Raw genomic sequence first — 57,671 nt, forward strand, 5'->3', positions numbered from 1 at the left:
GAAGAGGTCTGGTGCTTGGCACGTTGTTGGGTATCTGAGGGTACGGCCGAAAGGTCTTATCTTCGCGATGCCGGCCCCAGTGAACTCGCCAGCTTGTCTGGTGGGGTGATGGGTGACTGGTCGTTGCTTGAGAACTACACAGTGGACGCGAGCATCTGTAGGCCAAGTTTTTAAGGGCGCACGGTGGATGCCTTGGCACCAGGAACCGATGAAGGACGTGAGAGGCCGCGATAGGCCCCGGGGAGCTGCCAACTGAGCTTTGATCCGGGGGTGTCCGAATGGGGAAACCCGGCAGTCGTCATGGGCTGTCACCCACTGCTGAACACATAGGCAGTGTGGAGGGAACGCGGGGAAGTGAAACATCTCAGTACCCGCAGGAAGAGAAAACAACCGTGATTCCGGGAGTAGTGGCGAGCGAAACCGGATGAGGCCAAACCGTATGCGTGTGATACCCGGCAGGGGTTGCGCATGCGGGGTTGTGGGAATTCTTTTGATCGGTCTGCCGGCCGGTCGGCGAGTCAGAAACCGTTGATGTAGTCGAAGGACATGCGAAAGGTCCGGCGTAGAGGGTAAGACCCCCGTAGACGAAACATCAGCGGCTTGCTTAAGAATCTCCCAAGTAGCACGGGGCCCGAGAAATCCCGTGTGAATCTGGCGGGACCACCCGCTAAGCCTAAATATTCCCTGGTGACCGATAGCGGATAGTACCGTGAGGGAATGGTGAAAAGTACCGCGGGAGCGGAGTGAAATAGTACCTGAAACCGTGTGCCTACAAGCCGTGGGAGCGTCGCTGTATGTGCTTGCACATACAGTGGTGACTGCGTGCCTTTTGAAGAATGAGCCTGCGAGTTAGCGGTGTGTAGCGAGGTTAACCCGTGTGGGGAAGCCGTAGCGAAAGCGAGTCCGAATAGGGCGATTGAGTTGCACGCTCTAGACCCGAAGCGGAGTGATCTAGCCATGGGCAGGTTGAAGCGGAGGTAAGACTTCGTGGAGGACCGAACCCACCAGGGTTGAAAACCTGGGGGATGACCTGTGGTTAGGGGTGAAAGGCCAATCAAACTCCGTGATAGCTGGTTCTCCCCGAAATGCATTTAGGTGCAGCGTCACGTGTTTCTTGCCGGAGGTAGAGCACTGGATAGGCGATGGGCCCTACCGGGTTACTGACCTTAGCCAAACTCCGAATGCCGGTAAGTGAGAGCGTGGCAGTGAGACTGTGGGGGATAAGCTCCATGGTCGAGAGGGAAACAGCCCAGAGCATCGACTAAGGCCCCTAAGCGTACGCTAAGTGGGAAAGGATGTGGAGTCGCAGAGACAACCAGGAGGTTGGCTTAGAAGCAGCCACCCTTGAAAGAGTGCGTAATAGCTCACTGGTCAAGTGATTCCGCGCCGACAATGTAGCGGGGCTCAAGCGTACCGCCGAAGTCGTGTCATTGCAGCAATAGGGCCAACGCCCGCTGTGATGGGTAGGGGAGCGTCGTGTGCCGGGTGAAGCAGCAGCGGAAGCTAGTTGTGGACGGTTCACGAGTGAGAATGCAGGCATGAGTAGCGATACACACGTGAGAAACGTGTGCGCCGATTGACTAAGGGTTCCTGGGTCAAGCTGATCTGCCCAGGGTAAGTCGGGACCTAAGGCGAGGCCGACAGGCGTAGTCGATGGACAACCGGTTGATATTCCGGTACCCGCTTTGAAACGCCCAATATCGAATCAGGCGATGCTAAGCCCGTGAAGCCGTTCCGGACCCTTCGGGGAAAGGAAAGTGGTGGAGCCGGTGACCCAGACTTGTAGTAGGTAAGCGATGGGGTGACGCAGGAAGGTAGTCCAGCCCGGGCGGTGGTAGTCCCGGGGTAAGGGTGTAGGCCGAGGGGTAGGCAAATCCGTCCCTCATATAAGGCTGAGACCTGATGCCGAGCCGATTGTGGTGAAGTGGATGATCCTATGCTGTCGAGAAAAGCCTCTAGCGAGTTTCATGGCGGCCCGTACCCTAAACCGACTCAGGTGGTCAGGTAGAGAATACCGAGGCGTTCGGGTGAACTATGGTTAAGGAACTCGGCAAAATGCCCCCGTAACTTCGGGAGAAGGGGGGCCATCACTGGTGATCGGATTTACTCCGTGAGCTGGGGGTGGCCGCAGAGACCAGCGAGAAGCGACTGTTTACTAAAAACACAGGTCCGTGCGAAGCCGTAAGGCGATGTATACGGACTGACGCCTGCCCGGTGCTGGAACGTTAAGGGGACCGGTTAGTCACATTTCGGTGTGGCGAAGCTGAGAACTTAAGCGCCAGTAAACGGCGGTGGTAACTATAACCATCCTAAGGTAGCGAAATTCCTTGTCGGGTAAGTTCCGACCTGCACGAATGGCGTAACGACTTCTCGACTGTCTCAACCATAGGCCCGGTGAAATTGCACTACGAGTAAAGATGCTCGTTTCGCGCAGCAGGACGGAAAGACCCCGGGACCTTTACTATAGTTTGATATTGGTGTTCGGTTCGGCTTGTGTAGGATAGGTGGGAGACTTTGAAGCGGCCACGCCAGTGGTTGTGGAGTCGTCGTTGAAATACCACTCTGGTCGTGCTGGATGTCTAACCTCGGTCCGTGATCCGGATCAGGGACAGTGTCTGATGGGTAGTTTAACTGGGGCGGTTGCCTCCCAAAAAGTAACGGAGGCGCCCAAAGGTTCCCTCAGCCTGGTTGGCAATCAGGTGTTGAGTGTAAGTGCACAAGGGAGCTTGACTGTGAGACCGACGGGTCGAGCAGGGACGAAAGTCGGGACTAGTGATCCGGCGGTGGCTTGTGGAAGCGCCGTCGCTCAACGGATAAAAGGTACCCCGGGGATAACAGGCTGATCTTCCCCAAGAGTCCATATCGACGGGATGGTTTGGCACCTCGATGTCGGCTCGTCGCATCCTGGGGCTGGAGTCGGTCCCAAGGGTTGGGCTGTTCGCCCATTAAAGCGGTACGCGAGCTGGGTTTAGAACGTCGTGAGACAGTTCGGTCCCTATCCGCTGTGCGCGTAGGAATATTGAGAAGGGCTGTCCCTAGTACGAGAGGACCGGGACGGACGAACCTCTGGTGTGCCAGTTGTCCTGCCAAGGGCATGGCTGGTTGGCTACGTTCGGGAGGGATAACCGCTGAAAGCATCTAAGCGGGAAGCCTGCTTCAAGATGAGTATTCCCACCTCCTTGAGAGGGTAAGGCTCCCAGTAGACGACTGGGTTGATAGGCCAGATGTGGAAGCCCGGTAACGGGTGGAGCTGACTGGTACTAATAGGCCGAGGGCTTGTCCTCAGTTGCTCGCGTCCACTGTGTTAGTTCTGAAGCAACGAACTGTTGCTGGTTTCTAGAGCTAGAACATAACTACAAAGTGTGCTTGTTCGCTCGAAACCGATTAGGGTTTCGGTGGTCATAGCGTTAGGGAAACGCCCGGTTACATTCCGAACCCGGAAGCTAAGCCTTTCAGCGCCGATGGTACTGCAGGGGGGACCCTGTGGGAGAGTAGGACACCGCCGAACAATTTTTCAAAGGACCCCTGGTCCAGCGTTCAACGCTGGAGCAGGGGTCTTTTTTGTTTTCCAGAGCTTTACCGAGCTTTACGTAGCTTTACGCCGAAGCGCGGCCATGGGTTGGTTGCGCGAGAATGACTAGCGGTACCCCGAAGACAGGAGTCACACCCATGTCCAACTCTCCCGACGATCGTCCGGAGCGCGAGCCTCGGCGCAACGACGGCGGTGACAGGGGCGGCTACCGCGGGGGCCGTGACGACCGTGGCGGCGAGCGTCCGCCGTTCCGTCGCGATGACCGTCCCACCGGTGGTGGCGACCGCCCCTCGGGCGGTGGCTTCCGTCGTGACGACCGTGGTGGCCGTCCGGCCGGCGGTGGCGACCGTCCGTCGTACCCGCGTCGCGATGACCGTCCCTCCGGTGGTGGCGACCGCCCCTCCGGCGGTGGCTTCCGCCGCGATGACCGTGGTGGCCGTCCGGCCGGCGGTGGCGACCGTCCGTCGTACCCGCGTCGCGATGACCGTCCCTCCGGTGGCGGCGACCGCCCCTCCGGCGGCGGCTTCCGCCGCGACGACCGGGGTGAGCGTCCCTCCGGTGGCGGCTTCCGCGGCAACGACCGCGGTGACCGTCCCTCCTTCCCGCGTCGCGACGACGACCGCGGTGGGTTCCGCGGCGGCCGTGACGACCGTGGTGGCGACCGTCCGTCGTACCCGCGTCGCGATGACCGTCCCTCCGGTGGCGGCGACCGCCCCTCCGGCGGCGGCTTCCGCCGCGACGACCGGGGTGAGCGTCCCTCCGGTGGCGGCTTCCGCGGCAACGACCGCGGTGACCGTCCGTCGTACCCGCGTCGTGACGACCGCCCCTCCGGTGGCGACCGTCCTTCCTTCCCGCGTCGCGATGACCGTGGCGGGGACCGTCCCACTGGCGGCGGCTTCCGTGGGAACGACCGCGGTGAGCGTCCCTCCGGTGGTGGCTTCCGCGGCAACGACCGTGGCGACCGTCCGTCGTACCCGCGTCGTGACGACCGCCCCTCCGGTGGCGACCGTCCCTCCTTCCCCCGTCGCGATGACGACCGCGGTGGGTTCCGCGGCGGTCGCGACGACCGTGGTGGCGACCGTCCGTCGTACCCGCGTCGCGACGACCGCCCCTCCGGTGGCGACCGTCCGTCGTACCCCCGTCGGGACGACCGTCCCTCCGGTGGTGGCTTCCGCGGCAACGACCGTGGCGACCGTCCCTCTGGTGGCGGCTTCCGCCGTGACGACCGGGGTGAGCGTCCCTCCGGTGGTGGCTTCCGCGGCAACGACCGCGGTGACCGTCCGTCGTACCCGCGTCGCGACGACCGCCCCTCCGGTGGCGACCGTCCCTCGTACCCCCGTCGTGACGACGACCGCGGTGGGTTCCGCGGTAACGACCGTGGCGACCGCCCGTCCTTCCCGCGTCGTGACGACCGTCCCTCCTCCGGTGGGGACCGTCCTTCGTACCCGCGTCGGGACGATGACCGTGGTGGGTTCCGCGGCGGTCGTGACGACCGCGGTGGCGACCGTCCGTCGTACCCGCGTCGCGACGACCGTCCCTCCTCCGGTGGGGACCGTCCTTCGTACCCGCGTCGGGACGATGACCGTGGTGGGTTCCGCGGCGGTCGTGACGACCGTGGTGGCGACCGTCCCTCGTACCCGCGTCGCGACGACCGGGGTGGCGACCGCGGTGGGTTCCGCGGGCGTGACGACCGGGGTGGCGACCGTGACTTCCGTGCCGACCGGGACCCGGTCAAGCGGCTTCCGATCGACGACGACGTCACCGGTTTCGAGATCGACTCCGACGTTCGCCAGGAGCTGCTGAGCCTGCCCAAGGGGCTGGCCGAGGAAGTCTCCAAGAACCTGGTCATGGTGGCCCGGCTGATCGACGAGGACCCGGAGCAGGCGTACGCGTACTCGCGCATCGCCCTGCGCCTGGCTTCCCGTGTCGCCGCCGTGCGCGAGGCCGCCGGCTTCGCCGCGTACGCCAACCAGAAGTACGCCGAGGCGATCGCGGAGTTCCGCGCCGCCAAGCGGATGACCGGTTCGGTCGAGCTGTGGCCCGTCATCGCCGACTGCGAGCGCGGCCTCGGCCGTCCGGAGCGGGCGCTGGCCATGGCCGGCGAGGCCGAGGTGCAGAAGCTGGACAAGGCCGGACAGGTCGAGATGCGTCTGGTCGCGGCCGGTGCCCGCCGGGACATGGACCAGCTCGACGCCGCCATCGTGACCCTGCAGAGCCCGGAGCTGGCCTCCAGCTCCGTGCAGCCGTGGACCGCACGTCTGCGGTACGCCTACGCCGACGCCCTGCTGGCGGCCGGCCGCGAGGACGAGGCGCGCGAGTGGTTCGCCAAGACCCTTGAGGCCGACAAGGACGGGGCCACGGACGCCTCCGACCGTCTCGCCGAGCTGGACGGGGTCGAGTTCGTCGACGCCTCCGCCGACGACTCGGACGCGGACGTCGAGGTCGACGACGAGGCCGACGACGAGTTCGACGACGAGGACGAGGACGAGGACGACGACGACCCGGAGGTCGTCGCCGCCGAGCGTGCCTCCGACCAGGCCGAGTACTACGACGAGGACGACGACGAGTACGAGGGCGACGTCGAAGGCGACGTCGAAGGCGACGTTGATGTCACCGACGAGATCGTCGTTCTCGACGAGGACGAGGACGACGACCGTCAGGACGACGACCGTCGTGACGCCGGAGTCCGCGACGACGGCTGAGTGAGCTGAGAAGGGCGGTACCCCCGATGGGGGTACCGCCCTTTTTTTCGTTGGCCCGGGGTCCGTCAGTCCACGCTGCGCAGGACCAGGCCGGTGGCCGGCTTCGGGCCGAAGGAGGTGGACTTGCGGGGCATCGTCACGCCCTGCCGGGCCAGTTCCCGTACGACCGACTCGCGTACGGGGTGCAGCAGGACGGCCGTGCCCCCGAGGCGCTCCGCCATCTCGACGGTGGCCTCGGTGTCGTGGATGTACGAGATCTGGTCGGGGGCGTCGGGAACGGCCCAGAGGGTGTCCAACAGGGTCGCGTGGAGCACCGTGGCGTCCAGCCGGCGCCAGGCCTCGGGGCGGTCTCCGCGGACCGTGCGCTCGATCAGGTCCGGCTCGGGGTCGGTGACCAGGTGGAAGGTGCCGTCGCCGGTGAGCAGGAAGGCGTTGCCGAGCTCCGCGGCCTCGGCCAGGGCCGCCATGGCCGCCGATAGCGGGCCGTCGACGGTGCGGAGCCGGAAGCGGCCGTCGAGGGCGGCCAGGGCGTCGGCGGGGGGCAGGCGCCGGAGCAGCCGGTGGATCGCGCGGACCTGGAGGGGGTAGCGGGCGGTGTCGACGAGGAGGACGAGGCCGAAGTCCCAGGGGGTGGGGGAGCCGTGCTCCTCCTGGAGGCGCAGGTACGTCGCCCAGCGGTGGTGGCCGTCGGCGATGAGGGCCTGGCGGTCGCCCAGGTCGGCGGTGATCGCCGCCAGGTCGGCGGGGTCCGTGATGGCCCACAGCCGGTGCTGGAAGCCGTCCTCCGTGGTGGTGGAGAACAGCGGGGTGGAGTGGGCGGTGCGCTCGACGACCGCCGCCGCGCCGGCCGCCGGATCGTCGCCGAGGTAGGTGAGCAGGAGCGGTTCGAGGTTGGCCGAGGTGGCGCGCATCAGGCCGGCGCGGTCGGTGACCACGTGGGGCATGACGTCCTCGTGGGGGAGGACGATCCCCTCTTCGGCCGTGGAGAGGGCGAGGGCCCCGATGACCCCGCGCTGGAGGAGCTCGCCCCGGCGCTGCTCGTAGACGTAGAGCGCGGGCACCGGGTCGGCGCTGAGGATGCCCTCCGCGAGCCAGTCGCGCAGCGTGTGCGCCGCCTGCTGGTTGCGGGCGGCGGGGGTGTCCGCCTGCGGGAGGATCAGGCGGACGATGTTGTGGGGGTCGGCGGACTCCAGGTGGTTGAGTCCGTCGGGGCGCACGACCACGTCGTACGGCGGCGAGGTCACGGCGGCCAGACTGCCGACGCGCTCGGGGACATAGCGCAGGCCATGGAACGGGATCAGGCGCAGTCCGTGGTCCGCGGTGCCAGATGTGGTCATTGATGAATCGTAAGACCCGTCTCGGCATGCGGGATGATCGGGGGAGTACGGAAACCGGACAAGATCGATCGTATGAGGAGTCGACACCATGACGCGGCAGAGCAGGACCCTTCCCGCCGGCAGTGAGCGGAGTCTGCACCGGGCGTACGACACGGCCCTGCTGGACCTCGACGGTGTGGTGTACGCGGGCGGGGAGGCCATCGCGCACGCCGTGGACTCGCTCGCCGCGGCGCGGGCCGACGGGATGCACCTGGCGTACGTGACGAACAACGCGCTGCGCACGCCGGACGCGGTCGCCGGGCACCTGAGCGAGCTGGGCATCCCGACGGAGGCCGTCGAGGTGATCACCTCCGCGCAGGCGGTGGCCCGTCTCATCGCAGAGCAGGTCGAACCCGGGTCGAAGGTGCTGGTGATCGGCGGCGAGGGGCTGCGGGTCGCGTTGCGCGAACGCGGGCTGGTGCCGGTGGACTCCGCCGAGGAGGAGGGGCTCGCCGCGGTGGTCCAGGGGTACGGGGGGCCCGATCTGCCGTGGGGGCGGTTCGCGGAGGCCTCGTACGCGATCAACCGCGGGGTGCCGTGGTACGCCTCGAACACCGACCTGACGATTCCGGGGGCGCGGGGGATCGCGCCCGGCAACGGGGCCGCCGTGGAGGTCGTACGGATCGCCACGGGCGCCGAACCCCAGGTGGCGGGCAAGCCGCTGCCCCCGATGCACCGCGAGACCGTGCTGCGGACCGGGGCGAAGCGGCCGCTGGTCGTCGGGGACCGGCTGGACACCGACATCGAGGGCGCCTTCAACGGGGACGTGGACTCGCTGCTGGTGCTGACCGGGGTGACGGACGGGGCGCAGCTGCTGCGGGCCGAGCCGAAGTACCGGCCGACGTACGTGGACCGGGACCTGCGCGGGCTGCTGACCGGGCAGCCTGAGGTGGTGGCGGCCGACGGGGGCGGCTTCCGCTGCGGGGACTGGACGGCGGTGGCGCTGGACGGCGTACTGGAGCTGCGCGGGGAGTCGCGCGGCGAGGAAGCCGGCGACGGTTCGAACGGTGCGATGGACGGGCTGCGGGCGCTGTGCGCGGCGGCCTGGACCCAGGCGGGGGACGGCTCGTGCGGGCTGGACGCGGGCAAGGCGCTGGCCCGGCTGGGGCTGTAAGGGGCTGTAAGGGGCTGGACCGGCGCTGTGATCTGTACGGGTCGCGCGAGGCGGCGGAGCCGGGCCGGCGGTGGGGTGTTGCCGGGTCCTGGCAGGTCAGGGCCGGTGGGGGCCGGGTCCGAGGACCTGCTGGGAGGGCCGTTCGGGGGAGCCGACCACGGCGGAAGGTAGGTTAGCCTAACTTTCGTGTTGGTCGAGAGTCCCCCCGAACCGAGCGCGGCGCCGGCCGCCGCCACCCGCTCGCGCGACGGCGCGCGAGCCGCCGGTCTGCTCGCCGCCTTCGGCGTGCTCGCGCTGATCGTGGTGGCGAGCATCGCCGTCGGCGCCAAGCAGATGCCCCTCCACGAGGTCTGGCACGGCCTGTTCCACTACTCGGGGACGGCCTCCGACGTCGTCGTGCGGGACCTGAGGGTCCCGCGCACCCTCCTCGGCGTGCTCGTCGGCCTCGGCCTCGGACTGTCCGGCGCCGTGATGCAGGCCCTGACCCGCAACCCGCTGGCCGAGCCGGGCATCCTCGGCGTCAACGCGGGAGCCGCGGCCGCCGTCGTATCGGCCATCAGCTTCTTCGGGGCGTCCTCGCTGAGCGAGTTCGTGTGGTGGGCCTTCCTCGGCGCCGCCGTCGTCTCCGTGGTCGTGTACGTGCTCGGCGGAAGCCGCAGTGCCACGCCCGTGCGCCTGGCCCTCGCCGGTACGGCGGCCACCGCGGCCCTCGTCGGATACATCAACGCCGTGCAGCTCATGGACAGCAAGGCGCTGGACAAGCTCCGCTTCTGGACCGTGGGCTCGCTGGCCTCCGCGAACATGGACACCGTCCGCCAGGTGGCGCCCTTCCTGCTGGTCGGCGCGGTCATCGCGCTCGGCCTGGGCCGGCCGCTCAACGCCATGGCCATGGGCGACGACACCGCGCGGGCGCTCGGTGCGCACCTGACGCGGACCCGGATCGGCGCGATGATCGCCATCACCCTGCTGTGCGGGGCCGCGACCGCCGCCTGCGGGCCGATCGTCTTCGTCGGCCTGATGATCCCGCACCTCGTACGGTTCTTCACCGGCCCGGACATGCGCTGGGTGCTCGCGTACTCGGCGGTGCTCTCGCCCGTCCTGCTGCTCGGCGCCGACGTCATCGGCCGGGTCGTCACCCGGCCCGGCGAACTCCAGGTCGGCATCGTCACCGCGCTCATCGGCGGACCCGTCTTCATCTACCTCGTCCGGCGCAAGAGGATGGCCCAGCTGTGACAGTGACCGACGCACCCGTCAAGGCGCGCGGGGGCCGGCGCGGGCCCCGGCCGGTGCACCTGCCCGGCGGGATGTCCCTGCGCGTGGAGCGGCGCGCGCTCGGCGTGGGGGCTCTGCTCCTGGTGCTCACGCTGGCGATGGCCGTCCTGCTCATCGGCACCGGCGACTTCGACATCGCGCCGTGGGACGTCGTACGGACCCTGATGGGCAACGGCACGCCCGCACACGAGTTCATCATCAACGACCTGCGGCTGCCGCGGGTCCTGGTCGCGGTCCTGGTGGGCGCCGCCCTCGGGATGGCCGGCGCCGTCTTCCAGTCCGTCTCGCGCAACCCGCTCGGCTCGCCGGACGTACTCGGCTTCGGCTACGGATCGGCCGTCGGCGCGCTGCTGGTCATCGTGCTGTTCCACGGCAGCGCCGGCGAGGTGGCCGTCGGGGCCCTCGTGGGCGGGCTGGTGGCCGGAATCGCCGTGTACCTGCTCGCGTACAAGCAGGGCATCCACGGCTACCGGCTGGTCCTCGTCGGCATCGGCGCCTCCGCGATGCTGGTCGCCGTCATCCAGTACCTGCTGACGAAGGCGCAGCTCATCGAGGCCACCCGTGCGATGGTCTGGCTGACCGGCTCGCTGGCCGGCCGGGACTGGGCACAGGTCTGGCCGCTGCTCGCGACCTGCGCGGTGCTGTTCCCGCTGGTCCTCGGCCAGAGCCGGGCCCTGCGGATGATCGAGATGGGCGACGACGCGGCGTACGCCGTCGGGGTGCGGGTGGAGCGGACCCGGCTGCTGCTGATGGTGGCGGCGATCCTGCTCACCACCGCCGCCAGCGCCGCCGCCGGGCCGATCAGCTTCGTCGCGCTGGCCGCGCCGCAGTTGGCGCGCCGGCTGACCCGGTCGCCCGGGGCGAGCCTGCTGACCGGTGCACTGATGGGCGCACTCCTGTTGCTGGTGTCCGACTGGGCCTCACAGCGGGCCTTCGGCGCCGACCAGTTGCCGGTGGGGGTGGTGACCGGCCTCGTCGGCGGCTGCTACCTGCTCTGGCTGCTCGTCACCGAGCGCAAGGCGGGCCGCATATGAGGGGCCAGAGCTATGTGAGCAGCCAGAGCGATGTGAGCAACCAGAGGAGCAGGCAAGTGCAGCGGCTGACCGCGGAGAACGTGACCCTCGGCTACGACCAGCGGGTCATCGCCGAGAACCTGTCGGTGGAGATCCCCGACAACTCCTTCACCGTGATCGTCGGGCCGAACGCCTGCGGCAAGTCGACGCTGCTGCGGGCCCTTTCGCGAATGCTGAAGCCGACGGTGGGGCGGGTGCTGCTGGACGGGCAGGCCATCGGGTCGATGCCGGCGAAGAAGGTGGCCAAGACGCTGGGTCTGCTGCCGCAGTCCTCGATCGCCCCGGACGGGATCACGGTCTCGGACCTGGTCTCGCGGGGCCGCTATCCCCACCAGGGGCTGCTGCGGCAGTGGTCGGGCGAGGACGAGCGGATCGTGAAGGAGTCGATGGCCTCCACCGGGGTCGCCGAACTCGCGGACCGGGCGGTGGACGAGCTGTCGGGCGGTCAGCGGCAGCGGGTGTGGATCGCGATGGCGCTGGCGCAGCAGACGCCGCTGCTGCTGCTGGACGAGCCGACGACCTACCTGGACATCCAGCACCAGATCGAGGTGCTGAACCTCTGCGCGGAGCTCCACGAGGAGCAGGGGCGCACGCTGGTCGCGGTGCTGCACGATCTGAACCACGCGGCGCGCTACGCCACCCACCTGATCGCGATGCGGGACGGGAAGGTCGTGGCGGAGGGGGCGCCGGCCGAGGTGGTCACGGCGGAGCTGGTGGAGCGGGTGTTCGGGCTGCGGTGCCAAGTCATTTCGGACCCGGAGACGGGGACGCCGCTGGTGATACCCGCGGCGCGGGTGGCCCGTTCGATGGCTCGCGCGGAGTAGTCACGGGTGCGGCGCCGTTGCCGGGGGCCGGCCCCCGGACCCCCGCGCCTCAAACGCCGGCGGGGCTGGACTTGGCTAGAGCAGGCTTTTGAGGCGGAGGAGGTCGCGGAAGCCTGCTTCCAGGCGGATGCGGCCCGAGGCCCAGGCCTTGGGGAACTTCAGGGTGCCGGCGACCAGGGCCAGCAGGTCGTCGCCGGTCATCGCGAGGCGGATCTCGGCCTTGGCGGACGGCGGGCCGGGGGCCACCGCGTCCACGCGGATCCGGCCCGCGTCCAGGCGGCCCGTGAAGGTGCGGTCCAGGTCGGTGATGTGGCAGCTCAGCGAGCGGTCGAGCGCGGTCGCACCGCGCACGTCGCCTTCGGCCCGTGCCAGGTTGTCTGAGAGTTGGTCGAGTGCCGCACGGCACTCCTCGATCGTAGCCATCGTGATCCCGACCGTACCGCAGAGCCGTGCGTGGTCGCGGGCGCCCTACGCGGTAGCGTCGGGGGCATGAACGAAGAAGTGCCCGCCGCGGCCCAGGAGCCGGACGAAGCCCCGGCCGCGCCCGCCGGGCCGGTCGCGCTGGGCGTCGTACGCATCCCCACCGGGCACGCCGGGGCGGACGCCGCGCTGGAGCGGCTGGCGGACGTGGACCACCTCCCGGCGGACGGACACGTCGAGGTGTACGAGGATGTGCACAGGGGGCTGCGCTCCGCGCTGACCGCGCTGGACGCGCCGATCGGCCCCCGTCCGCACGAAAACAGGAGCTGAACCGATCGTGGCAGGAGTGGCACGCCGCCGCCTGGACGCCGAACTGGTACGCCGCAGCATGGCCCGCTCGCGCGAGCACGCCGCGCAGCTGATCGCCGCCGGCCGGGTGACCGTGGGCGGCAACACGGCGACGAAGCCGGCCACCCAGGTCGAGACCAGCGCGGCCCTCGTCGTCCTCAAGGACGACAGCGACCCCGACTACGTCTCCCGGGGCGGCCACAAGCTGGCGGGGGCGCTCGCGGCCTTCCAGCCCCAGGGGCTGCGCGTGGAGGGCCGCCGGGCGCTGGACGCGGGCGCCTCGACCGGCGGGTTCACCGACGTGCTGCTGCGGGCCGGGGTGGAGCACGTGATGGCCGTCGACGTCGGCTACGGGCAGCTCGCCTGGTCCCTGCAGAGCGACGACCGGGTCACCGTGAAGGACCGCACCAACGTGCGCGAGCTCACGGTGGAGCTGATCGACGGGGTGCCCGTGGACCTGGTCGTCGGCGATCTCTCCTTCATCTCCATCGGGCTGGTGCTGCCCGCGCTCGTACGCTGCTGCGCGCCCGACGCGGATCTGGTGCTGATGGTCAAGCCGCAGTTCGAGGTCGGCAAGGACCGGCTGGGCAGCGGTGGCGTGGTGCGCAGTACGGAGCTGCGCGCCGAGGCCGTGCGGGACGTCGCGGCGCAGGCGTGGAAGCTGGGCCTGGGCGTGCTCGGGGTGACCGCGAGTCCGCTCCCGGGCCCTTCGGGCAACGTCGAGTATTTTCTGTGGCTGCGGGCGGGGGCACCGGCACTCGACCCGGCGGATGTTGATCGTGCAGTGGCGGAGGGGCCGCAGTGAGTGATCTTTCGGGGGACCCGGCACAGTCGGGGAAGTCAGGGGAGCCGCAAGAGCCGGGGGAGTCGGTGAAGCGGACCGTCTTCCTGCTCGCGCACACCGGGCGGCCGGCGGCCATCCGCAGCGCCGAGCTGGTGGTGCAGGGCCTGCTGCGCAGCGGGCTGGGCGTACGGGTGCTGCGGCACGAGGCGGTGGACCTGCCGCTGCCGCCCGAGGTGGAGCTGGTGGCCGAGTCCGAGTGCACCCCGGAGGTGCTCGACGGGTGCGAGCTGCTGATCGTGCTGGGCGGCGACGGGACGCTGCTGCGCGGCGCGGAGTTCGCGCGCGGCTCGGGGGTGCCGATGCTCGGCGTCAACCTGGGCCGGGTGGGCTTCCTCGCGGAGGCGGAACGGGACGACCTGGACAAGGTCGTGGACCGGGTCGTGACGCGGGAGTACGAGGTCGAGGAGCGGATGACCCTCGACGTGATCGTGCGGACCAACGGGGACGTGGTGCACCGGGACTGGGCGCTGAACGAGGCGGCCGTCCAGAAGGTGTCCCCGGAGCGGATGCTGGAGGTGGTCCTGGAGATCGACGGGCGCCCGGTGTCCGGCTTCGGCTGCGACGGCATCGTCTGCGCGACGCCGACGGGCTCGACGGCGTACGCCTTCTCGGCCGGCGGGCCGGTGGTCTGGCCGGAGGTGGAGGCGCTGCTGATGGTGCCGATCAGCGCGCACGCGCTGTTCGCGAAGCCGCTGGTGACCTCGCCGGACTCGGTGCTGGCCGTGGAGGTGCAGACGGGGACCCCGCACGGGGTGCTGTGGTGCGACGGGCGGCGGACGGTGGAGCTGCCGGCCGGGGCCCGTGTGGAGGTCCGGCGGGGGGCGGTGCCGGTGCGGCTCGCCCGGCTGCACCACGCGTCGTTCACGGACCGGCTCGTCGCGAAGTTCGCGCTGCCGGTGTCGGGATGGCGCGGGGCCCCGCACTAGTTCCGTGGGGGCGGGTGCGGGCGCAGTACCGGCTCCGTACCGGCCCAGTACGGGTTCTGTGCTTCGCGCGTACGTAAATAGCATGATTGTTCGAGCCGGTTCGGGCGGGTGACGTCACATGGCACCCATGAAACCTCGGTATCGTCGTCCCGTGCTTGAGGAGATGCGGATACGGTCGCTCGGGGTCATCGACGACGCTGTGGTCGAGCTGTCACCCGGTTTCACCGCGGTGACCGGCGAGACCGGCGCGGGCAAGACCATGGTCGTCACCAGCCTCGGGCTGTTGCTCGGCGGGCGCGCCGACCCCGCCCTGGTGCGGATCGGGGCCAAGGCGGCGGTCGTCGAAGGGCGCATCGTCATGCGCCCGGACGCCCCCGCGGCGCTGCGCGCCGAGGAGGCCGGCGCCGAGCTCGACGACGGCGCGCTGCTGATCAGCCGGACCGTTTCCGCCGAGGGCCGCTCGCGCGCCCACGTCGGCGGCCGCTCCGTGCCCGTCGGACTGCTCGCCGAACTCGCCGACGACCTCGTCGCCGTCCACGGCCAGACCGACCAGCAGGGACTGCTCCGGCCCGCCCGGCAGCGCCAGGCCCTCGACCGGTACGCGGGCGACGCCGTCGCCGTCCCGCTGGAGAAGTACGCCGCCGCCCACCGCAGGCTGCGCGCCGTCGCCGGAGAGCTGGAGGAGATCACCACCCGGGCCCGGGAACGCGCCCAGGAGGCCGATCTGCTGCGCTTCGGGCTCGACGAGATCGCCGCCGTGGAACCGCTCTCGGGCGAGGACACCGAGCTGGCGGCGGAGGCGGAGCGCCTCGGGCACGCCGAATCCCTGTCCTCGGCCGCCCAGGTCGCCCACGCGGCCCTCGCCGGCAACGTCGAGGACCCGGAGGGCGTCGACGCGGGCGCGCTCGTCGCCGGGGCGCACCGCGCACTGGAATCCGTACGCTCCCACGACCCGGCGCTCGGCGCCCTCGCCGAGCGGATCGGGGAACTGGGCATCCTGCTCGGGGACGTGGCCGGGGAACTCGCCGGGTACGCGGACGACCTGGACGCCGACCCGCTGCGGCTGGCGGCCGTGGAGGAGCGGCGGGCGGCGCTGACCCAGGTGATCCGCAAGTACGGATCCGCCGAGAATGGCGTGGACTCCGTCCTGGAGTGGGCCGAACGGGGTTCCGTACGGCTGCTGGAGCTGGACGGCGACGACGAGCGGATCGACGAACTGACCGCGGAGCGCGACGGGCTGCGGCTGGAACTCTCCGCGCTGGCGCAGGCGTTGACCGACGCGCGGAACGAGGCGGCGACCCGCTTCGCGTCCGCCGTCACCGAGGAGCTGGCCTCCCTGGCGATGCCGCACGCACGGGTCACCATCGACGTCCGGCAGACCGAGGACCCCGAGGGGGTCGAGGTCGGCGGCCGGCTCGTCGCGTACGGGCCCTCGGGCGTGGACGAGGTCGAACTGCTGCTGGCCCCGCACCCGGGCGCCCAGCCGCGGCCGATCGCCAAGGGTGCCTCGGGCGGTGAGCTGTCCCGGGTGATGCTCGCCGTCGAGGTCGTCTTCGCGGGCTCCGACCCGGTGCCCACGTACCTCTTCGACGAGGTCGACGCGGGCGTCGGCGGCAAGGCGGCCGTGGAGGTCGGACGGCGGCTCGCGAAGCTGGCCAAGTCGGCGCAGGTGGTGGTCGTCACGCACCTGCCGCAGGTGGCGGCCTTCGCGGACCGGCAGTTGCTGGTCGAGAAGACCAACGACGGGTCCGTGACCCGCAGCGGGGTCACCGTCCTGGAGGGCGAGGCCCGGATCCGCGAGCTGTCGCGGATGCTGGCCGGCCACGAGGACTCGGCGTCGGCGCGGGCGCACGCGGAGGAACTGCTCGCGGCGGCCCGGAGCCCGGAGTAGGGCTTCTTGTCGCCGGCAGGGTCACCGGGGTCAGCAGACCGACGTCCGGATAGCCCGTGTGGGTGAGGATCGGGGGGTCCCGGCGGCAACTCACACGGGATCCGCACCCGTATGGTCCCGGAACGCGCGTGCGGACTGGCATTCTGAGCGACGTCCCTGCCTTCTTCCCTCCCTCACCCTGGAGCTTCGGCCCGTGAGCAGCTCCCCGGTCCCGGTCCCCGTCCTTCGCACCGTCCAAGTACTCGGCGGCGCGAGCGGTGGTGCGCACGTGCGGTCGCTGGCCACCGGGCTCGCCGCGCGCGGCGTACGGGTCACCGTGTGCGGGCCCGTCGATGCCGAGGGGGAGTACGACTTCACCGGCGCCGGCGCGCGGTTCACCCCGGACGCGGTGAGCGCGCTGCGGGCCGCCTGCGTCGAGGCCGACGTGGTGCACGCGCACGGCGTACGGGCCGGCATGCGCGCGGCGCTGGCCCTGCGCGGGCGGCGGGTCCCGCTGGTCGTGAGCTGGCACGGCGGCGGCCCCGGCAGCGGCCGTCTGAGCCTGCTGCTCGAACGGCACGTCGCCCGGGCCGCGGCGATCGTCCTCGGCGCCTCCTCGGCGCAGGTGGACCTGGCCCGGCTGCGGGGCGCGCGGGACGCGCGGCTGGCGGCGGTGGCGGTGCCTTCTGGGACCTCCGGGCCGTCAGGCGCTCCGGACGCTCCGGACCCGGGGAAGGTGCGGGCGGAACTCGGAGCGGTCGAGAGGCCGTTGCTGATCGCGGTCGGGAGTCTGGTGCCGCGGCGCGGGTACTCCGTACTGCTGGACGCGGCGCGGGAGTGGCGGACGCTGGACCCGGTGCCGCTGCTGGTGATCGCGGGTGAGGGCCCGATGCGGGCGGAGCTCGCGCGGCGCATCGAGGCGGAGCGGCTGCCGGTACGGCTCCTCGGGCGGCGGCGGGATGCCGCGCGGCTGCTGGCGGCGGCCGATGTCGCGGTGCTGCCGAGCCGGTGGGAGGCGCGGTCGCCGCTGGCACAGGAGGCTCTGCGGATGGGCGTGCCGTTGGTGGCGACGGCGGTGGGCGGGGTGCCGGAGCTGGTGGGTTCGGCGGGTGTGCTGGTGCCTTATGGGGAGGCGGGGGTGCTGGCCGCTGCCGTGGCCGGGCTGCTGGCGGATCCCGCGCGGCGGGGGGCGCTGGCGGAGGCCGGGCGGGCTCAGGCTTCGACGTGGCCGTCGGAGGACGACACGGTGGCGCAGGTCCTGTCGGTGTACGACGAGCTGGCCTCGCGTCGGCGGTAGCCCTCAGGCGGGAGCCCGGGCCCTCGCGTTGCCGGCGGCCCGGCCCGGCTGCGGGTGTGCCGCTGCGCGGTGCGGAGTCCCCTACCCGCCCTTCCACCGTTCCCCGGAGCTCCGCCCCGGACCCGATCCCGAGTGCGGCGCCGTGGCCGGGGGCCGGCCCCCGGACCCCCGCTCCTCAAACGCCGGAGGGGCTGGATTTTCGCCGGCGTTTGAGGCGCGGGGTCCGGGCGCAGCCCGGGGAACGGGCGAAGGACGGGTAGGGGACTTCACCCCGGAGGGTCGGCCACCCGCAGCCGCCCACCGGGCCCGCTCCGCGTCAAGAAGGGTTCACGTGGCGGCGGGCGCGGAGGGCCAGGCTCAGGGAGAGGACCGTTTCCGGGTCGTCCAGGTCCGCGCCCAGGAGCTCCGAGATGCGGGCCAGGCGGTTGTACAGGGTCTGGCGGTTCAGGTGGAGCTCGCGGGCGGTCTCCGCCTTGCGGCCCGCGTGGGCCAGGTACGTCTCCAGGGTGGGCAGGAGCGGCGGGCGGGACTGGGTGTCGTGGACGCGCAGGGCGCCGATCGCGCGGTCCACGAAGGCCGCCAGGTCGGGGTGTTCGCGCAGGCGCCACAGGAGCAGGTCGATGTCGAGGCGACGGGCGTCGTACCAGGGCCGGGACGGCAGCCCGGCCGCGGCCGTTGCCGTTTCCGCCGCGTGGCGCAGGCCCGCCGAGGCCGCCGCCCAGCTTCCGCAGACGCCGACCACCACCGCGGGCGCGGCCCCCGCCCGGTCCAGGCCGGCCCGCTCCACGCCGGTCCGCAGCGCCACCGCGACCCGGTCCGCGACCGTCGTGCGCTCGGCGTCGGAGCGGAGGGAGACCAGCAGGGGGACGCGGCCTTCGACCGGGCGGACCCCGAGGAGCACCGGGACGCCGACGGAGGCGAGTTCCTCCAGGACGGCCCGGGCCAGGACCGCCCAGTTCCCCGACGGGGCCAGGTCCGAGGACAGCCGCATGACGATGGGCAGGAGCGGGCCTGGGCCCGGTTTGAAGCCCAGGACGCGGGCCTGGGCGGGGGCGTCCTCCGCCGAGATCCGCCCCTCCGCCAGGTCGGTGAGGAAGTCGCCGCGGCCGCGCGCCGCGAGCTCGTCCTCCTGCCGGGCCTGCATCAGCACGACGGCCAGTACGCCGGCCGTCCGTTCCGCCGCCATCCGGTGCACGGGCAGCAGCGGGGCGGACACCCCGAGCAGGACCAGCCGGGCCCGCACCGAGCCCGTGCCGCGGCCGCCGCCCGGGACGTCGACCACCACGGCGTTGCCGGAGGGCTCCGGATCGCGCTGGCCCCGCAGGCCCTCCCACACCTGGAGCGGGTCCGCCGCGGCCTCGCCGGCGACCGGGCCGGCCGCGTACAGCAACTGGCCGTCGGGGGTTTCCAGGAAGACCGGGTTCGCCGTGAAGTCCGCCAGGATGTGCAGGACTTGGGGGATCCCGCCGCCGTCGAGCAGGGCCTCCGTGCAGCGCCGGTGGACTTCCTCGGCCCGCTGGAGCAGTGCGTAGTGCCCGTTGACGATCTCGGTGTGGACCTCCTCCGTGACGGTCACGAAGGGCACCTCCCGGTGCAGTTGGACCAGGGGGAGGCCGACCGCCCGCGCCGTCTCCACCAGGGTCGCCGGGAGCCGGGTGAAGCGGGGTCCCAGCTCGACGACCAGTGCGGCGATGCCGCGGTCCGCGAGGCGGCGCACGAAGGCGCGCTGCTCGGCGGGGCGGGTGCCGAGGCCGAGGCCGGTGGTCAGCAGCAGCTCGCCGCCCTTGAGCAGGGAGGCGATGTTGGGGACCTCGCCGGCGTGCACCCAGCGCACGGTCCGGCCGAGCCGGTCGGCGCAGGCCACCACCTCAGGGAGCCCGCTGCGCAGCCCCGGCAGCTCAAGTGCCCGCTGAACCGTGATCCCGCCCTGATTGTCCATATCGCGGACGCTACCGGGGCTCCTGTTCCCTGCACATCACCGAGCGGTTACGGGGTCCCATCTACCCCCGTCCGGCCCGACAACTCGTCGCCTCGGTAAGGGGATTATCGGACTGCATGCCGATTGTGGCGTACGTCACGCAGGGAGAGAGTGAGCGCCCTCACGACAGGAACGAGGAGCCATGAGCACGGATAGCAGCACCGGCGGCGGCGCACCCCAGGTCCAGCGGCTGAAAGCCAATTCGGTGGGCTTGGTCGGTGTCGTCTTCATGGCCGTCGCCACCGCCGCTCCGATCACCGCGATGACCGGCAACCTTCCCATCGCGGTCGGCTTCGGAAACGGCATCGGAGCCCCGGCCGGATACCTCTTCGCCACCGCCGTCCTGACCGTCTTCGCCGTCGGCTACGTCGCCATGGCCAAGCGGATCACCGCCGCCGGCGCCTTCTACGGGTACATCTCGCACGGCCTCGGCCGGATCGCCGGCATGGCCTCCGGCATGCTCGCGGTCCTCGCCTACATCGTCTTCGAGGCCTCGATCGTCGGCGTCTTCTCCTACTTCACCAAGACCACCGTCCACGACCAGCTCGGCATAGACCTGCCCTGGATCGTCTACGCGGCCGGCATGCTCGCGATCACCGCGGCCCTCGCCCACTTCGACATCAACCTCACGGCCAAGGCCCTGGGCGTGATGCTCGTCGCCGAGATCGCCGTCCTCTTCGCCGTCGCCACCGCCGTACTGATCGCGGGCGGCGGCCCCGACGGGATCCCGCTGGAGCCCGTCAACCCGAAGAACGCCTTCACCGGAATCTCCGCCGGGCTCGGCCTCTTCTTCGCCTTCTGGTCCTGGGTCGGCTTCGAGTCCACCGCCATGTACGGCGAGGAGTCGAAGAACCCGAAGAAGGTCATCCCCAAGGCCACCCTGATCTCCGTCGTCGGCGTCGGCCTCTTCTACATCTACGTCTCCTGGATGACCATCGCGGGCAACGGCCTCGCCAAGTCCGTGGAGCTCTCGGCCTCCGCGAGCCCGCTCGACCTGTTCTTCGTCCCCACCCAGACCTTCATCGGCGCCTGGGCCGTCGACGCCTTCCAGTGGCTGCTGCTCACCGGCTCCTTCGCCTGCGGCATGGCCTTCCACCAGTGCGCCGCCCGCTACCTCTACGCCATCGGCCGCGAGGGCTTCCTGCACCCGGGCCTGGGCCGTACGCACGCCAAGCACGGCTCCCCGTACATCTCCTCCATGGTGCAGACGGCCATCGCCACCGGCCTGGTCGTGCTGTTCTGGCTGACCGGGCAGGACCCGTACATCCACCTGTACACGCTGCTCGCGATCCTCGGCACCATGGCGATCCTCATCGTCCAGACCCTGTGCTCCTTCGCCGTGATCGGCTACTTCCGCAAGAACCACCCCGAGGACCGGCACTGGTTCCGCACCTTCACGGCCCCGCTGATCGGCGGCATCGCCATGGCCGCCGTGGTCGTCCTGCTGCTGGTCAACATGAAGACGGCGGCCGGGCTGGCCGCCGACTCGTTCTTCTTCACCCTGATCCCGTGGATCGTCGGGGTCGTCTTCTTCGGCGGGCTCGGACTCGGGCTGTGGCTGAAGTTCAAGGCCCCCGAGCGCTACGAGATCATCGGCCGCGTCGTCCTGGAGGACGCCGCCGAGCGCACCGACGAGCCCGCCGACCAGTCCGCCGCCACCGCCCCCTCCGCCGCGAACGTCTGAGAAGGAGCCACCGCCATGGCCCGTACGCCACTGATGCACGCGCTCCGCCAGCTCGCCGCCGAACACGCCGCCGCCCGCCGGCTCGGCCTGCCCGTCGCCGAGGTCCGCGGCTCCACCCGCCGCCAGCTCCTGGGACGCGCCGCCGCGCTCGGCCTCGGTACCGCCGTCGCCTCGGCGGCCGCCGCCCCCGCGCTCGCCCACGCCGTGGAGGCCGACAAGAAGCCCGTCACCCCCGCCCGCGTCGCCATCGTCGGCGCCGGCATCTCGGGGCTGACCGCCGCCCTCACCCTCAAGGACGCGGGCGTCCCCTTCACGCTCTACGAGGCCAACCCGAGCCGCGTCGGCGGCCGGATGTGGAGCCAGCGCTCCCTGTGGGCCTACGGGCAGACCTCCGAGATCGGCGGCGAGCTGATCGACACCAGCCACAAGAAGATCCTGGAGCTGTGCCGCCGCTTCAACCTCCCCACCGAGGACTTCCTCGGCGGCGGCCCCAACGGGGCGGAGGAGGTCCTCTGGTTCAACGGGACGTACTACCCCCGCGAGCAGGCCGACGTGGACTTCAACGCCGTCTACCAGGCCCTGCGCCGCGACCTCCAGGAGGCCGGCGAGGTCTCCTGGAACTCCACGACCCCCGCGGGCACCGCCCTGGACAACATGACGCTCCACCAGTGGATCGAGACCCGGATCCCCGGCGGACACGGCTCGCGGCTCGGCCGCTTCATCGACGTGGCGTACAACGTCGAGTACGGGGCCGACACCGATCAGCAGTCCGCCCTCGCGCTGGTCCTGCTGATGGGCTACCAGCCCAACCCGGGCAACTTCAACGTCTGGGGCCTGTCCAACGAGCGCTACCACATCACCGGCGGCAACGATCAGCTGCCGAACGCCATCGCCCAGGCCCTGCCCGCCGGTTCGACCGTCATGGGCCGCGAGCTGGTCGCCGTACGCGTCTCCGCCGACGGCACCCAGACGCTGACCTTCAACGACGCGGGCGCCACCCGCACGGTCGTCGCCGACCACACCATCCTGTGCCTGCCGCTGCCGATCCTCCAGCGCATCGACATCACCGGCGCCGGCTTCGACCCGCTGATGAAGAACCTGCTGCGCGACGCCCGCATGGGCTACTGCACCAAGCTCAACATGCAGTTCACCAGCCGCCCCTGGCGCGGCACCGGCCCCTGGCCGGGGGTCTCCGCCGGGGACTGCTTCACCGACAGCGAGGTCCAGCAGACCTGGGACACCACCAAGGTCCAGCCGGGCAACGGCGGCATCCTGCTCCAGTACGGCGGCGGCACCCTGGCCGGCGCGATCACCCCGGCGACCCCCTTCGCCACCGACTCCGACCCCTACGTACGCGCCCTCGCGGGCCGGATGCTCACCGGGATCGACGCCTTCTTCCCCGGCACCAAGGCGGCCTGGAACGGCAAGGCGCAGATATCGGCCTGGCACCGCAATCCGTACGCACTGGGCGCGTACTCGTACTGGCCGACCGGCTACCTGCACAAGTACGCCAAGTACGAGGGCACCGCGCAGGGCCGGATCCACATCGGCGGCGAGCACTGCAGCTACGACTTCCAGGGGTTCATGGAAGGCGGGGCGACCGAGGGGGAGCGGGCGGCGAAGGAGGTCATCACCGCCCTCACGTAAGCCCCGGGCGGGCGGTCAGGCGGGCTGGATGTTGTGGTTGAAGCGGAAGACGTTGTCCGGGTCGTACTCCCGCTTCAACCGGCCCAGCCGCCGCATGTTCTCGGGCCCCAGGCCCGCCGCCACCCGGTCTCCGCCCTCGTCCCCGGTGAAGTTGAGGTAGACCGCGCCGGTGCTCCACGGCCGGACGTCGGCGCGGACGTCCTTGACCCACTGCCGGACGCGCTCGTCGTCGGCCGGGTCCTCCCAGGCTCCGAACGGGTGCACCGCCCAGGGCGCGTCGCGGAACGAGATCGGGTAGTCGGCCGGACCCTCGGCGATCGCGCCGCCCTGGGGCCACACCACGTGCTGGGTGCCGCTCGGCACCGGCATGGAGTCCGCGCGGGCGCAGAACACGTCCACGAACTCGTCGGGCACCCCGCTCAGGTACTCCGCCGACCAGTAGTTCCGCATGCCCGGCGGATCGTCGAGCATGCACTGCAGGTCCGGGTAGGGCAGGTCCGTCACCAGCTCCGCCTCGTGCGGGATCGCCAGCAGCGGCGCGGCCAGCCGCCGCAGCTCCTCCACGGGACCCGCGTACGTGATCAGCGCGCCCGCCAGCAGCAGGCCGACCAGGTGCGGCGGGACGAACTCCTCGGGCGGGCCCGTCATGTAGATGGCGCCGCCGCCGGCCTCGCGCGGCCCGTCCTCCATCACGTCCCGGTACGTACGGACCATCTCGGGCCCGTGCTCCGGCAGGTACAGCAGGAACGCGACGGACATGTCCGGCAGCTCGTGCAGCCGCAGGGTCAGCGAGGTCGCGATGCCGAAGTTCCCGCCGCCGCCGTGCAGCCCCCAGAACAGCTCGGGGTGGTCCTCGGCGGTCGCCGTCACCATCTCCCCGTCGGCCGTCACCAGGTCGACCGCGAGCAGGTTGTCCACCGCCAGGCCGAACTTGCGGTCCAGCCACCCGGTGCCGCCGCCCAGCACGAAGCCGCCCACCCCGGTGGTGGAAACGCGGCCGCCGGTGGTCGCCAGCCCGTACCGCTCGCAGGCCCGGTCCAGCTGGCTCATCGTGGCGCCGCCCTCGACGCGGACGGCCGAGGCCCCGGGATGGACCGTCACCGTCTGCATCCGGCGCAGGTCCACTACCACGCCGCCGTCGTTGAGGGACATGCCGGCCACGCTGTGGCCGCCGCCGCGCACCGCGATCGGCAGGTCGAGCCGCCGTGCGAATCGCACGGCGGTCACCACGTCCACCGGACTCTCGCACTGCGCGATGACGGCCGGCCTGCGGTCGATCATCCCGTTGTAGAGGGTGCGGGCCTCGTCGTACCCCGGATCCTCCGGAACCAGGACGGCACCGGACAGGTCCTCGCGGAGCTCGGCAAGTGCCGTGCCCGCCTTCGAGAGGGGAGCCATGGCTACCCCCTTCCGGGAGAGGCGGAAAGGTGAACGACCCTTCCAGGGTAGTCAGCCCCCGTACGCCCCGCTCGCCGTCAGCCGCAGGGCCGTGTCGATCAGGGGGACGTGGCTGAAGGCCTGGGGGAAGTTGCCGACCTGGCGCTGGAGCTTCGGGTCCCATTCCTCCGCCAGCAGCCCCAGGTCGTTGCGGAGCGCCAGCAGCTTCTCGAAGAGGCGGCGGGCCTCGTCGACCCGGCCGATCATCGCCAGGTCGTCCGCCATCCAGAACGAGCACGCCAGGAAGGCCCCCTCGTCGCCCTCCAGGCCGTCCACGCCCGCCTCCTCACCCGACGTCGGGTAGCGCAGGATGAAGCCGTCCGGGGTCGACAGCTCGCGCTGGATCGCCTCGATCGTGCCGATCACCCGCTTGTCGTCCGGCGGCAGGAAGCCCATCTGCGGGATCAGCAGGAGGGACGCGTCCAGCTCCTTGGACCCGTAGGACTGCGTGAAGGTGTTGCGTTCCTTGTCGTAGCCCTTCTCGCAGACGTCCTGGTGGATCTCGTCGCGCATCTCGCGCCACCGCTCCAGCGGGCCGTCCGCGTCCCCGCTCTCGATCAGCTTGATCGTGCGGTCCACGGCCACCCACGCCATCACCTTCGAGTGCACGAAGTGCCGGCGCGGGCCGCGCACCTCCCAGATGCCCTCGTCGGGCTGGTCCCAGTGGGTCTCCAGGTAGCGGATCAGCTTGAGCTGGAGCAGCGAGGCGTAGTCGTTGCGGGCCAGGCCCGTCATGTGCCCCAGGTGCAGGGCCTCGGTGACCTCCCCGTACACGTCGAGCTGCAGCTGGCCCGCGGCGCCGTTGCCGACCCGGACGGGCCGGGAGTTCTCGTATCCCGGCAGCCACTCCAGCTCGGTCTCGCCGAGCTCCCGCTCGCCCGCGATCCCGTACATGATCTGCAGGTTCTCCGGGTCGCCGGCCACCGCCCGCAGCAGCCACTCGCGCCAGGCACGGGCCTCCTCGCGGTATCCGGTGCGCAGCAGCGAGGACAGGGTGATGGCGGCGTCGCGGAGCCAGGTGTAGCGGTAGTCCCAGTTGCGGACCCCGCCGATCTCCTCCGGGAGGGAGGTGGTGGGCGCGGCGACGATCCCGCCCGTGGGGGCGTACGTGAGCGCCTTGAGGGTGATCAGGGAGCGGACCACCGCCTCCCGGTAGGGGCCGTGGTACGTGCACTGCTCGACCCAGTCCCGCCAGAACTCGGTGGTCGCGGTGAGCGCCTCCTCGGGCTCGGGCGGCTGCGGAGGCTCCTTGTGCGAGGGCTGCCAGCTGATGCAGAAGGCCATCCGGTCGCCCGGCCCGACGGTGAAGTCGGAGTACGTCGTCAGGTCCTTGCCGTACGTCTGCGCCTCGGTGTCCAGCCAGACCGAATCGGGGCCCGCCACGGCCACGGTGCGGTCGTCGACCCGGTGCACCCAGGGCACCACCCGGCCGTAGCTGAAGCGCATGCGCAGCGCGGAGCGCATGGGGACGCGCCCGCTGATGCCCTCCACGATGCGGATGATCTGCGGTGCGTGGTCCTCGCGGGGCGGCATGAAGTCGATCACTCGGACCGTGCCGCGCGGGGTGTCCCACTCGGACTCCAGGACCAGCGAGTCACCGCGGTAGCGGCGCCGGGTGGCACGCGGGGCCTCGGTACCGGCCGGGAACGCCGGGCCGATCCGCCAGAACCCGTGTTCCTCGGTGCCGAGAATGCTCGCGAAGACGGCATGGGAATCGAAGCGTGGCAGGCACAGCCAGTCCACCGCCCCGTCCCGGCAGACCAATGCCGCGGTCTGCATGTCGCCGATCAGTGCGTAATCCTCGATGCGCCCGGACACGTTGCATCTCCAGTCGAACAGCCACGTCCGCCCCGAAGGGCGCTTGCATTGCGCGATGCCGCGGATTCTCCGGTGATGTGGATGTCCGCGTCCAGCCCATGATTCCGGAACCGGACGGGTTACGCCGTTCGCGGGGCCGCTCGGCGGGGATGTGATCGAGATCCGAGCAGGACAAGACGGCACCCTAGTGATCCCCGTCAGCCTGGCAACAATGGGGTTCGGCCGAACGGGTGAGCAGCGGCGATACCGCCGTGGCAGGCCCCGCGGACGCCTCCGCTCGGGCCCCGCCGCGTGGCCGGAGGCGGACCGGCCCGGGCGCTGATAGGCTGGTATCCCGTGGACCGGTGGTCTGCCTGTGCGAATCAGGAGCCCCGAAACCGCAGCTTCGGCGCCCCCTGAGACCCTCCGGTTCGATGGTGGCCGGCGCCGGACGCACCTCACCTCGCGACCACGGGAGCCCCCTCTTGGCGATGCCGCCCAAATCCATGACGACCAAGCACATCTTCGTCACCGGGGGTGTCGCTTCCTCCCTCGGCAAGGGCCTGACGGCCTCCAGCCTGGGTGCGCTGCTGAAGGCGCGCGGTCTTCGGGTCACGATGCAGAAGCTCGACCCGTACCTGAACGTCGACCCCGGCACGATGAACCCGTTCCAGCACGGCGAGGTGTTCGTCACCAACGACGGCGCCGAGACCGACCTGGACATCGGTCACTACGAGCGCTTCCTCGACGTCGACCTCGACGGCTCGGCCAACGTCACCACCGGCCAGGTCTACTCGCAGGTCATCGCCAAGGAGCGGCGCGGCGAGTACCTCGGTGACACCGTGCAGGTCATCCCGCACATCACCAACGAGATCAAGCACCGCATCCGCCGCATGGCGACCGACGACGTCGACGTCGTCATCACCGAGGTCGGCGGCACCGTCGGCGACATCGAGTCGCTGCCGTTCCTGGAGACCGTCCGCCAGGTCCGCCACGAGGTCGGCCGCGACAACGTCTTCGTCGTGCACATCTCGCTGCTGCCCTACATCGGCCCCTCCGGCGAGCTGAAGACCAAGCCCACCCAGCACTCGGTGGCGGCGCTGCGCAACATCGGCATCCAGCCCGACGCGATCGTGCTGCGCGCCGACCGCGAGGTCCCGACCTCCATCAAGCGCAAGATCTCGCTGATGTGCGACGTCGACGAGGAGGCCGTGGTCGCCGCGATCGACGCCAAGTCGATCTACGACATCCCCAAGGTCCTGCACACCGAGGGCCTGGACGCGTACGTCGTGCGCAAGCTCGACCTGCCCTTCCGCGACGTCAACTGGACCGTCTGGGAGGACCTGCTCGACCGGGTCCACAACCCCGACCACGAGGTCAAGGTCGCGCTCGTCGGCAAGTACATCGACCTGCCGGACGCCTACCTGTCGGTGACCGAGGCGCTGCGCGCCGGCGGCTTCGCCAACCGGGCCCGCGTCCAGATCAAGTGGGTCACCTCCGACGACTGCAAGACCCCGGCCGGGGCCGCGGCGGTGCTCGGCGACGTGGACGCGATCTGCGTCCCCGGCGGCTTCGGCGACCGCGGCGTCAACGGCAAGGTCGGCGCGATCACCTACGCCCGCGAGAACAAGGTCCCGCTGCTCGGCCTGTGCCTGGGTCTGCAGTGCGTGGTCATCGAGGCCGCGCGGAACCTCGCGGGCATCGAGGACGCGAACTCCACCGAGTTCGACGCCTCCACCCCGAACCCGGTGATCTCCACGATGGAGGAGCAGCTGGCCTTCGTCGAGGGCGCGGGCGACCTGGGCGGCACCATGCGCCTGGGCATGTACCCGGCGAAGCTCGCCGAGGGCTCCATCGTGCGCGAGGTCTACGGAGACCAGGCGTACGTGGACGAGCGCCACCGCCACCGCTACGAGGTCAACAACGCCTACCGCGGCGAGCTGGAGAAGAAGGCCGGCCTGGTCTTCTCCGGCGCCTCCCCGGACAACAAGCTCGTCGAGTACGTCGAGTACCCGCGCGAGGTCCACCCCTACCTGGTGGCCACCCAGGCCCACCCGGAGCTGCGCTCGCGCCCGACGCGCCCGCACCCGCTGTTCGCGGGTCTGGTCAAGGCGGCCGTGGAGCGGCAGCAGGCCGCGAAGTAGCCGCACGACCGCATAACGTTGGCAGCCGGGGTACGGAGATCCGTACCCCGGCTGTCGCGCGTTGTGGAGGGCTTCGGGGCATGGAGATCAAGGACACTGCGGAATCCTGGGAGACGGTGTCGACGCAGCGGCCGTTCCAGGGTGCGAAGACGGCGGTCGCCTCCGACGAGGTACGGATGCCGGACGGGTCCGTGGCCCGCCGCGACTACCAGGTGCACCCCGGGTCGGTGTGCGTGCTCGCCCTGGACGACGCGGGACGGGTGCTGGTGCTGAGCCAGTACCGCCACCCGGTGCGGCGGCGGCTGTGGGAGCTCCCGGCGGGGCTCCTGGACGTCGTGGGGGAGAACCCGCTGCACGGGGCGCAGCGCGAGCTCGCGGAGGAGGCGCACGTCAAGGCCGAGGACTGGCGGGTGCTGGCCGACTTCTACGCGTCCCCCGGCGGTTCGGACGAGGCCATCCGGATCTTCCTCGCGAGGGGGGTCTCTGAGGCGGACGGCGAACGCTACGCGGAGTCCGGCTCGGAGGAGGCGGACATGGAGCTGGCGTGGGTGCCGTTGCCGGAGCTGGTACGGGGCGCCCTGGCGGGCGAGCTGGCCAATCCCGGGCTCGTCACGGGAGCCCTGGCGCTGTCGGCCGCCCTGGCCGCCGACCCGGCCCTGGCCTCCCTCCGGCCGGCGGACGCCCCTTGGCCGGCCCGGCCGTACGAGGCGTAGGCCTGGCGGGGCGCCGTTGCCGGGGGCCGGTCCCCGGGGCCCTGCGCCTCAAACGCCGGCGGGGCTGGGGTTTGCCTGGGCGCGGGCTGGCTGCGGGTGGGGGTCGGTGCCGGGGGCGGGGTGGGGTGTCGGCCTGGACTGCATGATTTAGGCGCCCCTTCCTTTACTCCGACAGGGTTTGGGCTCTACCTGCGCCACAAATCACGCTCTACGTCCAGGCCGACACCCCACCCCGCCCCCGTCCCCGACCCGGGCCGCGCCAATTCAGCCGTCCGGCGTTTGAGGACCGGGGTCTGGGGCGGAGCCCCAGAGGGGTTCGGGCGCAGCCCGGGGCCCTTGTGCTTTCAGCCCGTCCGGCGTTTGAGGACCGGGGCAGGGCCGGCCCTGGGAACGGGGGAAGGGCGGGTAGGGGACTTCGCCCCGCAGGGCTCACGCACCCGGGACCGGCAACAGGCGGCCGTGGCCGCACCCTCGCCCAGACCCTGCCGCGGAGTTCGGCGCAGTGGCGCGTGAGGAAGGAGAAAATGTGCCCATCCGCTGATCCGATCGGGCGATTTGTCCGCCGCGCTCCACCCGGTCCGTCGCTCTGTGTGAACTACGCTCGCAATCCGAAGGCAGCGAGAGGAGCGGATCCGTGACGGATTTCGTCGGGCGGCGGCGTGAGCTCAAGGAGCTCCGCGAGGACATCGCGCGAACCGGGCTCGACACCCTCTCCGGCCGCAAGGCCAAGTCGCCGCGGGCCCGCGTGCTGCTCGTCGCGGGGCGACCCGGCTCCGGCCGGACCGCACTCGCCGAAGCGCTGGTCCGCGAGATCGCCGACGACTATCCGGACGGGGTCCTGAAGGTCCGCCTCACCGCCCCCACGGGGGAGACCGTCGCCACCGAGCGTGCCGTCCGCACCCTTCTGGAGGGGCTCGGGCAGCCCACCCCGCCCGGCGCCGCCGAGGACGATCTCAGCTCGGCCCTGCGCACGGCCCTGACCGGCCGCCGCATGGTCCTCCTCGTCGACGACGCCTCCGATCCGCACCAGGTCGACGCCCTGCTGCCGGACACCCCCGAGTGCCTGGTCGTCGTCACCGCCGAGGGCCCGCTGACCGGGATTCCGGATGTCCGCCCCTGCACCCTCGGCGGCCTCGACACCCCCTCGGCCGTCCGCATGCTCGTCCAGCGCATCGGCGACGTCCGCGTCGCCAACGACCCGCGCGCGGCCGAAGCCCTCGCCGAGGAGTGCGGCGGCCAGCCCGCCGCGCTGGCCCTGGCCGGCGGCTGGCTCGCCGCGCGCCCCAAGGCTTCCGTGGCGGACGTGGGCAAGCAGCTGCACGATATGCCCGGCGGTGTCGGCGGCCCGCTGGCCAAGGCCTTCAGGCTCGTCTACGAATCCCTCCCGCAGCCCGCCCAGCGGACCCTGCGGTTGCTTCCGCTTGCCCCCGCGGGCCTCGTCGACTCCCACGTGGCCTCCGCCCTCGCCGGCTGCTCCGTGGCCGCCGCGCAGTCGACCCTGGAGGATTTCGCCGCGCTGGGGCTGCTCAGGTCCGCCCATGACGGGCTGTACTTGCTGCCCGGCTGCCTCGCGCCGCTGCTCCAGGCCCTGCTGGAAGCCAAGGAGCGGCCCGCCGAGGTCCAGCTCGCCCGGGCCCGGATGCTGGAGCGCACCGTACGGCTGCTGCTCTCCTGCCGGGCGATGGCGGAGCCGGATGCGGAGGGGCACGACGGACCCGTCGGGGAGCCGGAGAAGCTCGACGGGGTGCCGCGCGCGCTGCGCTTCGCCGACCGGCGGGCCGCGGAGACCTGGCTGGACACGCGGCTGCCCGCGCTGCTGGCCGCCGCCTCGCTGGCCGTGGCCGACGGGGAGCTGGACACCCTGGCGCGCAGGTTCGTGGCGGCGCTGGCGGGGGCGCTGTCCGAGCACCGCGGCACCGCCGGGGCCGCGCCCGAGCTGTACGGGCTGCACCGGCTCGTGCTGGACGTGGCCGAGCGGCGCGATCTGTACCGGGAGCAGGCCGCCGCGCTGCTGAACCTGGCCGATCTGGACGCCGAGACCGGCCGGACGCGCGAGGCGCTGGACCGCTACCGGGCCGCGCTGGACGCGGGAAAGTCGGCGAACGACCCGTACGCGTCGGGCCGCGCGATGGAATCCGTAGGCGGCGCGCACCAGGAGCTGGGCGACTGGCACCGGGCCTCCGACTGGTTCGGCCGGGCCCTGTCCCACGCCCTCGCGCGGGGGGAGCGCGCGGACGAGGCGCGGCTGTACGGGCGGCTGGGGAACGTGCACACCTACGCGGGCCGGTACGGGGACGCGCTGCGGAACTGGCGGGCGGCCTCGGCCGGCTACCGGAAGCTGGCCGATGTCCCCGGCCAGGCAAAGGCGTTGAGCGAGATGGCGCGGATCCAGGAGTACGCGGGCCGGCCCGAGGAATCGCTGCACACCTGCCGGGAGGCGGTGGAGCTCGCGCGCAAGGCCGGGGACCTGCGGCTTCAGGCCGCGCTCCAGGTGCGGCTGGCGGACACGCTGGACCGGCTCGGGGATCCCGCGGCGGCCAGGCTGCACAGGTCCGCGGCCGACAGATTGCTGGGAGATGACCCCGCAGCCTGCGAAATCCGCAGCGTTTCCGACTGAGATTATTACTTTGCAAGGCTAGACAGCCGCTCATCCTTCATTAGACTGGCTTCACCAGGTCATCCTCTGGTGCATCCCGTTGCGCGTTCTTGTGGACGGGTTTGTATTGAAGTAGCCCGAAAAATCCCCTGAGCCAAGGACCGTGAGCCACGATGAAGGTCGGCATCCCCCGCGAGGTCAAGAACAACGAGTTCCGGGTCGCCATCACGCCTGCCGGCGTGCATGAGCTGGTCCGCAACGGCCACCAGGTCTTCGTCGAGCAGAACGCCGGTGTGGGCTCCTCGATCACGGACGCGGAGTACGTGTCCGCCGGCGCCGAGATCCTCGGCACCGCCGACGAGGTCTGGGCGACCGCCGACCTGCTGCTGAAGGTCAAGGAGCCCATCGCCGAGGAGTACCACCGCCTCCGCAAGGACCAGACCCTCTTCACCTACCTGCACCTCGCGGCCTCCCGCGAGTGCACGGACGCCCTGCTGGAGTCCGGCACCACCGCCATCGCGTACGAGACGGTCGAGACGGCGAACCGCGCCCTCCCGCTGCTCGCCCCGATGTCCGAGGTCGCGGGCCGTCTGGCCCCGCAGGTCGGCGCCTACCACCTGATGCGCTCGGTCGGCGGCCGCGGCGTGCTCCCCGGCGGCGTCCCCGGCACCCACGCCGGCGAGTGCGTGGTCATCGGCGGCGGCGTCTCCGGCTGGAACGCCGTGCAGATCGCCGTCGGCATGGGCTTCCACGTGACCCTGCTGGACCGCGACATCAACAAGCTCCGCGAGGCCGACAAGATCTTCGGCACGAAGATCAAGACGATCGTCTCCAACGCCTTCGAGCTGGAGAAGGCCGTCATCGAGGCCGACCTCGTCATCGGCGCGGTGCTGATCCCGGGTGCGAAGGCCCCGAAGCTGGTCACCAACGAGCTCGTCGCCAAGATGAAGCCCGGAAGTGTCCTTGTCGACATTGCGATCGACCAGGGCGGCTGCTTCGAGGACTCCCGCGCGACCACTCACGCCGAGCCGACCTTCCAGGTCCACAACTCGGTCTTCTACTGCGTCGCCAACATGCCGGGCGCGGTGCCGAACACCTCCACCTACGCGCTCACCAACGCCACGCTGCCCTACATCGTGCAGCTCGCGAACCTCGGCTGGGTCGAGGCGCTGCGTCGCGACCCGGCGCTCGCGCTGGGCCTCAACACCCATGACGGCCAGGTCGTTTACCGCGAGGTCGCCGAGGCGCACGGTCTCGAGACCCTTGAGCTGAGCTCGCTGCTCGGCTGATTCGTCAACGACTGACGTCAATCTCACGTATCCGGCCGGACCTTGCTCGCGAGGTCCGGCCGGAGGCGTTCCCGGAGTCCCCGGCGGGGCCGCTCAACTCGCCTCGAACGTAACCCTTTAACCCTTTCGCACACCTGCGAAACTTCCCGGCGACAGCTCGTACGCCCTTGACAGAGTGGTGTTCGGTTGCCGACACATCGCGGTGGGTCCGGCGGATTGTGTTGCCGCTGAGTGGTGACACGCCATAGAGTCGCCAACCGTCGGCATGGTGCCACGCTGACCTATCGATAAGTGTCCTGGTCACGTCCGAGGAGGTAAGACGACTTGTGAATGAGTCGACATTTGCTCCTGGAGGTGGTCGAGCAGGAGGGCCTGCGCGGGGCCAGGGTCCTGCCGGAATCGAAGCCGTGGGATCCGTAGCGGTCCGCACCTTCGCAAACCACCAGCACATGACGACGCCCCAAAAGAGCATGGACGGCCTAGACGTGAACTCCAGGGCCGGCGACCCGAGCGGCGACAAGCCCGTGGGTTTCGCCGACTACGAACAGGTGCCCGAGGGGCATTTCTACGACCCGGACGCGGAGTACGAGCCCGACCCCGAGTACGCGGCCACTCTCGCTCCCGACGCTGCACGCCAGCGCCGTGAGCGGATCGGCCCGACCGGACGGCCGCTGCCGTACTTCCCGATCCCGGGTCCGCTGACCGATCACGGTCCGGCGACGATCATCGCGATGTGCAACCAGAAGGGCGGCGTGGGCAAGACCACGTCGACCATCAACCTGGGTGCGGCGCTGGCGGAGTACGGGCGCCGAGTGCTGCTCGTCGACTTCGACCCGCAGGGCGCGCTGTCGGTCGGCCTCGGGGTCAACCCGATGGAACTCGACCTGACGGTCTACAACCTGCTCATGGAGCGGGGCATGTCGGCCGACGAGGTGCTGCTGAAGACGGCGGTCCCCAACATGGACCTGCTGCCGAGCAACATCGACCTGTCCGCCGCCGAAGTGCAGTTGGTCAGCGAGGTCGCGCGCGAGTCGACGCTGCAGCGGGCCCTGAAGCCCCTGCTGCCCGACTACGACTACATCGTGATCGACTGTCAGCCCTCGCTCGGTCTGCTGACCGTGAACGCCCTGACGGCGGCTCACAAGGTCATCGTGCCGCTGGAGTGCGAGTTCTTCGCACTGCGCGGTGTGGCGCTGCTGACCGAGACCATCGAGAAGGTGCAGGAGCGGCTCAACCCGGAGTTGGAGCTCGACGGCATCCTCGCCACGATGTACGACTCCCGCACGGTGCACAGCCGTGAGGTGCTGGCGCGCGTCGTCGAGGCCTTCGACGAGCACGTCTACCACACGGTCATCGGCCGTACGGTGCGGTTCCCGGAGACCACGGTCGCCGGCGAGCCGATCACCACGTACGCCTCCAACTCCGTCGGTGCCGCCGCCTATCGCCAGCTGGCCAGGGAGGTGCTCGCCCGGTGTCCCGCCGAGTGAGTCTGCCCGGAGCCGACGAACTGTTCCGTACGACCGGGGGGATGGCGCTGACGTCCTCCTCGCCGAACTCGGCGCGGGGCGTGGAGCACGCGGCTTCGGCCGCGGAGGGCACGGCGGGAGAGGGCCGCAGCCGGGAGGCTGAGGCCGGTACGGAGCCGGGCGTCGGCCCGCAGCGTAGGCCGCAGGAAGGTTCCGGTAACGCCGTCCCCGCCCCCACCCCCGGCCGGGGCAAGGGGCAGGGCCGGGGTGCGAACCGGCGGCCCAGCGGGCGTGAGCGGCACGACGAGAAGATCACGGTCTACGTCTCCGCCGAGGAGCTCATGGACCTGGAACACGCGCGGCTGGTGCTGCGCGGGGAGCACGGTCTGGCGGTCGACCGGGGCCGGATCGTGCGTGAGGCCGTCGCGGTGGTTCTGGCGGACCTGGAGTCCCGCGGTGACGCGAGCATCCTGGTGCGGCGGTTGCGGGGGCGCTGAGCCCCTGCGGGGGCTTGGCCGGGCTCGTCCCGGCGCCCTCGCCGTGTGCGGTGCCGTGGCTGGCGTGCCCTGCGGGGCGAAGTCCCCGCCGTGACCTTTGCCGCTGCGCGGGGCGGAGCTCCCCTACCCGCCCTTCCGCCGTTCCCCGGGCGCTGCCCGGACCCCGGTCCTCAAACGCCGGACGGGCTGGACGACCCTGGGGCTCCGCCCCAGACCCCGGTCCTCAAGCGCCGGACGGGCTGGAATTGGCGGGGCGGGCTGGATTTCGGGGCGGGCTGGATTTGCCCGGCGTCCCCGGGGGTTCCGTGCGGTCGTGCGTGGGAGGGTTAGGGGCTTGGGTTTCGGCCCTGGTCAGCCAGCCGTTCGTTCCGTACCTCCCTGGACCGCGATGCCCCCTCCCGCCGAACCCGGCCTCCCGCCCCGCCGCTCGCTGGGCCGCGGCCCGGGTGTCTCCGTACCGGAGGAGGAGAGGGAGCTCCCCGGACCTCCTGTCGTGGCCGTACCGGTCCCTGAGGCCCCTGGGGAGCCCGAGAGGCCAGGAGAGGCCGAGGAGGCCCCCGAGGGCGGCCCCGGGGGCCCCGAGAGGGCCGGGGAGGTTGAGGGGATCGAGGGGGCCGTACCGGCTTCCCTGGAGACCCTGGCGGTGCCTCCCGCGTCCTCGGCCGAGGACGGGCGGTTCACGGTGCACCTCGGGAACTTCGAGGGGCCCTTCGACCTGCTGCTGCAGTTGATCTCCCGGCACAAGCTCGACGTCACCGAGGTCGCGCTGTCGGAGGTCACCAACGAGTTCATGGCGCACATCCGTGCGATGGGGCCCGACTGGGACCTCGACCAGACGACCGAGTTCCTCGTCGTCGCCGCCACCCTGCTCGACCTGAAGGCGGCCCGGCTGCTGCCCGTCGCCGAGGTCGAGGACGAGGCGGACCTCGCGCTGCTGGAGGCCCGGGACCTGCTGTTCGCGCGGCTGCTGCAGTACCGGGCGTACAAGCGGATCGCCGACATCTTCCAGGACCGGGCCGAGACCGAGGGCAAGCGCTACCCGCGCACCGTCGGGCTGGAACCCCACCTCGCCGAGCTGCTCCCCGAGGTGGTCATCAGCATCGGCGGCGAGGGTCTGGCGCGGCTCGCGGTCAAGGCCATGCAGCCCCGGGCGAAGCCCCAGGTGTACGTGGACCACATCCACGCGCCCCTCGTGAGCGTCCGGGAGCAGGCCGGGCTGGTCGTGGCGCTGCTCAAGGCGCGCGGCGAGGCCACCTTCCAGGAGCTCACCGAGGACGCCGCCGACACCCTCACCGTCGTGGCGCGCTTCCTGGCCCTCCTGGAGCTCTACCGGGAGAAGGCGGTGGTCCTGGACCAGGAGGAGGCCCTGGCGACGCTCACGGTGCGCTGGAGCGGCGGGGACGGGGACGGCATGCCGACGGTGACGGACGAGTTCGACCAGATCGTGGAGGTCAAGGAATGAGCGAGACGGCGGCCCCCGTGGCCGGGCTGGCGTTGAAGCCCGCCCTGGAGGCGGTCCTCATGGTCGTGGACGAGCCGGCGACCGAGGCGCACCTGGCGAAGGTGCTGGAGCGGACCCCGCGCGAGGTCGCGCGGGCGCTGCGCGAGCTGGTGGACGAGTACGAGGTCCAGGGCCGCGGATTCGAATTGCGGCTCGTCGCCGGGGGCTGGCGGTTCTACAGCCGGGCGGACTACGCGCCGGCGGTGGAGGCCTTCGTCCTGGACGGCCAGCAGGCCCGTCTCACCCAGGCGGCGCTGGAGACGATGGCCGTGGTCGCGTACCGCCAGCCGGTCAGCCGGTCGCGGGTCTCGGCGGTGCGCGGAGTCAACTGCGACGGGGTCATGCGCACCCTCCTCCAGCGGGGTCTGGTGGAGGAGGCGGGGACGGAACCCGAAACAGGTGCGATCCTGTACAGGACGACGAACTACTTTCTGGAGCGGATGGGCCTGCGTGGCCTGGACGAGCTCCCGGAGCTCGCGCCCTTCCTCCCCGAGGCGGACGCGATCGAAGCCGAGACGCAAGAGGGTGTTCCGTCGTTCGATCCGGACTCTCCGGATACCGATGAAGACGACAAGACGACGGAACTTTGATGCGAAGCAGCGGCAACGGCAACGGTGGCGGCAACAGGAACAGCGGCGGCGGTGGTGGCGGGCGAGGTAGCTCCCCCCGCGGCGGCTCCTCCAGCGGCGGCGGTGGTGGCTACCGCGGTGGCGGCTCCGGCGGCGGCAGCGGCTCGGGAGGCGGCTCCCGCGGCGGCTCCTCGGGTGGTGGCTACCAGGGTGGCGGCTCCCGCGGCGGCTCCTCCGGTGGTGGCTACCAGGGTGGCGGCAGCTCCGGCGGCGGCTCCCGCGGCGGCTCCTCGGGTGGTGGCTACCAGGGTGGCGGCTCCCGCGGCGGCTCCTCCGGTGGTGGCTACCAGGGTGGCGGCAGCTCCGGCGGCGGCTCCCGCGGCGGCAGCTCGGGCGGTGGCTACCAGGGTGGCGGCTCCCGCGGCGGCTCCTCCGGTGGCGGTTACCAGGGTGGCGGCTCCCGCGGCGGCTCCTCCGGTGGCGGTTACCAGGGTGGCGGCTCCTCCGGCGGTTACCAGGGCGGCAGCTCCGACCGTGACCGCGAGCAGGCCCCCCGCATCCGCAACCCCCGCCCCGAGGAGCGTCGCTACGACGTGGGCCCCGAGGGCGAGCGCAACGGCCGCGGCGGTGCCAAGGCGGGCGGCGGCGGTGCCCGCGGCGCGGCCGACGGCAACCGCGGTGGCGGTGCGCGCGGCGCTGCGGCCCGCGGTGGCGCCAAGGGCGGCCCGAAGGTCTCCCGTACCCCGGGCATCGGCGGCGCCGGCGGCCCGCGCATCGGCCCCGGCTCCCGCAGCGGCCAGTCCAAGCCGCGCGAGCTGGAGGCGCGGATCGAGGAGCGCGTGCGCGACCGGTACGCCGACAAGCCCGTGATCAAGACTCCGAAGACCTTCCCGGGCGCCGAGGAGGAGGGTGAGCGTCTGCAGAAGGTGCTCGCCCGTGCCGGCATGGGTTCGCGCCGTGCGTGCGAGGAGCTCATCGAGCAGGCGCGCGTCGAGGTCAACGGCGAGATCGTCCTGGAGCAGGGCAAGCGCGTGAAGCCCTCGGACGAGATCAAGGTGGACGGCCTGACCGTCGCCACCCAGTCGTACCTGTTCTTCGCGCTGAACAAGCCGGCCGGCGTCGTCTCCACCATGGAGGACCCGGACGGCCGCCAGTGCCTCGGTGACTACGTCACCAACCGCGAGACGCGTCTCTTCCACGTCGGCCGGCTCGACACCGAGACCGAGGGCATCATCCTGCTCACCAACCACGGTGAGCTGGCCCACCGCCTCACGCACCCGAAGTACGGCGTGAAGAAGACCTACGTCGCCGCCATCACCGGCCCGCTGCCGCGCGACATCGGCAAGCGCCTCAAGGACGGCATCGAGCTGGAGGACGGCTACGCCCGCGCCGACCACTTCCGCGTCGTCGACCAGCTCGGCAAGAACTACCTGGTCGAGGTGACCCTCCACGAGGGCCGCAAGCACATCGTCCGCCGCATGCTGTCCGAGGCCGGCTTCCCGGTCGAGAAGCTCGTGCGGACCTCGTTCGGCCCGATCGAGCTCGGTGACCAGAAGTCCGGCTGGCTGCGCCGCCTGACCAACACCGAGGTCGGCATGCTCATGCGCGAGGTCGGTCTCTAGGGCCCGGCCAGAAGCACGGCCCCACACGGGCCTCCAGAACCCGCGGTGCCTTCGGGCGCCGCGGGTTTTTTGGTTGTGCGGGACCCCGGAGCCTGTTTATAGTCAACCTGACTATAAAGAGATGAGGGTGGGCGTCATGGGATGGCAGACGAGCTGGACCGAGATCCTCGGGTTCGTCACGGGGGCCGTGTGCGTCTGGCTGGTCGCCCGGCAGCACATCGCGAACTGGCCGATCGGCATCGCGAACAACGTCTTCTTCATCGTGCTCTTCGCCCAGGCGGGCCTCTACGCCGACGCCGGGCTGCAGATCGTCTTCATCGCCCTCGCCGCGTACGGCTGGTGGTCCTGGACCCACGGGGGTGGACCAGGCACCACCACGGCCCTGCCCGTGCGCCGCACCACGGCCGCCGAGTGGACCGTGCTGGCCGCGGCGGGGGCGGTGGGGGTGCTCGGTCTGACCCTGCTGCTGAGCCGGGCCACCGACTCCACCGTCCCGTTCTGGGACGCCCTGACGACCGGGCTCTCGCTCATGGCCACGTACGGGCAGTGCCGCAAGCTCGTCGAGTCCTGGTGGCTGTGGATCGCCGCGGACCTCGTCTACATCCCGCTGTACGCCTACAAGGGCCTGTACCTGACCTCCCTGCTCTACGTCGGCTTCCTCGCCCTGTGCGTGGCCGGACTGCTCGGCTGGCGCCGGGCCCTCCCGGCCCGCGGGGCGACGGCGGAGACGGCGGCGACGGCGGTGACTTCGTGAAGCGCCACGGCCACGGCCTGGTCCTCGGCAAGTTCTATCCACCGCACGCCGGCCACCACCACCTGGTGCGCACCGCGCAGGACCAGTGCGAGCGGCTGACCGTACTGGTCTGCGCGGCCTCCGTGGAGTCCGTACCGCTCGCCGACCGGGTCGCCTGGATGCGCGAGGCGCACCCGGGGGCCGAGGTGGTCGGAGCGGTCGACGACATCCCGGTCGACCTCCACGACCCGGCCGTCTGGGAGGCGCACATGGCGATCTTCCGGGGCGCGGTGCGCCGCCCGGTCGACGCCGTCTTCACCTCCGAGGCCTACGGGACCGAGCTCGCGCGGCGGTTCGGCGCCGAGGAGGTCTGCGTGGACCGGGGCCGCACCCTGTTCCCGGTGTCCGGCACGGCCGTACGGGCCGACCCCGTCGGGAACTGGGAGTTCCTGGGACCCGCCGTACGGGCCGCCCTGACCCGGCGGATCGTCGTACTCGGCGCCGAGTCCACCGGCACGACCACCCTGTCGCGGGCCCTGGCCGAGCACTGGCGGGGGCGCGGCGGGGTGTGGGCGAAGACGGGCTGGGTGGCGGAGTACGGCCGGCGGTACAGCGAGGAGCGGCTCGCGGCGGCGCGCGCCGCGGACCCGGCGGCGACCTGGGCCGACGTGAGCTTCACCTCGGCGGAGTTCCCGGTGATCGCACGGCGCCAGGACGCGGAGGAGGAGCGGGCGGCCCGGCTGGGATCGCCGGTGCTCTTCTGCGACACCGACTCCTTCGCCACCGGGATCTGGCACGAGCGGTACATGGGCGCGCGCAGCGCGGAGGTCGAGCGGATCGCCGCCGGGACGCGGCGGGACCTGTACCTGCTCACCGACCACGCGGACGTGCCCTTCGAGGACGACGGGCTGCGCGACGGAGCGGAGCTCCGGCCGTGGATGACCGGGCGGTTCCTGGAGGAGCTGGAACGGACCGGGAAGCGCCACCTGGTGGTCCGCGGGGACCGCGAGGCGCGGCTGGCGGCGGCGGTGGCCGCCGTCGACGGACTGCTGGCGGAGGGCTGGCAGTTCGCGGATCCGCTGCCGGAGCGGGTGGCGGAGCGGACGGGGGAGCGGAGCCGATGAGTGACACCGGACCCGGACACGGACCCGGGCAGGGACCCGGACCCGGACCCGGGCAGGGACCCGGGCAGGGGTACGACCCGCACGCCTTCGCCCCCTTCGCGGTGACCGTCGACCTCGCCGTCTTCACCGTGCGCGGCGGGACCCTGCACGTGCTGCTGATCCGGCGCGGGCAGGAACCGTACGCGGGCGCCTGGGCCCTGCCCGGCGGCTTCCTGCTGCCCCGCGAGTCCGCCGAGACGGCCGCCCGGCGCGAACTGGCCGAGGAGACCGGCCTGTCGGCGCAGGTGGTCGACGCCCTCCGCCTGGACCAGCTGCGCACCTACAGCGACCCGGACCGCGACCCCCGCATGCGGGTGGTCTCGGTGGCCTTCACCGCGCTCGTCCCCGATCTGCCGGAACCGGTGGCCGGGGGTGGCGGAGACGCGGACCGCGCCCGCTGGGTGCCGGTGGGGGAGGCCTGCGAGCCCGCCTTCGGACTGGCCTTCGACCACGCGGAGATCCTCGCGGACGCCCGCTCCCGGGTCGGCTCGAAGCTGGAGTACAGCTGCCTGGCCACCGCCTTCTGCCCGCCCGAGTTCACCCTCGGCGAGCTCCAGGCCGTCTACGAGACCGTCTGGGACACCGTCCTGGACCGCCCCAACTTCCGCCGCAAGGTCCTGGCCACGCCCGGCTTCGTCGAGGCCGTGCCCGGAGCCGCCCGGCTCACCGGCGGCCGCGGCAAACCGGCCGCGCTCTACCGGCCCGGCCCCGCCAACACCCTGCACCCGCCCCTGCTGCGCCCCTCGGAAGGACACGCGCGATGACGACGAAGCCGACGAACCCGCCCCACACGAAGCGGGCCGCCACGGGCTCCCTGATCGGACTGGCCCTGGGAGACGCCCTCGGCTTGCCGACGGAGTTCAACGACGTGCCCAGGATCCTGGCGAAGACCGGCCCCTGGCGGCAGATGGACCTGCCCCGGCCGGCGATCGTCACCGACGACACCCAGATGACGCTGGCCCTCGCCCGCGGCATGCGGACCGCCGCGGAGCGGGGCCGGGTGGGCCCGCTGCGCCTCGCCCGCCCGGTCCGGGAGGAGTTCGTGGACTGGTACCACTCCCCGGAGAACAACCGGGCCCCGGGCAACACTTGCCTGAAGGCCTGCAGCCTCCTTGACCTTCCCGAGCGGGACTGGCGCGACGCCAGCCAGCTCGGCTCCAAGGGCTGCGGCGCGAACATGCGGGTGGCTCCGGTCGGTCTGGTGCCCGGCTGGACGGAGGAGGAGCGGGCCGGCGCGGCCCAGCTCCAGTCGGCCCTGACCCACGGCCACCCCACCGCACTGGCCGCCTCCGACCTCACGGCGCGGGCGGTGTTCCTGCTGGCGCAGGGCACCGAGGTGACCGGCCTGGTCGGGCAGCTGCGCTCGTACGCCCTGGAGAACCGCACCCGCTACCACGAGCGCTGGCTCGGCGACCTCTGGACGCGGACGGCGTCCGACGCCTCGGCCGAGTCCTTCATGGCGCGCGGCTGGGACGAGTGCCTGGAGGTCCTGGACCGTCTCGCGGCGGCCCTGCGCACCCCGTCCCCGGAAACCGACCCCTGCCTCACGACCGGCGAGGGCTGGATCGCCGAGGAGGCCCTGGCCACCGCCCTCCAGTGCTTCCTGCTCTTCCCGGAAGACCCGCTCCTGGCCCTGCGCCGCGCGGCCTGCACGGCGGGCGACTCCGACTCCATCGCCTGCCTGGCCGGCGCCTTCGCGGGCGCCCACCTCGGCGCGGACGCCTGGCCCCGCGACTGGGAGGGACGCATCGAGTACCGCGCCGAGCTCCTGTCCTTCGGCGCCCTCTGGGACGCGTGAACCATGCTGGACGCGCTGGAGATCGACCTCACCGCCGTCGTGGCGGAAGAGCCGGACCCGCTGCTCTTCGCGACGGTCTCGGGCGCCCACCTCTACGGCTTCCCCTCCAAGGACTCCGACGTCGACCTGCGCGGAGCGCACCTGCTGCCGGCGGCGGAGCTGCTCTCGCTCCGCGACCCGCAGGAGACGCGCAGCCGCATGTGGTTCCGGGACGGCACCGAGATGGACCTCGTCACGCACGACCTGCGCAAGTTCGTCCGGCTGATGCTGAACCGCAACGGCTATGTCCTGGAGCAGCTGTTGTCCCCCCTGGTGGTGCACACGACGCCGGCCCACGAGGAACTGGTGGCGCTGGCCCCGGGCGTCCTGACCTCCCACCACGCGCACCATTACCGGGGCTTCGCGAACACCCAGTGGCGGCTCTACGGGAAGACGGCCGAGCTCAAGCCGCTGCTCTACACCTTCCGGGCGCTGCTCACCGGTATCCACCTGATGCGCTCGGCGCAGGTGCAGGCGCACCTGCCCACGCTGCTCGACGAGGTACCCGAGGCGCCGGGGTACCTGGCCGCGCTGATCGAGGCCAAGGCCGAGGCCGAGCACGGGGCGGCCGACGGGGTCGACGCGGCGCGGGTGGAAGGGGACGTCGAGGCGCTGCACGGGGTGCTGGCGGCAGCCCAGGACGCCTCGCCGTTGCCGGAGCATGCGGACGCCTTCGACGCGCTCGACGAGTTCGTCGTACGGCGGCGGGTGCCTTAGGCCGTCGCCGACGCCCGGCGGGTGCGCAGGAGGAAGTCCTCGACGCGGGGGAGGTCCGGGGCCCCGGGGAGGGGCGTCGTGGGGAGCGCGGCCTCGGTTTCCTCCGTCAGGCGGGTCATCCACGCGTCGACCTCCTCCCACGTGAGTTCGCCGCGACGGACCGCGAGGAGGCGGTCGCGGTAGGGGGTCGCGTCGATCACCAGGCGGCCCGTGCGCAGCAGGTCGCGGCAGGACAGGAGCAGGCGCAGCAGGTGCATGGCGTGCTTCCAGCGCGGGGCGCCGTGGTTGCGGAGGTCGCCGAGGAGTTTGCCGCGCTGGGAGACGGCGTACCGGCTGAAGGTGGTGTGGGCCTGGCGGGAGAGGAACGCCTCGCGGAGCGAGAGGAGTTCCTCTCCGACCGGGGTGAGGTCCTCGACGAGGGGGGAGTGCAGGACCTCCAGGACGTTCGGGTTGGCGCGCAGCGCGAGTTCGCACGTGCGCTCCAGCTCCCACGAGAACTCCTCGTCCCGGGGCCCTTCCACGTGCGTCGGCGGCTTCTCGAAGCGCCAGAACAGCGGCGTCGGGGCGAGGTAGACACCGCGCCTGTCGGTGTCGCTCGCCTCCGTCGCCAGGCCGAACGCCCTCGAACCCATCACGCACGAGTAGACCGTGTGCTCCCTGACCAGGGAGAGTTCGAGCGGCTCGGGGGTCGGTTCGTGCTGGTTGGCCTCGTTCATCCCGCGAGGCTAGTGCCGGGTCCCCGGGCTAGGCGAGCGAGATTTCGCCCGCCGGGGAGACGGTGATCTTCTTCTCCGCCAGCGGCTTGGTGGCCGGGCCCTTGGCCACCGCGCCGTCCGTGTCCTTGAACTTGCTGCCGTGGCACGGGCAGTCGATGGTGCCGGCCTCCACCTTGTTCACCAGGCAGCCCGAGTGCGTGCATACCGCGGTGAAGCAGCGGAAGTCGCCCGCCGTCGGCTGGGTGACGACCAGCTTCTCGTCCTTGAGGACCGTGCCGCCGCCGACCGGCACCTCCGAGGACTTGATCAGGGCCTTGGCGTCCGCGGCCGGAGCCGAGGACGAGGCGGACGCGGAGTTCTGGGCCGTGGGCGCGCTGCCGCCCTCGGACGAAGGCTTCGTCTCGTCGGCTCCGCCGCACGCGGTCAGGACGCCGCCTGCCAGGACGCTCGCGCCGGCCGCCAGTACGGTGCGCCGGGCAGCGCGGGTGGGGTCGCTCATGATTTCTCCTCGGGTGATCGCCGGGATGGCGAGAGGCATCCTGGCGCGTGACGGGCCTCAACAACACCCCGCCACGCCTTGACTCAGCCCTCCGGAGGCCGGGGAACGAGTTCCGCCGGCGCACCTGGGGCGCGTACCACCTCCCACACGCGCACCACGGCCTCCCGGTTCAACGGGCCGTGGACGTGCGGGTAGCGGATGCCCGCTTCACCCTCCCGGCGGACCTCGCTGGTGAGGGCGCGCTCGTCGAGTTCCACGGCGAGCAGGGTTCCCGGTACGCCGCCGTAGTGCGAGGCGGCGATCGCCAGCGCGGTCTGCGGATCCGCCGAACAGTGCACGAAACCCTCGGATTCGAGGGAGGACGGGGCGTACGGGCGCTCGGGATCGGCGCTCCAGTCGGCGAGCGGTACGAGGTGGAAGATCATGCAGATCGTTCTACCGCAGCCGGTGCGCGGCTCTGCGCCAAGTGGCAGATGTGCCCTTATTGGGTGACATTGTCCGTATCTCGAAGCCGGGTACGCCGATTTCCGCGCGCCCGGTCCCTCATCGAAAGGCATCACCATGGCGGGCAATGACCTCGGCTCCCTTCTCGGCGGCCTTCTCGGCGGCAGCGGCGGACAGGGCGGCGGTGGCGGCGGCAACATCCTGGGCTCCCTCCTCGGCGCCCTCATGGGCGGCGGCGGTGGCGCCGGCGGCGCCCAGGCTGCCGGAGGCGCGGGGAACAACCCGCTCGGCGGGCTGCTGGACATGCTGACCAAGTCGGGTCTGACCGACCAGGCGCAGTCCTGGGTCGGTACCGGAGAGAACCAGCCGGTCAGCGGCCCGGAGATCGCCAAGGCCCTGCCGGACGAGACCCTGGCCAAGGTCGCCGAGCAGGCGGGCGTCACCCCCGAGGCGGCCGCCGACCAGATCGCGCAGGCGCTCCCGCAGGCCGTGGACAAGCTGACCCCGCAGGGCTCGGTGCCGACCGGCTCGCTGGAGGACATCATCAAGCAGCAGAACCTCTGAGCGAGCCTCCGAGCGCCCCGGTCCTGCCGCGGGCGGTCCCCGAGGGCCCGGCGTCCCGTCCCAGCGGACGGGACGCCGGGCCCTCGAGGCATTCCCGCTGGCTACCCTGAGGCAGGCACCGCACCGCCGTCACACCCCTGTACCCCTGGAGCACCCCGTGAGAACCGCCGTCGTCATCGGAACCGGACTGATCGGCACCTCCGCGGCGCTCGCCCTCGCCGCCCGCGGCATCGCCGTCCACCTGTCCGACCGCGACCAGGGGCAGGCCCGTACGGCCGCCGCGCTGGGCGCCGGCACGGAGGAGCCCTACCAGGGCAAGGCCGACCTCGCGGTCATCGCCGTACCGCCCGCCCACGTGGCCGCCGCCCTCGCCGACGCCATAGGCCGTGACCTGGCCCGCGCCTACGTGGACGTGGCCAGCGTCAAGGGCGGACCGCGCCGGGAGCTGGACGCGCTCGGCGTGGACACCAAGGCGTACATCGGCACCCACCCGATGGCGGGCAAGGAGCAGTCCGGCCCCCTCGCGGCCTCCGCCGACCTCTTCGAGGGCCGGCCCTGGGTGCTCACGCCGACCCGGGACACCGACCACGAGGTGCTGAACCTGGCCCTGGAACTGGTGGCCCTGTGCCGGGCCGTCCCGGTGGTCATGGACGCCGACGCGCACGACCGCGCCGTAGCGCTGGTCTCCCACACCCCGCAGCTCGTCTCCAGCATGGTCGCGGCCCGGCTGGAGGAGGCCGACGAGACCGCGGTGCGGCTGTGCGGACAGGGCATCCGCGACGTGACCCGGATCGCCGCCTCCGACCCCCGCATGTGGGTGGAGATCCTCTCGGCCAACCCGGGACCCGTGGCGGACGTGCTCTCCGGGATCGCCGCCGACCTGGAGGAGACCGTGGAAGCCCTGCGGGGCCTGCAGTCGGCCGACGAGGACAAGCGCCGGGACGGGGCGGCCGGCATCGAGGACGTACTGCGCCGCGGCAACGCGGGCCGGGTCCGGGTCCCGGGCAAGCACGGGGCCGCGCCGACGGTCTACGAGACGGTGGCCGTCCTCATCTCCGACCAGCCGGGCGAACTCGCCCGGATCTTCGCCGACGCCGGCCGGGCCGGGGTCAACATCGAGGACGTGCGGATCGAGCACGCGACCGGGCAGCAGGCGGGCCTGGTCCAGCTGATGGTCGAACCCCGTGCCGTGGCCGGACTCCAGGCGGAGCTGCGCGAACGCGGCTGGGCGCTGCGCCAGCCGTAGGCGAGGCGCCAGGCCCCCGGAGGCCGGGCCCGGTGCGGGCCCGGACCTGCCCCCGGGGCCGCCCCGAGCCCGTACCAGGCCCGGCCCGGGGCCGCACGTCGACGCCCCGGCGGGCGGCGGCGAAAAGCCCGGTAACCTGGAGGAGGGGCGCTATTGGCGCGCCCGGACACGTACGCGCAACCAGGAAGGTGCCCGCACCGTGGAAACCGCAGCTCCGACCGCCGTGATCGTCGCCATCGACGGTCCCTCCGGCACGGGCAAGTCCAGCACTTCCAAGGCCGTGGCCGCCAAGCTCGGGCTGCGCTACCTGGACACCGGTGCCCAGTACCGGGCCATCACCTGGTGGATGATCACCAACGGCATCGACATCGACGACCCGCAGGCGATCGCCCTCGCGGCGGGCAAGCCGGTCATCGTGTCCGGCACCGACCCGTCCGCCCCGACCATCACCGTCGACGGCCAGGACGCCTCCGGCCCGATCCGGACCCAGGAGGTCACCTCCAAGGTCAGCGCCGTGAGCGCCGTCCCCGAGGTGCGCACCCTGATCACCGAGCTCCAGCGCTCCATCGCCGCCGAGGCGGCCGACGAGGCCGACGGCATCGTCGTCGAGGGCCGGGACATCGGCACCACCGTGCTGCCCGACGCCGACCTGAAGATCTTCCTCACCGCTTCCGCCGAGGCCCGCGCGGCCCGCCGCAGCGGCGAACTGCGGGGCAAGGAGGCCGCCGACCTCGCGGCCACCAAGGAAGCGCTGATCAAGCGCGACGCCGCCGACTCCGGCCGCAAGACCTCACCGCTGGCCAAGGCCGGCGACGCGGTCGAGGTGGACACCACCGAGCTCACGCTCGACAGGGTCATCGAGTGCGTCGTGACGCTGGTGGAAGAGAAGCGGGGCCGCGCGTGAGCGATACGCCCTCCCTCAAGGGTGCGGCGGTCGGCCGGAGGATCGGCATCGGGCTCATGTACGGCCTCTGGAAGCCGCGCGTGCTGGGGGCCTGGAAGGTCCCCGCCACCGGCCCCGTCATCCTGGCCGTGAACCACTCGCACATCATCGACGGCCCCATGCTGATGGGGACCGCGCCCCGGCCGCTGCACTTCCTGATCAAGAAGGAGGCGTACGTCGGTCCGCTCGGCCCCTTCCTCGAAGGGATCGGGCAGGTCAAGGTGGACCGCTCCGGCACCGACCGGAGCGCCGTCAGCCGGGCGCTGGGGGTGCTGGAGAACGGCGGGGCCCTGGGGATCTTCCCCGAGGGAACCCGGGGCGAAGGCGACTTCGCCTCGCTGCGCGCGGGCCTCGCGTACTTCGCGGTCCGTGCCGGTGCGCCCATAGTGCCGGTCGCCGTCTTCGCGGACACCGAGCGGCGCGGCCGGGTCGTCAAGGCCCTGCCGCCGCTGAAGAGCAGGGTCGACATCGTCTTCGGCGATGCCTTCGACGCCGGGGACGGCAGTGGCCGCCGTACCCGTACCGCGCTGGACCAGGCCACCGTACGCATCCAGGACCGGCTGACCGCCCACCTGGCCGACGCCAAGCGCCTCACCGGGCGCTGAGCGAGACTTGACCTAGTAGTGGAACCGCGCTGCGCGGGCCCCACCGATCACCACGAACGACGAGGAACGGACTTCATGAACGACCAGCAAGACCACGGAGCACTTGGCGATGCCGAGTACGCGGAGTTCATGGAGCTCGCCGCGGAAGAGGGCTTCGACGTCGAGGACGTCGAGGGTGCCCTCCAGGAAGCCGGCCACGGCCCGCTGCCCGTCCTCGCCGTCGTCGGCCGCCCGAACGTCGGCAAGTCGACCCTGGTGAACCGGATCATCGGCCGCCGCGAGGCGGTCGTCGAGGACAAGCCCGGCGTCACCCGCGACCGCGTCACCTACGAGGCCGAGTGGGCCGGCCGCCGGTTCAAGGTCGTCGACACCGGCGGCTGGGAGCAGGACGTCCTCGGCATCGACGCCTCCGTCGCCGCCCAGGCCGAGTACGCCATCGAGGCCTGCGACGCGGTCGTCTTCGTGGTGGACGCCAAGGTCGGCGCCACCGACACCGACGAGGCCGTCGTCCGCCTGCTGCGCAAGGCCGGCAAGCCCGTCGTCCTGTGCGCCAACAAGGTCGACGGCCAGAGCGGCGAGTCCGACGCGGCCTCGCTGTGGTCCCTGGGCCTCGGCTACCCGCACCCGGTCTCCTCCCTGCACGGCCGCGGCACCGGCGACATGCTCGACGCCGTCCTGGAGGCCCTGCCCGAGGCCCCCGAGCAGACCTTCGGCACCGCCATCGGCGGCCCGCGCCGGATCGCGCTCATCGGCCGCCCGAACGTCGGCAAGTCCTCCCTCCTGAACAAGGTGGCCAAGGAGGACCGCGTCGTCGTCAACGAGATGGCCGGCACCACCCGCGACCCGGTCGACGAGCTGATCCAGCTCGGCGGGGTCGTCTGGAAGTTCATCGACACCGCGGGCATCCGCAAGAAGGTCCACCTCCAGCAGGGCGCCGACTACTACGCCTCGCTGCGTACGGCCGCCGCCGTGGAGAAGGCGGAGGTCGCGGTCATCCTGATCGACACGACCGAGAACATCTCCGTCCAGGACCAGCGCATCATCACCATGGCCGTCGAGGCGGGCCGCGCGATCGTGATCGCGTACAACAAGTGGGACGACCTCGACGAGGAGCGCCGCTACTACCTCGAGCGCGAGATCGAGACCGAGATGCAGCAGGTCGCCTGGGCTCCCCGGGTGAACGTCTCGGCGCTCACCGGCCGCCACATGGAGAAGCTGGTCCCGGCCATCGAGACCGCGCTCGCCGGCTGGGAGACGCGCATCCCGACCGGCCGTCTGAACGCCTTCCTCGGCGAGGTCGTCGCCGCCCACCCGCACCCGATCCGGGGCGGCAAGCAGCCGCGCATCCTGTTCGGTACACAGGCGGGCAGCAAGCCGCCGCGGTTCGTCCTCTTCGCCTCGGGCTTCCTGGAGCACGGCTACCGCCGCTTCATCGAGCGCCGCCTGCGCGAGGAGTTCGGCTTCGAGGGGACCCCGATCCACATCTCGGTCCGCGTCCGCGAGAAGCGCGGTGCGCAGCACAAGCGCAAGATGTAGTGCGACGTCGGTAGGGCCGCCGGGGCTAGTAGCCCCGGCGCGGAGCGGGCGGCAGGGCCGCCGGGATGTGCTGCATCCCGGTCTGGTGCTGGCGCCCGTTCGCGTATCCGGCGCCGGCGTACGAGTACTGCGGCTGCGGGGCCGGCGAGGGCTGCCAGGCGTCCGCCTGCTGCCCGGCGTGCTGTCCCGTCGACTGCCATGAGGAACCGTTCCAGCCGCTCCCGTAGGAGCTCGTGGAGCCCGCCGCGGAGCCGCTGCCGTACGCGCCCGCGCCGCTGCCGTACGCGCCGCTGTAGGAGCCCCCGTACGAGAACGCCGTGAAGCCGAGGTCCTCCTCGCCCGTGCGGTCGCCGGGCAGGGCCCGGAAGGCGCGCAGGTACTCCGAGTACAGCGTGTCGTAGATGGGCGTGTGCGAGGCGGCGGGAGAGCTCCCCAGCTCCCGTACGGGGCGCATCGGGGGGACGCTGCTCGGATAGGACGGGGCGCGGGAGACATCGTAGGAATGCACGTATCAGCCAACGAAACCGGCGGCCCACGGATGCGGGGTGGCGGGACGGAAAACGCAGATCGCCGGGGGTGCGCGGGACGGACCGCGCACCCCCGGCGCACGCCGCCCGGCCCCCTCTGCGGGGGTCGGACGGCCGTTTCGGGGACGGAAGACGGAGCGGCGGGCGGGAGCCCGGGGAGGGCCGCAGAGCCGGGGCCTCAGGCGCCCGGGGTGCCCGCCAGCGGCATCGAGGCGGCGACCAGCTTGCCGTTGCGGGCGGCCTTGTCCAGGGCGTCGCGCAGCAGGTCCTCGCGGGGCTGCTGGCCGATGGTGCCGACGGGGGCGGCGTAGACCAGGACGCGCTGCGTCTTGTTGACGGCGGCCCGCCAGCCGTCGGTGACCGACAGCGGCCGGTGCGCCTGCCACCAGGCGATCTGGCCGGGCTGGAGCACCGAGTGCAGCTGGCCCGCGGCGAGCAGGATCGACCAGCCGGTCAGGGCCTGCGGGACCTCTTCGGTGTCGGTCATGGGGATGAAGCCCTGCTCGATGAGGAGCGGGAGGAAGTCGTCGCCGGGACCGGTGGTGCCGGGGCGCGCGATGGGCGCGGTCGGCTCCACCACGAGGGCGGGGTGCAGCTCCCCGTTGATCAGGATCAGGCCGCTGGTGATGCCGAGGACGGCCTGGCCGCCGGGCACGGACTGCGGCACGTCGCCGGCGGGGGAGGCCGCCGGGGCGGGGCTGTCGCCCGTGATGGAGCGGACGGCGCCCTGGAGGTCCGCCTCGGGGACGGAGACGACCTGCGAGGGGATGCAGCCGGCGTGGGCGAAGGCCAGGACGGCCGTCTCGTCGCCGACGAACAGCACGGTGCTGGTCTGCTCGCGCTCGGAGTCGCCGGGGGTGCGGCAGGAAGTGCAGTCGTAGCTGCCGGGGGATCCGTCACCTGCGAGCAGCCGCTCGGCTTCCTCGTCGCCGATCTCGGCACGTACCTCATCACTGACTTCGAGCATGCGCGGCACGGGGTGGCTCCTCGGACTAGGCGTGCGGGGCCGGGGGTTCCGGCTCGCCGGGCTCAACGGGGGAGTGGCGGCCGGGGTCACGCCGTTTGAGGGAACGGAATCGAACCGGACCCCCGAAGGAGTGAACGGTCCGACCGGGCCGTTGTTTTCGTGCCAACTCTTTTTTGGTTGTGCGCAGTTGATGGCCGGTGCTGGTCGTTTGCGCGGTGGGCCGAGCGGGTGGGGGCGCGGAGGGCGCGGTGTGGCGAGCGCGGGGGGTGGTACGGGGCTGCGTAGCGTGACGCGATGCGCAACTTCGGGGTTCCGGGTGGGGTGGGCGCGGCGGCGCTGGCGCTCCTCTTGCTCGCATCGGCGGCGGCGGTCGCGGCGCCGCCCCCGCCCAGGCCGGGGGCGCCCGGCCGGTCGGTGGACTGCGGGCCCGGCGGGCAGTGGCCCTGGGACTGCGTGGCCGACTGCGAGAGCGGGGGCCGCTGGGCGGTGAACACGGGCAACGGCTTCTACGGCGGACTGCAGTTCTGGCAGCCGACGTGGGAGGAGCACGGGGGGCTGGCCTTCGCGCCGAGGGCGGACCTCGCCACGCGGGAGCAGCAGATCCGGGTGGGGGAGGAGCTGCTGGGGAGCCAGGGCTGGGAGGCGTGGCCCGTGTGCGCGAAGCGGTACGGGCTGGCGGGGCGGATGCACGTGGTGCGGAAGGGGGACACGCTGGTCGGGATCGCGCGGCGGCACCGGGTGCGGGGTGGGTGGCAGGCGCTCTATGCGGTGAACCGGGTGGTGGTCGGGCCGCGGCCGGAAGTGCTGCGGATCGGCGTGATGCTGGTGCTGCCGGCGGTGCGGACGGATCCGCCGGCGCAGGCGCCGCAGTCCCCGCCGGCATCGCAGGCCCCGTCGGCGCCGCAGTCCCCGCCTGCATCCCAGCCCCCGTCGGCGCCGCAGTCCCCGCCGCCCGGGGCCGTTGCGAGCCCGGCCGCGTCGGCCGTGCCGGGCGTGCTGCCCCCGGGGGCGTCGGCTGTGCCGCGCCGGGGGGACCTGTCCGTGAGTCCCGGTCCGGTGGGGGGATCGAGGGTGTAGGCGGTGGGCTGGTGCGGGTGGGTTGGCCCTGCGGGGCTGGGTCCCCTACCCGCCCTTCCACCGTTCCCCGGGCTCCGCCCGGACCCGTTGCCGGGTGCGGCGCCGTTGCCGGGGGCCGGCCCCCGGACCCCCGCTCCTCAAACGCCGGAGGGGCTGGATTTCGGCCCGCGCGAGCTGGAATGGACCGGAGGGGCTCCGCGGGGCTGGGGTGTCAGGCCGGGTGGCCGAGGGCTGGGTCGTGGTCGGGGGTGGGCTGGGCCGGGATGCGGGGGGCGGTCGGTTCGGGGCCCGGCTGGGCGGGGAGGCGGATCTGGGCCGGCTCGGGGTCCGCGCACTCCATCGTGCGGGGGAGCTTCAGGGCCATCGCCGCGCCCGCCAGGAGCAGCGCCGCGCTCACCAGCAGCGTGACGTGCAGCCCGTGGACGAAGGAGTGCCGGGCGGCCGTGAACAGGGACTCGCCCGCCGGGCCGCCGAGCCGCGTCGCGATCTGGTAGGCCTCGCCCAGCGAGTGCGAGGCCCCGGCGGAGTCGGCCGCCGACACCCCCGGAACCGCTGCCAGGCCCGGCGCGTAGGCCGCGTTCATCACGCTGCCCAGCAGGGCGATGCCCATGCCCGCACCGAGCTGGTAGGAGGTCTCCCCGATCGAGGCGGCGCCGCCCGCCGTCGCGGCCGGAGCCTCGCTCAGCATGGACTCGTAGGCCGCGAAGAGGGTGGTCTGGAGGCCGAAGCCGAGCAGGACGAAGCCGGCCGTCAGCAGGACCGGGCGGTCGTGCTGACCCATGAGGGTCAGGAGCAGGACCGCGCCGGCGGTCAGGACGAAGCCCAGCGAGACCATCCTGCGCGGGCCGGTCCGGGCCAGCGTGTAGGAGCCGGTCGCGCCCGCCGCCATCGCGGCGAAGGTGAGCGGGAGCAGGCGCAGCCCGGTCTCCAGCGGGCTCAGGTGCAGCACGAGCTGGAGGTACTGGACGGCGATCAGTTCCAGGCCGACCAGCGCCAGCATGGCCAGCACGATGCAGCCCACGGAGGTGGTGAAGGCCGGCCGGGAGAACATCCGCATGTCGATCAGCGGGTGCGCGCGGCGCTTCTGGCGCCGTACGAAGAGCACGAGCAGCGCCGCCCCGATCAGCAGCGGGACCAGTGCCTGCGGGTCGGTGAGGTGGCGCTCGGCGCCGAGCCGCTTGATCCCGAGGACCGAGCCGAGCACGCCGCCGGCGGCCATGAGCGCGCCGAGCACGTCCCAGGGCCCGTCGGAGGTGCCCTTGGACTCGGGCAGCAGCCACCGTCCCAGCGGCAGGATCATGACCATGAGCGGGATGTTGATCAGGAAGACCGAGCCCCACCAGAAGTGCTGGACCAGGAAGCCGCCGAGGACGGGGCCGCTGGCCGCGCCCACGGCGGCGACGGCGGTCCAGATGCCGATGGCGAGGGCCCGCTCGCGCCGGTCGGGGAAGACCTGGCGCAGGATCGACAGGGTGGCGGGCATGATCATCGCGCCGCCGACGCCCAGCAGGGCACGGGCCGCGATCAGGACCTGGGCGTTGTCGGCGAGGGCGGCCAGGGCCGAGGCCGCGCCGAAGAGCCCGTAGCCGAGGAGCAGGACGCGGCGGCGGCCCACGCGGTCACCGAGGGTGCCGAAGAGGATGAGGAGGGCGGCGCAGACCAGCGGGTAGGCGTCGACGATCCAGAGCAGCTCCATCGGGCCGGGCCGCAGGTCTTCGGAGACGGAGGGAACGGCGACGTGCAGGATCGTCGCGTCGAGCGCGACGAGCACCAGGCTCACGCAGAGGACCGCCAGTACGGCCCAGCGGTTGGCCCCGCCGGAGGCCGCGCCGAGTCGCCGCAGTCGCTGCCGGGGGGAAGGGGTCCTGTCGCCGGTCGTGTTCGTCCCCGACATGCATGTACCTCCCAGGTGATCCCTCGCACTCGGCGGACCAGCGTCTTCTCGGAGCCACGGGTGGGGAGGGTGGCGTCCTACGGGGTCCGGCGTCGACACGCGAGTGAAGGGTCAGCGTACGCGAGTTCGGCTGTCCGACACGTGGTCAAGCTCTCATCCCGCCGCCGGCTGCGATGTGGTGTGCGCCACTCGTTCCACCTCGGCCCCTCCTGCCCGGGCGCGCCTGCCCCCGACCTCGATAATCATGCCCGTGAAGGATCTTGGATTTCGTCGGGCCGCGCCCGCTCTGGCCGTGTTCGTGGCGGTTCGGCTGCTGGGGCTGGCCGTGCTCACGGTGTGGGGGGCGGCGGCCGGCAGTAGCGCGCACACCTTGCTCTCGGCCCGCTGGGACTCCCTCTGGTACGCCCGGATCGCCACCGAGGGGTACGGGTACGAGGTGGCGCTCCCGAACGGCGACGTCCACTCCAACCTGGCCTTCTTCCCGCTGCTGCCCTGGCTGGAGCGGCTGGTGTCGGCCGTCACCGGGCTCGGCCACGGATCCGCGGGCCTGGTGGTGTCGGCGCTCGCCGGGCTCGCCGCGGCCTGGGGGATCTTCGCGGTCGCCGAACTCCTCCACGGCCGCCGGGCCGGGGTGTTCGCCGTCGCGGTCTGGGCCGCGCTGCCCGTCGGGATCGTCCAGTCGATGGCGTACAGCGAGTCGCTGTTCACCGCGCTGGCCGCCTGGAGCCTCTACGGGATCCTGCGCGGGCACTGGCTCACGGCCGGCCTGCTCGCGGCCGGGGCGGGGCTGACCCGCCCGGTCGGAGCCGCCGTGGTCGCGGCGGTGTGGGTGGGCGCCGCCCTGGCCCTGCGCGGCGGGGAACGCTCCTGGCGGCCGGTGGCGGGGGCGCTGCTGGCCCCGCTCGGAGCGGCGGCGTACGTGCTGTGGGTGGGCGCGCGCACCGGCGGCGGCCTGACCGGGTACCTGGACGTACAGGGCGGCTGGGGAAACGGCTTCGACGGCGGCTGGGCGTTCGCCCGGTTCATCGGGGCGCGACTGGCCTCGCCGGCCTTCGCCGCCGGGATCGGGCTGATCGCCGGGGTCGCACTGGTGCTGTGGCTGTACGCGCTCTGCGTGCGGCGGCGCCAGCCGCTGCCGCTGCTGGTGTACGCCGGGATCGTGGTGGCGCTGGCCCTGTGCGCCTCCGGGTACTTCGGCTCCAAGCCCCGGCTGCTGCTCCCCGCCTTCCCGCTGGTGTTCCCGCCGGCGGTGGCGCTGGCCCGGTGGCGGACGGGCCGGGCGGCCGCGGTGCTGGGTGCGGCGGCCGTCGCCGCGGCCGCGTACGGGGCCTTCTGGCTGAACGGCTCGGGGCCTCCGTAGGCCCGGGATCACGGAATGGATCGTTCCGTTCCATCTTCGGGCAAAGTAATTGACCGGGACTGATAAATGCGGCCTAAGTATGCGAGGAAAAGACCGGAGGAAGGGGCCTCCGTCACTCCAACCAAAGGATGAATACCGGGAATTAAGTCCCGCGTGAGACCAAGTCCACATCACATGGTCATCACAAAGCGCGTGATTCGACCGGGGTGCCCATCGGCGCGCGGTAACGTCGATTGAGTGCGTACCGACCAAATCCTGCCCAGACTGGAGCGGGTGTTCGCCCGGCTGGACCGGGAACCAGAGCGACCGGCTCATCTGCAAACACCGCGGATGAGCCGGCACCGCGTCGTGCTCCTCGGAGCGACCCTCGGCTTCTACCTGGCAATCGTCGTCGCGGTGCTGACCACTTCCTGGCTCGTCCGCCTCGACTGGCAGATCATGTTCTTCCGGCCGTACGAGCAGTGGCCGCAGCTCCACGCCTTCCTCGACTACCTCGTCGTCCTGGGCCAGCGCGGCCCCACCGCGGTCATGGTCGCCGCCTGGCTCGGCTGGCGGTCCTGGCGGCAGCACACCCTCCGCCCGCTGATCACCCTCGGCGTGGCGCTGCTGCTGCTCAACATCACCGTGGGCGCCGTCAAGCTCGGACTGGGCCGGCTCGGTCCGCACTACGCCACCGAGATCGGCTCGGCGGAGCTCTTCGCCGGCGGAGATATATTTCCTTCGGGCCACACCGCCAACGCCGTGGTGACCTGGGGAATCCTGGCCTACCTGGCGTCCACGGTGGTCACCCGCCGGGTGCTGTCCCTGGTGTCCGCCGTGGTCTCCCTGAGCGTCGGCGCCACCACCGTCTACCTCGGCACCCACTGGGTCAGCGACGTCCTGCTCGGCTGGCTCGCCGGCCTGCTCGTGCTGCTGGCGCTGCCGTGGTTCGAGCCGTTCATCGCGCTGGCCGAGGCCTACGTCTTCGACGTGCGGGCCCGGCTGCGCAGCCTCGTGGAGGCCGGGCAGGTGCCCGAGGCCCTCACCGGAGTGCTCGTCCCACTGCTCTCGGCCGGCGGCAAGTGGCAGCTCCAGCGGGCCGCCGCCGAGCCGTCCGAGCGGCCGTCGGGGGAGCCCGTGCCGCCGGCGGCGCCCGTACTTCCCGTGCCGCTGGTGCAGCCCGCGGTCGTCCTGCGGCAGCCCGAGCCGGCCGAGCCCCCGCAGGTTCCGGTCCCGGCGTCGGCCGCCGCTTCCGCTTCCGCCCAGGCTGCTGCGGGCCACCAGCCCGCCGCCCGGCCCGCCGTCCACCTCTCCGGCCGTCCGCACCTGATCCGTTCGGAGCGGACCCCGCTCACCCCGGCAGGCAGCCGCCGGCCGGCCCACGCCGACCGCGCCCCCGTGCGCGGCGCGGCGCCCCGCCCGGCCACCGGCGGCTGAGCCGGACCCCGGGCGGTACGCACCCCTTCCGCTCGCGCATCCACGGCGGGCCCCGGTCGACGACCGGGGCCCGCCGTGGCGCGTCCGGGGCACGGCGGCCGCGAAAGGCCCGGAACGTCAGCGGCGCGCCCGGACGTTCCTCCATACCGGGTCACGCTTGTGTCACGGATTGTCGACAGTCCTCCACGGCGGAGTTTGTCTGGACCTTTTATTTCCCGTCCCGCGACACGCCCGGGGGGAATTCTGTTTCGAATTCCCCCGCAACTCCCCGGAATTGTGGCCGGGGCGTGCTCCGGTCCCCCTCCGCTTCCTTACAAACCCTTCACTTCTCCGGCTGGTTCACGAGCGGTTCCAGAGACCTGCCGAGCCGATCTCGCGCGGCCCGGATCCGGTCCGTCAGTTCGGCCGGTTCGATGACCTCGAACTCACACCCGATCATCATGATGTGAATGACGAGGACATCGAGGTTGACCGCCCCGGTGCGCAGGATGCAGCTCTGCTCGTCGAGCGGCTCCAGGGTCCCGTCGGCCGGTCCGACGATCCGCGCCGCCTCCTGCTCGGGCACCCGCAGCCGGACCACCGCGCGGGTCGCGTACACCCGTTGGGAGATGCCCCGGGAGACGTACGCGGCGAGGTCCTCGGCGGGCGGCGGGCGCGGGGTGAAGCGCGGTCCGTGCGGGGGCCTGAGCTCGATCCGGTCCACCCGGAAGGTCCGCCAGCCCTCCCGGTCCAGATCCCAGGCAACGAGGTACCAGCGGCGCTCGCTGCACACCAGCCGGTGCGGTTCGACGGTCCTGCGGGTGACGGTGCCCCCGTGGTCCCGGTATCCGAAGCGCAGCCGCTCGGCGTCACGGCAGACGCCGGCCAGCTCGGTGAGCACGGAGGAGTC

46 protein-coding genes, 2 rRNA genes and 1 pseudogene (1 of these 49 only partly in view) are annotated in these 57,671 nt (G+C 71.8%); 37 read left to right on the forward strand and 12 right to left on the reverse strand.

The genetic code is table 11. From position 1 onward, the window contains the following. Positions 1-160: 160 nt before the first annotated feature. From OG276_RS29670 to OG276_RS29690, 4 genes and pseudogenes are all read left to right on the forward strand, one after another. Positions 161-3,284, forward strand: a 23S ribosomal RNA gene (locus OG276_RS29670). A 107-nt stretch (positions 3,285-3,391) separates the two neighbouring features. Next, positions 3,392-3,508 (forward strand): 5S ribosomal RNA (gene rrf / locus OG276_RS29675). A 125-nt stretch (positions 3,509-3,633) separates the two neighbouring features. Next, positions 3,634-5,121, forward strand: a pseudogene (locus OG276_RS40865) (hypothetical protein); the annotation flags it as partial. Between the two features lie 210 nt (positions 5,122-5,331). Beyond that, on the forward strand, positions 5,332-6,234 hold the full coding sequence (locus OG276_RS29690) for a tetratricopeptide repeat protein (RefSeq protein ID WP_266913220.1): 903 nt from the start codon (positions 5,332-5,334) through the stop codon (positions 6,232-6,234). A 65-nt stretch (positions 6,235-6,299) separates the two neighbouring features. Here the strand turns inward: OG276_RS29690 and OG276_RS29695 are convergent, their stop codons facing one another. Continuing rightward, positions 6,300-7,571 (reverse strand): DUF1015 domain-containing protein, encoded by a 1,272-nt coding sequence (locus tag OG276_RS29695; protein ID WP_266909865.1) that lies wholly within the window; start codon positions 7,569-7,571, stop codon positions 6,300-6,302. An 88-nt stretch (positions 7,572-7,659) separates the two neighbouring features. On the opposite strand from OG276_RS29695, the gene OG276_RS29700 reads away from it, so the two are divergent. The 4 genes from OG276_RS29700 (at position 7,660) to OG276_RS29715 (ending at position 11,893) form a co-directional block, all read left to right on the forward strand. Further along, the gene (locus OG276_RS29700; RefSeq protein ID WP_266909867.1) at positions 7,660-8,724 is read left to right on the forward strand and encodes an HAD-IIA family hydrolase; all 1,065 of its coding nucleotides are present in this window, start codon (positions 7,660-7,662) and stop codon (positions 8,722-8,724) included. A gap of 186 nt (positions 8,725-8,910) precedes the next feature. Next, positions 8,911-9,957, forward strand: coding sequence for an iron ABC transporter permease (locus OG276_RS29705; RefSeq protein WP_266909869.1), 1,047 nt, complete (start codon positions 8,911-8,913; stop codon positions 9,955-9,957). Positions 9,958-10,028: 71 nt separating this feature from the next. Next, positions 10,029-11,030: an iron chelate uptake ABC transporter family permease subunit gene (locus tag OG276_RS29710; protein WP_266913222.1), complete on the forward strand. Its 1,002-nt coding sequence runs from the start codon at positions 10,029-10,031 to the stop codon at positions 11,028-11,030. Next, a complete protein-coding gene (locus OG276_RS29715) occupies positions 11,027-11,893 on the forward strand; it encodes an ABC transporter ATP-binding protein (RefSeq protein WP_266909871.1) in 867 nt (288 codons plus the stop codon). Before OG276_RS29710 ends, OG276_RS29715 begins: the two co-directional genes overlap by 4 nt. A 75-nt stretch (positions 11,894-11,968) precedes the next feature. Here the strand turns inward: OG276_RS29715 and OG276_RS29720 are convergent, their stop codons facing one another. Continuing rightward, positions 11,969-12,316, reverse strand: coding sequence for an SCP2 sterol-binding domain-containing protein (locus OG276_RS29720; protein WP_266909873.1), 348 nt, complete (start codon positions 12,314-12,316; stop codon positions 11,969-11,971). 66 nt (positions 12,317-12,382) lie between these two features. Here OG276_RS29720 and OG276_RS29725 point away from each other — a divergent pair, with 66 nt between their 5' ends. From OG276_RS29725 to OG276_RS29745, 5 genes are all read left to right on the forward strand, one after another. Continuing rightward, entirely contained in the window at positions 12,383-12,643 is a 261-nt protein-coding gene (locus OG276_RS29725; protein ID WP_266909875.1) for a hypothetical protein, read from the forward strand. A 7-nt stretch (positions 12,644-12,650) separates the two neighbouring features. Then, positions 12,651-13,466 carry a TlyA family RNA methyltransferase gene (locus OG276_RS29730; RefSeq protein WP_250753412.1) on the forward strand — a complete coding sequence of 272 codons (816 nt, stop codon included), beginning with the start codon at positions 12,651-12,653 and terminating at the stop codon, positions 13,464-13,466. A 65-nt stretch (positions 13,467-13,531) separates the two neighbouring features. Further along, the gene (locus tag OG276_RS29735; protein ID WP_266909879.1) at positions 13,532-14,431 is read left to right on the forward strand and encodes an NAD kinase; all 900 of its coding nucleotides are present in this window, start codon (positions 13,532-13,534) and stop codon (positions 14,429-14,431) included. Between the two features lie 163 nt (positions 14,432-14,594). Further along, the gene (recN, locus tag OG276_RS29740; protein WP_266913224.1) at positions 14,595-16,322 is read left to right on the forward strand and encodes a DNA repair protein RecN; all 1,728 of its coding nucleotides are present in this window, start codon (positions 14,595-14,597) and stop codon (positions 16,320-16,322) included. Between the two features lie 193 nt (positions 16,323-16,515). Beyond that, entirely contained in the window at positions 16,516-17,598 is a 1,083-nt protein-coding gene (locus OG276_RS29745; RefSeq protein ID WP_266909881.1) for a glycosyltransferase family 4 protein, read from the forward strand. 316 nt (positions 17,599-17,914) lie between these two features. On the opposite strand, the gene OG276_RS29750 is transcribed toward OG276_RS29745, so the two are convergent. Beyond that, entirely contained in the window at positions 17,915-19,537 is a 1,623-nt protein-coding gene (locus tag OG276_RS29750; RefSeq protein ID WP_266909883.1) for a PucR family transcriptional regulator, read from the reverse strand. Between the two features lie 181 nt (positions 19,538-19,718). On the opposite strand from OG276_RS29750, the gene OG276_RS29755 reads away from it, so the two are divergent. Together OG276_RS29755 and OG276_RS29760 are read left to right on the forward strand one after the other, a co-directional pair. Then, a complete protein-coding gene (locus OG276_RS29755) occupies positions 19,719-21,260 on the forward strand; it encodes an APC family permease (protein WP_266909885.1) in 1,542 nt (513 codons plus the stop codon). Between the two features lie 15 nt (positions 21,261-21,275). After that, positions 21,276-22,907: an NAD(P)/FAD-dependent oxidoreductase gene (locus OG276_RS29760; RefSeq protein WP_266909887.1), complete on the forward strand. Its 1,632-nt coding sequence runs from the start codon at positions 21,276-21,278 to the stop codon at positions 22,905-22,907. A 15-nt stretch (positions 22,908-22,922) separates the two neighbouring features. Here OG276_RS29760 and OG276_RS29765 read toward each other — a convergent pair whose 3' ends face one another. Together OG276_RS29765 and OG276_RS29770 are read right to left on the reverse strand one after the other, a co-directional pair. Next, on the reverse strand, positions 22,923-24,305 hold the full coding sequence (locus OG276_RS29765; protein ID WP_266909889.1) for an FAD-binding oxidoreductase: 1,383 nt from the start codon (positions 24,303-24,305) through the stop codon (positions 22,923-22,925). A 51-nt stretch (positions 24,306-24,356) separates the two neighbouring features. Continuing rightward, a complete protein-coding gene (locus OG276_RS29770) occupies positions 24,357-26,162 on the reverse strand; it encodes a glycoside hydrolase family 15 protein (protein WP_266909891.1) in 1,806 nt (601 codons plus the stop codon). Between the two features lie 470 nt (positions 26,163-26,632). Between OG276_RS29770 and OG276_RS29775 the strand changes: the two genes are divergently transcribed. The 14 genes from OG276_RS29775 (at position 26,633) to OG276_RS29840 (ending at position 42,988) form a co-directional block, all read left to right on the forward strand. Further along, the gene (locus OG276_RS29775; RefSeq protein ID WP_266909893.1) at positions 26,633-28,285 is read left to right on the forward strand and encodes a CTP synthase; all 1,653 of its coding nucleotides are present in this window, start codon (positions 26,633-26,635) and stop codon (positions 28,283-28,285) included. Positions 28,286-28,365: 80 nt separating this feature from the next. Continuing rightward, positions 28,366-28,998 (forward strand): NUDIX domain-containing protein, encoded by a 633-nt coding sequence (locus tag OG276_RS29780; protein WP_266909895.1) that lies wholly within the window; start codon positions 28,366-28,368, stop codon positions 28,996-28,998. A 634-nt stretch (positions 28,999-29,632) separates the two neighbouring features. Continuing rightward, the gene (locus tag OG276_RS29785) at positions 29,633-31,615 is read left to right on the forward strand and encodes an AAA family ATPase (RefSeq protein WP_266909897.1); all 1,983 of its coding nucleotides are present in this window, start codon (positions 29,633-29,635) and stop codon (positions 31,613-31,615) included. Between the two features lie 152 nt (positions 31,616-31,767). After that, positions 31,768-32,883, forward strand: a complete 1,116-nt coding sequence (gene ald, locus OG276_RS29790) for an alanine dehydrogenase (protein ID WP_266909899.1) — start codon at positions 31,768-31,770, stop codon at positions 32,881-32,883. Between the two features lie 449 nt (positions 32,884-33,332). Then, the gene (locus OG276_RS29795; RefSeq protein WP_266909901.1) at positions 33,333-34,370 is read left to right on the forward strand and encodes a ParA family protein; all 1,038 of its coding nucleotides are present in this window, start codon (positions 33,333-33,335) and stop codon (positions 34,368-34,370) included. Continuing rightward, on the forward strand, positions 34,355-34,846 hold the full coding sequence (locus tag OG276_RS29800; protein ID WP_266876780.1) for a hypothetical protein: 492 nt from the start codon (positions 34,355-34,357) through the stop codon (positions 34,844-34,846). Before OG276_RS29795 ends, OG276_RS29800 begins: the two co-directional genes overlap by 16 nt. A gap of 388 nt (positions 34,847-35,234) precedes the next feature. Continuing rightward, a complete protein-coding gene (locus OG276_RS29805; protein ID WP_266909904.1) occupies positions 35,235-36,308 on the forward strand; it encodes a ScpA family protein in 1,074 nt (357 codons plus the stop codon). Beyond that, positions 36,305-36,937 carry an SMC-Scp complex subunit ScpB gene (gene scpB / locus OG276_RS29810; protein WP_266909906.1) on the forward strand — a complete coding sequence of 211 codons (633 nt, stop codon included), beginning with the start codon at positions 36,305-36,307 and terminating at the stop codon, positions 36,935-36,937. The genes OG276_RS29805 and scpB overlap by 4 nt, the downstream gene beginning before the upstream one ends. Beyond that, positions 36,937-38,538 carry a pseudouridine synthase gene (locus OG276_RS29815; RefSeq protein ID WP_266909908.1) on the forward strand — a complete coding sequence of 534 codons (1,602 nt, stop codon included), beginning with the start codon at positions 36,937-36,939 and terminating at the stop codon, positions 38,536-38,538. The genes scpB and OG276_RS29815 overlap by 1 nt, the downstream gene beginning before the upstream one ends. Positions 38,539-38,674: 136 nt before the next feature. Beyond that, positions 38,675-39,292, forward strand: coding sequence for a nicotinamide riboside transporter PnuC (gene pnuC, locus OG276_RS29820; RefSeq protein ID WP_266909910.1), 618 nt, complete (start codon positions 38,675-38,677; stop codon positions 39,290-39,292). Next, positions 39,289-40,395 carry an AAA family ATPase gene (locus OG276_RS29825; protein WP_266909912.1) on the forward strand — a complete coding sequence of 369 codons (1,107 nt, stop codon included), beginning with the start codon at positions 39,289-39,291 and terminating at the stop codon, positions 40,393-40,395. The genes pnuC and OG276_RS29825 overlap by 4 nt, the downstream gene beginning before the upstream one ends. Next, positions 40,392-41,198, forward strand: a complete 807-nt coding sequence (locus OG276_RS29830) for an NUDIX domain-containing protein (protein WP_266909914.1) — start codon at positions 40,392-40,394, stop codon at positions 41,196-41,198. The genes OG276_RS29825 and OG276_RS29830 overlap by 4 nt, the downstream gene beginning before the upstream one ends. After that, complete coding sequence (locus tag OG276_RS29835; RefSeq protein ID WP_266909916.1) at positions 41,195-42,232, forward strand: ADP-ribosylglycohydrolase family protein; 1,038 nt, start codon at positions 41,195-41,197, stop codon at positions 42,230-42,232. The genes OG276_RS29830 and OG276_RS29835 overlap by 4 nt, the downstream gene beginning before the upstream one ends. Positions 42,233-42,235: 3 nt before the next feature. Beyond that, positions 42,236-42,988, forward strand: a complete 753-nt coding sequence (locus OG276_RS29840) for a nucleotidyltransferase domain-containing protein (RefSeq protein ID WP_266909918.1) — start codon at positions 42,236-42,238, stop codon at positions 42,986-42,988. Here the strand turns inward: OG276_RS29840 and OG276_RS29845 are convergent. The 3 genes from OG276_RS29845 to OG276_RS29855 form a co-directional block, all read right to left on the reverse strand. Next, positions 42,985-43,704 carry a nucleotidyltransferase domain-containing protein gene (locus OG276_RS29845; RefSeq protein WP_266909920.1) on the reverse strand — a complete coding sequence of 240 codons (720 nt, stop codon included), beginning with the start codon at positions 43,702-43,704 and terminating at the stop codon, positions 42,985-42,987. The two genes, OG276_RS29840 and OG276_RS29845, sit on opposite strands and share 4 nt — an antisense overlap. A gap of 28 nt (positions 43,705-43,732) precedes the next feature. After that, positions 43,733-44,203 carry a Rieske (2Fe-2S) protein gene (locus OG276_RS29850; protein ID WP_266909922.1) on the reverse strand — a complete coding sequence of 157 codons (471 nt, stop codon included), beginning with the start codon at positions 44,201-44,203 and terminating at the stop codon, positions 43,733-43,735. Between the two features lie 83 nt (positions 44,204-44,286). Continuing rightward, complete coding sequence (locus OG276_RS29855; protein ID WP_266909924.1) at positions 44,287-44,628, reverse strand: DUF952 domain-containing protein; 342 nt, start codon at positions 44,626-44,628, stop codon at positions 44,287-44,289. A gap of 136 nt (positions 44,629-44,764) precedes the next feature. On the opposite strand from OG276_RS29855, the gene OG276_RS29860 reads away from it, so the two are divergent. The 5 genes from OG276_RS29860 (at position 44,765) to der (ending at position 49,541) form a co-directional block, all read left to right on the forward strand. Then, positions 44,765-45,211 (forward strand): YidB family protein, encoded by a 447-nt coding sequence (locus OG276_RS29860; RefSeq protein WP_266909926.1) that lies wholly within the window; start codon positions 44,765-44,767, stop codon positions 45,209-45,211. Positions 45,212-45,368: 157 nt separating this feature from the next. Beyond that, positions 45,369-46,457, forward strand: a complete 1,089-nt coding sequence (locus OG276_RS29865) for a prephenate dehydrogenase (RefSeq protein WP_266909928.1) — start codon at positions 45,369-45,371, stop codon at positions 46,455-46,457. Positions 46,458-46,656: 199 nt separating this feature from the next. Further along, entirely contained in the window at positions 46,657-47,361 is a 705-nt protein-coding gene (gene cmk / locus OG276_RS29870; RefSeq protein WP_266909930.1) for a (d)CMP kinase, read from the forward strand. A 56-nt stretch (positions 47,362-47,417) separates the two neighbouring features. Further along, positions 47,418-48,005 (forward strand): 1-acyl-sn-glycerol-3-phosphate acyltransferase, encoded by a 588-nt coding sequence (locus OG276_RS29875; protein ID WP_266913226.1) that lies wholly within the window; start codon positions 47,418-47,420, stop codon positions 48,003-48,005. A gap of 75 nt (positions 48,006-48,080) precedes the next feature. Next, positions 48,081-49,541 (forward strand): ribosome biogenesis GTPase Der, encoded by a 1,461-nt coding sequence (der, locus tag OG276_RS29880; protein WP_266909932.1) that lies wholly within the window; start codon positions 48,081-48,083, stop codon positions 49,539-49,541. 25 nt (positions 49,542-49,566) lie between these two features. Here der and OG276_RS29885 read toward each other — a convergent pair whose 3' ends face one another. Further along, complete coding sequence (locus OG276_RS29885; protein ID WP_266909934.1) at positions 49,567-49,995, reverse strand: hypothetical protein; 429 nt, start codon at positions 49,993-49,995, stop codon at positions 49,567-49,569. 251 nt (positions 49,996-50,246) lie between these two features. Continuing rightward, positions 50,247-51,044: a hypothetical protein gene (locus OG276_RS29890; RefSeq protein ID WP_266909936.1), complete on the reverse strand. Its 798-nt coding sequence runs from the start codon at positions 51,042-51,044 to the stop codon at positions 50,247-50,249. A 285-nt stretch (positions 51,045-51,329) separates the two neighbouring features. On the opposite strand from OG276_RS29890, the gene OG276_RS29895 reads away from it, so the two are divergent. Next, positions 51,330-52,112: a transglycosylase family protein gene (locus OG276_RS29895; RefSeq protein WP_323182373.1), complete on the forward strand. Its 783-nt coding sequence runs from the start codon at positions 51,330-51,332 to the stop codon at positions 52,110-52,112. Between the two features lie 211 nt (positions 52,113-52,323). Here OG276_RS29895 and OG276_RS29900 read toward each other — a convergent pair whose 3' ends face one another. Further along, on the reverse strand, positions 52,324-54,006 hold the full coding sequence (locus OG276_RS29900) for an MFS transporter (RefSeq protein ID WP_266909938.1): 1,683 nt from the start codon (positions 54,004-54,006) through the stop codon (positions 52,324-52,326). 250 nt (positions 54,007-54,256) lie between these two features. Here OG276_RS29900 and OG276_RS29905 point away from each other — a divergent pair, with 250 nt between their 5' ends. Next, on the forward strand, positions 54,257-55,366 hold the full coding sequence (locus tag OG276_RS29905) for a hypothetical protein (RefSeq protein WP_266909940.1): 1,110 nt from the start codon (positions 54,257-54,259) through the stop codon (positions 55,364-55,366). A 237-nt stretch (positions 55,367-55,603) separates the two neighbouring features. Beyond that, positions 55,604-56,782, forward strand: a complete 1,179-nt coding sequence (locus OG276_RS29910) for a phosphatase PAP2 family protein (RefSeq protein ID WP_266909942.1) — start codon at positions 55,604-55,606, stop codon at positions 56,780-56,782. Between the two features lie 322 nt (positions 56,783-57,104). Here the strand turns inward: OG276_RS29910 and OG276_RS29915 are convergent, their stop codons facing one another. Beyond that, positions 57,105-57,671: the 3' portion of a YafY family protein gene (locus OG276_RS29915; protein WP_266909944.1), read on the reverse strand. Its footprint extends 417 nt past the window's final position; only the last 567 of its 984 coding nucleotides appear in the window; its start codon lies off the right edge, out of view — the gene reads right to left on this strand; it ends in the stop codon at positions 57,105-57,107.

This window comes from Streptomyces sp. NBC_00086 (assembly GCF_026343255.1).
Taxonomy (GTDB): domain Bacteria; phylum Actinomycetota; class Actinomycetes; order Streptomycetales; family Streptomycetaceae; genus Streptomyces.

Coding starts and splice junctions, on each gene's coding strand:
- recN (WP_266913224.1), top strand. CDS start 14,595: ATGCGGATACGGTCGCTCGGGGTCATCGACGACGCTGTGGTCGAGCTG.
- OG276_RS29830 (WP_266909914.1), top strand. CDS start 40,392: ATGAGTGACACCGGACCCGGACACGGACCCGGGCAGGGACCCGGACCC.
- OG276_RS29695 (WP_266909865.1), bottom strand. CDS start 7,571: ATGACCACATCTGGCACCGCGGACCACGGACTGCGCCTGATCCCGTTC.
- ald (WP_266909899.1), top strand. CDS start 31,768: ATGAAGGTCGGCATCCCCCGCGAGGTCAAGAACAACGAGTTCCGGGTC.
- OG276_RS29815 (WP_266909908.1), top strand. CDS start 36,937: ATGCGAAGCAGCGGCAACGGCAACGGTGGCGGCAACAGGAACAGCGGC.
- OG276_RS29720 (WP_266909873.1), bottom strand. CDS start 12,316: ATGGCTACGATCGAGGAGTGCCGTGCGGCACTCGACCAACTCTCAGAC.
- OG276_RS29755 (WP_266909885.1), top strand. CDS start 19,719: ATGAGCACGGATAGCAGCACCGGCGGCGGCGCACCCCAGGTCCAGCGG.
- OG276_RS29700 (WP_266909867.1), top strand. CDS start 7,660: ATGACGCGGCAGAGCAGGACCCTTCCCGCCGGCAGTGAGCGGAGTCTG.
- OG276_RS29780 (WP_266909895.1), top strand. CDS start 28,366: ATGGAGATCAAGGACACTGCGGAATCCTGGGAGACGGTGTCGACGCAG.
- OG276_RS29875 (WP_266913226.1), top strand. CDS start 47,418: ATGTACGGCCTCTGGAAGCCGCGCGTGCTGGGGGCCTGGAAGGTCCCC.
- der (WP_266909932.1), top strand. CDS start 48,081: ATGAACGACCAGCAAGACCACGGAGCACTTGGCGATGCCGAGTACGCG.
- OG276_RS29835 (WP_266909916.1), top strand. CDS start 41,195: ATGACGACGAAGCCGACGAACCCGCCCCACACGAAGCGGGCCGCCACG.
- OG276_RS29750 (WP_266909883.1), bottom strand. CDS start 19,537: ATGGACAATCAGGGCGGGATCACGGTTCAGCGGGCACTTGAGCTGCCG.
- OG276_RS29850 (WP_266909922.1), bottom strand. CDS start 44,203: ATGAGCGACCCCACCCGCGCTGCCCGGCGCACCGTACTGGCGGCCGGC.
- OG276_RS29715 (WP_266909871.1), top strand. CDS start 11,027: ATGAGGGGCCAGAGCTATGTGAGCAGCCAGAGCGATGTGAGCAACCAG.
- OG276_RS29725 (WP_266909875.1), top strand. CDS start 12,383: ATGAACGAAGAAGTGCCCGCCGCGGCCCAGGAGCCGGACGAAGCCCCG.
- pnuC (WP_266909910.1), top strand. CDS start 38,675: ATGGGATGGCAGACGAGCTGGACCGAGATCCTCGGGTTCGTCACGGGG.
- OG276_RS29805 (WP_266909904.1), top strand. CDS start 35,235: ATGCCCCCTCCCGCCGAACCCGGCCTCCCGCCCCGCCGCTCGCTGGGC.
- OG276_RS29710 (WP_266913222.1), top strand. CDS start 10,029: ATGTCCCTGCGCGTGGAGCGGCGCGCGCTCGGCGTGGGGGCTCTGCTC.
- OG276_RS29765 (WP_266909889.1), bottom strand. CDS start 24,305: ATGGCTCCCCTCTCGAAGGCGGGCACGGCACTTGCCGAGCTCCGCGAG.
- OG276_RS29795 (WP_266909901.1), top strand. CDS start 33,333: ATGACGACGCCCCAAAAGAGCATGGACGGCCTAGACGTGAACTCCAGG.
- OG276_RS29895 (WP_323182373.1), top strand. CDS start 51,330: ATGCGCAACTTCGGGGTTCCGGGTGGGGTGGGCGCGGCGGCGCTGGCG.
- OG276_RS29775 (WP_266909893.1), top strand. CDS start 26,633: ATGCCGCCCAAATCCATGACGACCAAGCACATCTTCGTCACCGGGGGT.
- scpB (WP_266909906.1), top strand. CDS start 36,305: ATGAGCGAGACGGCGGCCCCCGTGGCCGGGCTGGCGTTGAAGCCCGCC.
- OG276_RS29885 (WP_266909934.1), bottom strand. CDS start 49,995: ATGCGCCCCGTACGGGAGCTGGGGAGCTCTCCCGCCGCCTCGCACACG.
- OG276_RS29900 (WP_266909938.1), bottom strand. CDS start 54,006: ATGTCGGGGACGAACACGACCGGCGACAGGACCCCTTCCCCCCGGCAG.
- OG276_RS29845 (WP_266909920.1), bottom strand. CDS start 43,704: ATGAACGAGGCCAACCAGCACGAACCGACCCCCGAGCCGCTCGAACTC.
- OG276_RS29855 (WP_266909924.1), bottom strand. CDS start 44,628: ATGATCTTCCACCTCGTACCGCTCGCCGACTGGAGCGCCGATCCCGAG.
- OG276_RS29860 (WP_266909926.1), top strand. CDS start 44,765: ATGGCGGGCAATGACCTCGGCTCCCTTCTCGGCGGCCTTCTCGGCGGC.
- OG276_RS29840 (WP_266909918.1), top strand. CDS start 42,236: ATGCTGGACGCGCTGGAGATCGACCTCACCGCCGTCGTGGCGGAAGAG.
- OG276_RS29760 (WP_266909887.1), top strand. CDS start 21,276: ATGGCCCGTACGCCACTGATGCACGCGCTCCGCCAGCTCGCCGCCGAA.